The sequence below is a fragment of the Pseudomonas sp. IT-P2 genome (assembly GCF_949767575.1).
GTDB classification, from domain to species: Bacteria; Pseudomonadota; Gammaproteobacteria; order Pseudomonadales; family Pseudomonadaceae; genus Aquipseudomonas; species Aquipseudomonas pharyngis.
Map to the genome: position 1 here is coordinate 1 of NZ_CATKQA010000047.1, position 52,854 is coordinate 52,854.

Genomic DNA, 52,854 nt, shown 5'->3' on the forward strand with positions numbered 1-52,854 from the left:
AGCTAAAATCATCGAGTGATCTCTTTATTGAGTCAGCTCTGATGAGTTGAAAAAGCCCCCGCTTAGCGGGGGCTTTTTTATTGGGTTGACACCTATCTGGGGCGTCTATAGAATTGCGCCTCCTTTTAACGGGCGTATTGCGCCCGGTGGGAATAGCAGCCGGAGTCTGAAATCCAATGCAAAATCAGCAAATCCGTATCAGGTTGAAGGCTTTTGACCATCGCCTGATCGACCAATCAACCCAGGAAATCGTGGAAACCGCGAAACGTACTGGTGCTCAAGTGCGTGGTCCAATTCCACTGCCTACCCGTAAAGAGCGGTTCACCGTTCTGGTTTCCCCGCACGTCAACAAAGACGCGCGTGACCAGTACGAAATCCGCACTCATAAGCGCGTTCTGGACATCGTTCAGCCAACGGATAAAACCGTTGATGCACTTATGAAGCTTGATCTTGCGGCCGGTGTGGAAGTGCAGATCAGCCTCGGCTAAGACTCGGTCTTGGTCGTGTAACGCTCTGAAATGGGCGGCCATAGCGGGTGAAAGCCCCGTACACTCATGAGGTTTACAACATGACTATTGGTGTAGTCGGTCGTAAAGCGGGTATGACCCGTATTTTCACCGAAGAAGGTGTCTCCATTCCGGTCACGGTCATTGAGATCGAGCCGAATCGCGTCACCCAGTTCAAAACTGAAGAAACCGATGGCTATCGTGCAGTGCAAGTCACTGTCGGCGAGCGTCGTGCTTCCCGTGTTACAGCTGCTCAAGCTGGCCACTTCGCCAAGGCGAACGTTGCCGCTGGTCGTACCGTAATGGAATTCCGTCTTGAAGAAGGCGAGTACCAGGCCGGCGATCTGATCAACGCTGAAATCTTCGCTGCTGGTCAACTGGTTGATGTAACCGGTCAGTCCAAAGGTAAAGGCTTCCAGGGTACGATCAAGCGTTGGAACTTCCGCGGGCAAGATAACACCCACGGTAACTCCGTATCCCACCGCGTCCCAGGCTCTATCGGCCAGTGCCAGACTCCTGGTCGTGTATTCAAGGGCAAAAAAATGTCCGGTCATATGGGCGCTGAGCGCGTGACCGTGCAGTCCCTGGAAGTAGTGCGCGTGGACGCTGAACGCAATCTGTTGTTGGTCAAGGGCGCTGTACCTGGCGCTACTGGCGGCAACCTGGTTGTACGTCCGGCAGCCAAGGCTCGCGGTTAAGGGGAAGCTGACATGCAATTAAATGTAAATGACGCTCAAGCGATCGAAGTTTCCGAACTGACATTTGGCGGCGAGTTCAACGAGACGCTGGTTCACCAAGCAGTCGTGGCCTACATGGCTGGCGGCCGTCAGGGTAGCAAGCAGCAGAAGACCCGTTCCGACGTTCGTGGTGGCGGCAAGCGCCCATGGCGTCAGAAAGGTACTGGCCGTGCTCGTGCCGGTACTATTCGCAGCCCAATCTGGCGCGGCGGCGGCACCACCTTTGCAGCTCGTCCACAGGATCACTCCCAGAAGCTGAACAAGAAGATGTATCGCGCAGCAATGCGTTCCATCCTTGCTGAGCTGGTGCGTACTGATCGTCTGGTCGTGGTTCAGGACTTCGCAGTTGAAACTCCGAAAACCAAAGACCTGCTGGGCAAACTGAACAACATGAGCCTGACCGATGTTCTGATCGTGTCGGACGCTGTTGATCAGAACCTGTACCTGGCTGCTCGCAACCTGCCACACGTTGATGTACGTGACGTGCAAGGTTCCGATCCAGTTAGTCTGATCGCATACGACAAGGTGTTGATCACCGTGTCGGCCGTGAAGAAATTCGAGGAGCTGCTGGGATGAACCAGGAACGCGTATTTAAAGTTCTGCTTGGCCCGCACGTTTCCGAGAAGGCTACGGTTCTGGCAGACAAGAAAGGCCAGTTCGTTTTCAAGGTTGCTACTGATGCAACCAAGCTGGAAATCAAGAAGGCCGTCGAAAGCCTGTTCAGCGTGAAAGTTGAGCGTGTTACTACCCTGAATGTTCTGGGTAAGAGCAAGCGCACCGCTCGCGGTCTGGGCAAGCGTAATGACTGGAAGAAGGCAGTTATCTCCCTTCAGCCAGGCCAAGATCTCGATTTCAGCAGCAGTGCTGAGTAAGGAAGGGGTGCATCATGGCAATCGTTAAATGCAAACCGACTTCCCCTGGCCGCCGTTTTGTGGTCAAGGTGGTCAACCAGGAGCTGCATAAAGGCGCTCCTCACGCACCGCTGCTCGAGAAAAAATCGAAGTCTGGTGGTCGTAACAACAATGGCCGTATTACCACTCGTCACATCGGTGGTGGTCATAAGCAGCATTATCGTCTGGTCGACTTCCGTCGCAACGACAAGGATGGCATCGCTGCCACTGTCGAGCGTATCGAATACGATCCAAACCGTACTGCTCACATCGCTCTGCTGCTGTACGCAGATGGCGAGCGTCGCTACATCATCGCCCCTAAAGGCGTGAGCGCTGGCGACCAGCTGATCGCAGGTGCTCTGGCACCGATCAAGCCGGGCAACGCTCTGCAACTGCGCAACATTCCAGTTGGTAGCACCGTACACGGCATCGAACTGAAGCCAGGTAAAGGCGCGCAAATCGCTCGTTCCGCTGGCGCTTCGGCTCAGCTGATCGCTCGTGAAGGCGTTTACGTGACCCTGCGTCTGCGTTCGGGTGAAATGCGTAAAGTACTGGCTGAGTGCCGTGCGACCCTGGGCGAAGTCTCGAACTCCGAGCACAGCCTGCGTTCGCTGGGTAAAGCTGGTGCCAAGCGCTGGCGTGGCGTTCGCCCAACCGTTCGTGGTGTTGCCATGAACCCGGTTGACCACCCACATGGTGGTGGTGAAGGTCGTACCTCTGGTGGTCGTCATCCGGTATCGCCATGGGGCTTCCCGACTAAGGGCGCGAAGACTCGTGGTAATAAGCGTACCGACAAAATGATCGTCCGTCGTCGCAAGTAAATAGAGGGATACGACAGTGCCACGTTCTCTGAAAAAAGGTCCTTTTATTGATCTTCACCTACTGAAGAAGATCGAAGTGGCGGCGGAAAAGAACGATCGCAAACCAATTAAGACTTGGTCGCGTCGTTCGATGATCCTGCCACAAATGGTCGGTCTGACCATCGCAGTACACAACGGTCGTCAGCACGTCCCAGTTCTCGTTAACGAAGACATGGTCGGCCACAAACTGGGCGAGTTCGCCGGTACCCGCAACTATCGCGGGCACGTGGCAGACAAGAAAGCCAAGCGTTAAGGGGTAAGGAAATGGAAGTAGCCGCTAAGTTGTCGGGCGCTCGAATCTCCGCCCAGAAAGCCCGCTTGGTCGCCGACCAGATCCGCGGGAAGAAGGTGGGCGAAGCGCTCAACCTGTTGGCTTTCAGCAGTAAGAAAGCCGCCGAGATCATGAAAAAAGTGCTGGAGTCGGCCGTAGCCAACGCCGAGCATAACGAAGGCGCAGACGTTGATGACCTGAAGGTCAGCACCGTTTTCGTCAACGAAGGGCGTTCGCTGAAGCGCATCATGCCACGTGCCAAAGGCCGTGCTGATCGCATCGTCAAGCGGTCTTGCCATATCACTGTCAAGGTTGCTGACAAGTAACGGAGTCGAAGAGATGGGTCAGAAAGTACATCCCATTGGCATTCGCCTGGGAATCGTCAAGGAGCACACCTCCGTCTGGTACGCAGACGGTCGGACTTATGCGGACTACTTGTTCGCTGATCTGAAGGTGCGTGAATACCTCCAAGACAAACTAAAAAGCGCGTCCGTAAGCCGTATCGATATCCATCGTCCGGCTCAAACTGCACGCATCACCATCCACACCGCTCGTCCAGGTATTGTTATCGGGAAGAAAGGTGAAGATGTTGAGAAACTGCGTCAGGACCTGACCAAGCAAATGGGTGTGCCTGTGCACATCAATATCGAAGAGATCCGCAAGCCGGAGCTCGACGGTATGCTGGTTGCGCAGAGCGTAGCTCAGCAGCTGGAGCGTCGTGTAATGTTCCGTCGCGCCATGAAGCGCGCTGTACAGAACGCCATGCGCATTGGTGCCAAAGGCATCAAAATCCAAGTGAGCGGTCGTCTCGGCGGTGCTGAAATCGCACGTACTGAATGGTATCGCGAAGGTCGTGTGCCACTGCACACCCTGCGTGCCGACATCGACTATGCCAACTACGAAGCTCACACCACTTACGGTGTGATCGGTGTAAAGGTTTGGATCTTCAAAGGCGAAGTAATTGGTGGTCGCCAAGAAGAGCTGAAGCCACAAGCACCAGCGCCTCGTAAAAAAGCTGCTAAGTAAGGGGTACGCCAAATGTTGCAACCTAAGCGTACGAAGTTCCGCAAGCAGATGACCGGCCACAACCGTGGTCTGGCACTGCGCGGTAGCAAAGTCAGCTTCGGCGAGTTCGCGCTGAAGTCTGTAGCTCGTGGTCGTCTCACCGCTCGTCAGATCGAGTCAGCGCGTCGTGCACTGACCCGTCACGTAAAACGTGGCGGCAAGATCTGGATCCGTGTATTCCCGGACAAGCCGATCTCCAAGAAGCCTCTCGAGGTTCGTATGGGTAAAGGTAAGGGTAACGTGGAGTACTGGGTTGCCCAGATTCAGCCAGGCAAAGTCCTGTATGAAATCGAGGGTGTTTCTGAAGAGCTGGCGCGTGAGGCTTTCGCCCTGGCTGCTGCAAAGCTGCCGCTCGCCACCTCCTTTGTTAAACGGACGGTGATGTGATGAAAGCGAATGAACTTCGTGAAAAATCCGCACAGCAGCTGAACGAGCAACTGCTCGGCTTGCTGCGCGACCAGTTCAATCTGCGTATGCAGAAAGCAACTGGCCAGTTGGGGCAGTCTCATCTGCTCTCGCAAGTTAAGCGTGACATCGCTCGCGTGAAGACTGTGCTCAACCAGCAGGCAGGTAAGTGATCATGGCTGAAGCCGAAAAAACTGTCCGTACGCTGACTGGCCGTGTTGTCAGCGACAAGATGGACAAAACCATCACCGTTCTGATCGAGCGTCGCGTTAAGCACCCGATCTACGGTAAATACGTTAAGCGTTCGACTAAGCTGCACGCGCACGACGAAACCAATCAGTGCCACATCGGCGACAAAGTCACTATTCGTGAAACTCGTCCGATGGCCAAGACCAAGTCTTGGGCGCTGGTTGATGTTCTCGAACGCGCTGTGGAAGTCTAAGGGCTAGGGGTCGGAGAAATTATATGATTCAGACTCAATCCATGCTCGATGTGGCCGATAACAGCGGCGCTCGCCGTGTTATGTGCATCAAGGTGCTGGGTGGCTCCCATCGTCGTTACGCTGGTATCGGTGACATCATCAAAGTTACCGTGAAGGAAGCAATTCCTCGCGGTAAGGTGAAAAAAGGCCAGGTGATGACTGCTGTTGTAGTCCGCACTCGTCACGGCGTACGTCGTGCTGATGGCTCCATTATCCGCTTTGATGGCAACGCTGCTGTTCTTCTGAACAACAAGCAAGAGCCGATCGGCACCCGTATCTTTGGGCCAGTGACCCGTGAACTTCGTACTGAGAAGTTCATGAAGATCGTCTCGCTCGCCCCAGAAGTGCTGTAAGGAGATCCGACATGCAAAAGATTCGTCGTGACGACGAGATCATCGTGATCGCCGGCAAAGACAAAGGTAAGCGCGGTAAGGTGCTGAAGGTTCTTGCTGACAACCGTCTGGTTGTTGGCGGTCTGAACCTGGTCAAGCGTCATACCAAGCCTAACCCGATGTCGGGCGTACAGGGCGGTATCGTCGAGAAAGAAGCGCCACTGCACGCTTCCAACGTCGCCATCTTCAACGGCGAAACCAACAAGGCTGACCGCGTTGGTTTCAAAGTAGAAGACGGTAAGAAAATTCGTGTCTTCAAGTCGACCCAAAAAGCGGTTGATGCTTGAACACTGCTAGGTAGAAGACCATGGCACGACTAAAAGAGATTTACCGGAAGGAAATCGCTCCGAAACTTAAGGAAGAACTTAAGCTTTCGAACGTGATGGAAGTTCCGCGCGTTACCAAGATCACCCTGAACATGGGTCTGGGCGAAGCGATCGGCGACAAAAAAGTCATCGAGCACGCTGTTGCTGACCTGGAAAAGATCACCGGCCAGAAAGTCGTTGTGACCTACGCTCGCAAATCCATCGCTGGCTTTAAAGTCCGTGAAGGTTGGCCGATCGGCGTCAAAGTGACCCTGCGCCGTGAGCGTATGTACGAGTTCCTGGATCGTCTGCTGTCGATCTCCCTGCCTCGGGTTCGCGACTTCCGCGGCCTGAATGCCAAGTCCTTTGATGGTCGTGGCAACTACAGCATGGGCGTGAAAGAGCAGATCATTTTCCCGGAAATCGACTACGACAAGATCGATGCTCTCCGCGGTCTGGACATTACCCTGACCACCACTGCTAAGAACGATGACGAAGGCCGCGCTCTGCTGCGTGCTTTCAAATTCCCGTTCCGCAACTGATTGGAGTAGGAAAATGGCCAAGAAGAGCATGAAAAACCGTGAGCTGAAGCGTCAGCTCACCGTTGCCAAGTACGCCGTCAAGCGTGCAGCGCTGAAAGCTATCATCGTCGATCTGAACGCAAGTCCAGAAGCGCGTTGGGAAGCTACCGTAGCTCTGCAGAAGCAACCGCGTGACGCAAGCGCTTCGCGCATGCGTAACCGTTGCCGTCTGACCGGTCGTCCGCACGGCGTTTACCGCAAGTTCGGCCTCGGCCGTAACAAACTGCGTGAAGCGGCAATGCGTGGTGACGTACCAGGCCTGGTTAAAGCCAGCTGGTAATTGCTGTCAAAGCCTTGATGGTCGGGGTCGCAAGAACCTGACCATCGGTGGCCTTGAACTTGAATCAAGCCCCTTTTGGGGCTTGATTCATTTCTGGGGTGTGTCTAGAATGACCGGCTCGCCTGAGCCCGTGTTTTTTACGCCCGGAATTCCTCGGCGACAAGTAGTAGCCGCAAGGCTAATTTTTCTGTATTAGGAGCGTCTAGCCCATGAGTATGCAGGACCCGTTAGCGGACATGCTAACTCGAATCCGTAATGCCCAGATGGCTGAAAAGTCCGTCGTAAGCATGCCGTCTTCCACGTTGAAGGTGGCTGTAGCAAAAGTCCTGAAGGACGAAGGTTACATCGCGGGTTATCAGATCAGCAGCGAAACCAAGCCGCTGCTGTCCATCGAGCTGAAATACTTCGAAGGCCGTCCGGTCATCGAAGAAGTGAAGCGCGTTAGCCGTCCAGGCCTGCGTCAGTACAAGTCCGTCGAAGATCTGCCAAAGGTACGTGGTGGTCTCGGTGTGTCTATCGTCTCCACCAACAAAGGTGTGATGACTGATCGTGCTGCGCGCGCTGCCGGTGTCGGCGGCGAAGTTCTTTGCACTGTGTTCTAAGGGGGGATAAGCATGTCTCGCGTCGCTAAGAACCCCGTTAAGCTGCCAGCCGGTGTCGAAGTAAAATTCGCAGGCCAACAGCTTTCGGTGAAGGGTGCCAAGGGTACTCTTGAACTGAACGTCCATTCGTCCGTTGAAGTCGTTGAAGAAGCTGGTGAGCTGCGTTTTGCTGCTCGCAATGGCGATCAACAGACTCGCGCAATGGCCGGTACCACTCGTGCGTTGGTAAACAACATGGTCCAGGGCGTAAGCCAAGGCTTCGAGCGCAAGCTCCAGCTGGTCGGTGTTGGTTACAAAGCGCAAGCAAAAGGTCAGGTGCTGAACCTGGCTCTTGGCTTCTCGCACCCAGTGGATTACGAACTGCCGGAAGGCATCACCGCTGAGACTCCTAGCCAGACCGATATCCTGATCAAGGGCATCGACAAGCAGCTGGTAGGTCAAGTGGCCGCCGAGATCCGCGACTTCCGTCCACCAGAGCCGTACAAAGGCAAAGGTGTGCGCTACGCGGACGAAGTCGTCCGTCGTAAAGAAGCCAAGAAGAAGTAGGGCATAGCAAATGACCGACAAAAAAGTTACTCGACTGCGTCGCGCTCGCAAAGCACGCCTGAAAATGCACGAACTCGAAGTCGTGCGTCTCTGCGTGTTCCGCTCTTCGCAGCACATCTACGCCCAGGTCATTTCGGCCGACGGCAACAAAGTCCTGGCAAGCGCCTCGACTTTGGATAAAGAACTGCGTGATGGCGCCACTGGCAACATCGACGCGGCCACTAAGGTTGGCCAGCTGGTCGCTACGCGTGCTAAGGCCGCTGGCGTCTCGCAGGTGGCTTTCGACCGCTCTGGCTTCAAGTACCACGGCCGCGTTAAAGCGCTGGCTGATGCTGCTCGTGAAGCTGGGCTGGAGTTCTAAGTTATGTCAAATAACGACCAAAAGCGCGACGAAGGCTACATCGAGAAGCTGGTTCAAGTTAACCGCGTAGCCAAAACCGTAAAAGGCGGCCGTATCTTCACTTTCACCGCGTTGACCGTGGTTGGTGATGGTAAAGGGCGTGTTGGCTTCGGCCGTGGCAAGTCGCGTGAAGTGCCTGCTGCGATCCAGAAGGCAATGGAAGCTGCTCGCCGCAACATGATCCAGGTTGATCTGAACGGCACCACTCTGCAGTACGCAATGAAGTCCGCCCATGGCGCTTCGAAGGTGTACATGCAGCCTGCTTCTGAAGGTACCGGTATCATCGCTGGCGGCGCTATGCGTGCAGTCCTCGAAGTTGCTGGCGTTCAGAACGTTCTGGCCAAGTGCTACGGCTCGACTAACCCTGTAAACGTGGTTCACGCCACTTTCAAGGGTCTGAAGGCTATGCAGTCTCCTGAGTCCATTGCAGCCAAGCGTGGCCTGCGTGTTGAGGAGATCAAGTAATCATGGCTACCGTTAAAGTTACGCTGATCAAAAGCATGACCGGCCGCATCCCTAACCACAAACTGTGCGTTAAGGGTCTGGGTCTGCGTCGCATCGGTCACACTGTAGAAGTCCAGGATACTCCCGAGAATCGCGGGATGATCAACAAGGCTTACTACATGCTGCGTGTCGAGGGTTAATCGATGAAACTCAATGATCTGAGTCCAGCGCCGGGTTCCCGTCGCGAAAAGCATCGTCCGGGCCGTGGTATCGGTAGTGGTTTGGGTAAGACTGGTGGCCGTGGTCACAAAGGTCAGACTTCCCGCTCCGGTGGCACCATTGCTCCAGGCTTTGAAGGCGGTCAACAGCCGCTGCATCGTCGCCTGCCGAAGTTCGGTTTCGTTTCCCTGAAAGCCATGGATCGCGCAGAAGTGCGTCTGTCCGAGCTGGCTAAAGTGGAAGGCGACATCGTCACCGTGCAGTCCCTGAAAGATGCCAACGTGATCAACGTCAACGTACAGCGTGTGAAAATCATGCTGTCCGGTGAAGTGACTCGCGCTGTCACTATCGGCAAGGGAATCGGCGCCACCAAGGGTGCGCGTGCGGCTATCGAAGCAGCTGGCGGCAAGTTCGAGGAATAAATGGCTAAGCAAGGTGCTCTCTCTGCGCTCGGCAAAGGCGGTATGTCTGAACTTTGGGCTCGTCTGCGTTTTCTGTTCCTGGCGATTATCGTCTACCGAATAGGCGCACACATCCCGGTTCCAGGTATCAACCCGGACCGACTCGCGGACCTGTTTCGACAGAATGAGGGGACCATTCTTAGCTTGTTCAACATGTTTTCCGGCGGCGCGCTGGAGCGGATGAGCATCTTTGCACTGGGGATCATGCCGTACATTTCGGCATCGATCATCATGCAACTGATGACCGCCGTCAGCCCGCAGCTGGAGCAGTTGAAGAAGGAAGGTGAAGCTGGCCGTCGCAAGATCAGCCAGTACACCCGCTACGGCACCGTCGTCCTCGCTCTCGTTCAGGCCATTGGCATGTCCATTGGCCTGGCGGGGCAGGGCGTTGCGTTCACTGGTGACTTTGGCTTCCATTTCGTCGCGGTCTCCACGTTTGTGGCTGGCGCGATGTTCATGATGTGGCTGGGTGAGCAGATTACTGAGCGTGGTGTAGGCAACGGTATCTCGATGTTGATTTTTTCGGGTATCGTCGCCGGTCTTCCGAGAGCAATCGGGCAGTCTTTCGAGTCTGCGCGTCAGGGCGATATCAATATCTTCGCCTTGGTTGCCATCGGTTTGCTGGCAGTAGCGATTATCGGTTTCGTGGTGTTCATTGAGCGTGGTCAGCGTCGTATCGCTGTTCACTACGCCAAGCGTCAGCAGGGCCGCAAGGTTTTTGCTGCGCAGACAAGCCACTTGCCGCTGAAGGTGAACATGGCCGGTGTTATTCCGGCTATTTTCGCGAGCAGCATTTTGCTGTTCCCGGCTTCGTTGGGTGCCTGGTTTGGTCAGTCTGAAGGTATGGGCTGGTTGCAGGACATCTCGCAGTCGATCGCTCCTGGTCAGCCGTTGAATATTCTGCTGTTTAGTGCAGGGATTATTTTCTTCTGCTTCTTCTATACGGCGTTGATGTTCAATCCGAAAGACGTAGCGGAAAACCTGAAGAAGTCCGGTGCCTTTATTCCGGGCATCCGTCCAGGTGAGCAGTCCGCACGCTATATTGATGGCGTTCTGACTCGCTTGACCATGTTCGGTGCTCTTTACATGACGGCCGTGTGCTTGTTGCCCCAGTTCCTGGTGGTTGCAGCAAACGTTCCGTTCTACCTTGGCGGGACCTCGTTGCTGATCGTGGTCGTGGTTGTGATGGACTTCATGTCCCAAGTACAATCGCACCTCGTTTCGCACCAGTACGAATCCCTGATGAAGAAAGCCAACCTGAAGGGTTACGGCAGCGGCATGTTGCGCTGAGTACCCATAAGGTTCGAGGAGTTGGTGATGAAAGTTCGTGCATCGGTGAAAAAGCTGTGCCGTAACTGCAAGATTATTCGCCGCGAAGGTGTTGTTCGAGTAATTTGCAGCGCGGAACCGCGTCACAAACAGCGCCAAGGCTGAGTGTGATTGTGCTTCAAGCCCGGTAGCTAGTGCGCTACCGGGTTGATTATTTGTTATTACAGCGATATTATCTCGCGCCCTATTTCTTGGCTTCCGGGGCGTAGGTAGCTGTCAATTGGAGTCCCACTGAATGGCCCGTATTGCAGGCGTTAACATTCCAGATAACAAGCATACTGTTATCTCGCTGACCTACATCTATGGTGTTGGTCGCACTACTGCACAGAAGATCTGTGCAGAGACTGGGGTAAACCCAGCCGCAAAGATCAAGGATCTGAGCGACGAGCAGATTGAACAGCTGCGTGGCGAAGTGGCGAAGTTCACCACTGAAGGTGACCTGCGTCGCGAAATCAACATGAAAATCAAGCGCTTGATGGACCTCGGTTGCTATCGCGGTCTGCGTCATCGTCGTGGTCTGCCAGTACGCGGTCAGCGTACCAAGACCAACGCGCGTACCCGTAAAGGTCCGCGTAAGCCGATCCGCAAGTAATCGCCCCAGCGAATCGACAGGAATTTAATCATGGCAAAACCTGCTGCTCGTCCTCGTAAAAAAGTTAAAAAGACAGTGGTTGATGGCATCGCCCACATCCATGCCTCTTTTAACAACACCATCGTGACCATCACCGACCGTCAAGGTAACGCTCTTTCCTGGGCTACCTCCGGTGGTTCGGGTTTCCGCGGTTCCCGCAAGTCCACCCCGTTCGCTGCTCAAGTAGCTGCTGAGCGTGCTGGTCAAGCTGCGCTGGAATACGGCCTGAAAAACCTCGACGTGAATGTCAAGGGCCCAGGTCCAGGTCGTGAATCCGCAGTCCGCGCTTTGAACGGCTGTGGCTACAAGATCGCCAGCATCACCGACGTGACGCCAATCCCGCACAACGGGTGCCGTCCGCCGAAGAAGCGCCGCGTGTAATCCAGGAGATTGTAAAGAATGGCTCGTTACATTGGTCCAAAATGCAAACTCGCTCGTCGCGAAGGCACCGATCTCTTCCTGAAGAGCGGCGTGCGCGCGATCGAATCGAAGTGCAACATTGAAGCAGCACCTGGTATCCACGGCCAACGCCGCGGTCGCCAGTCCGATTACGGCACCCAACTGCGCGAAAAGCAGAAGGTCCGTCGTATTTACGGCGTTCTCGAGCGTCAGTTCAGCGGCTACTACAAAGCTGCTGCCAGCAAGAAAGGTGCAACTGGTGAAAACCTGCTGCAACTGCTCGAATGCCGTCTGGACAACGTTGTATACCGTATGGGCTTCGGTTCGACTCGTGCCGAATCCCGTCAGCTGGTATCGCACAAGTCGATCAGCGTTAACGGCCAGACCGTAAACGTTCCGTCCTACCAGGTTCGTGCTGGTGACGTGGTTGCTGTTCGCGAGAAGGCAAAGAACCAACTTCGCATTGTCCAAGCTCTCGAGCTGTGCGCCCAACGTGGTCGCGTAGAATGGGTAGAGGTAGATGCTGAGAAGAAGTCGGGCGTTTTCAAGAACGTTCCTGCTCGCAGTGATCTGTCCGCCGACATCAACGAAAGCCTGATTGTCGAGCTCTACTCCAAGTAAGTAAGGGCTAGAAAATAGGTGCATCCATGCAGATTTCGGTAAATGAGTTCCTGACACCCCGCCACATTGATGTGCAGGTTGTCAGTCCAACCCGCGCCAAGATCACTCTCGAGCCTCTCGAGCGTGGTTTTGGCCACACCCTGGGCAACGCGCTGCGCCGCATCCTGTTGTCCTCAATGCCCGGCTGCGCAGTAGTCGAGGCCGAGATTGACGGTGTGCTCCACGAGTACAGCGCCATCGAAGGTGTACAGGAAGACGTAATTGAAATCCTGTTGAACCTTAAAGGTCTGGCCATCAAGCTGCACGGTCGTGACGAAGTTACGCTGACCTTGTCGAAGAAGGGTTCGGGGGTGGTTACCGCTGCCGATATTCAGCTGGATCATGATGTCGAGATCGTTAATCCCGATCACGTAATCGCTAACCTGGCGTCTAACGGCGCCCTGAACATGAAGCTCACTGTAGCTCGTGGTCGTGGTTATGAACCAGCCGACTCGCGTCAGAGCGATGAAGACGAAAGCCGCAGCATCGGTCGCTTGCAGCTTGACTCTTCGTTCAGCCCGGTTCGCCGTATCGCATACGTGGTGGAAAACGCCCGTGTCGAGCAGCGTACCAACCTGGACAAGCTGGTTATTGATCTGGAAACCAACGGTACCCTGGATCCTGAAGAGGCTATCCGCCGCGCTGCAACCATCCTGCAACAGCAGTTGGCTGCGTTCGTCGACCTCAAAGGTGACAGTGAGCCAGTGGTTGTCGAGCAGGAAGACGAGATCGATCCGATCCTGCTTCGCCCGGTTGACGATCTGGAACTGACTGTACGTTCGGCTAACTGCCTTAAGGCGGAAAACATCTACTACATCGGCGACCTGATTCAGCGTACCGAAGTAGAGCTGTTGAAGACTCCGAACCTGGGCAAGAAATCCTTGACTGAAATCAAGGACGTTCTGGCCTCCCGCGGTCTGTCCCTCGGCATGCGCCTCGACAACTGGCCGCCTGCAAGTCTTAAGAAGGACGACAAGGCGACTGCCTGATCGTCGTAATCACCGAACGTAGTGTTTGGTAAGGAATGAACCATGCGTCATCGTAAAAGTGGGCGTCACCTGAGCCGCACCAGCTCGCACCGCAAGGCCATGTTCCAAAACATGGCGGTGTCGCTGTTCGAGCACGAGCTGATCAAAACTACTCTGCCAAAAGCCAAAGAACTGCGCCGCGTTGCCGAGCCGCTGATCACTCTGGCCAAGACAGACAGCGTTGCTAACCGTCGTCTGGCTTTCGACCGTACTCGTTCGAAAGCTATCGTTGGTAAGCTCTTCAACGACCTGGGCAAGCGTTACGCTACCCGTGAGGGTGGCTACCTGCGCATCCTCAAGTGCGGTTTCCGCGCTGGCGACAACGCGCCTATGGCGTACGTCGAACTGGTTGATCGTGCTGTCGGCGGTGAAGCTGTATCCGCTGAGTAAGACGTCAGTCTTAAACAAGGAACCGGGCCTAGTGCCCGGTTTTTTGTGCCTGTAAGAAATGCGCTGTTCGTACAAGCTTCTACCCTGTTTGTGTCTGCACTATGTGCGGGGATTCAGTGTTAGTTTTTCTCTATTGATGGTCATAAGTTAATGAATTTGTGACTGTCATAGTGATGATCGATACTCCCCAACAAGCCGATTAGCCGGCAGTTCAAGACCGATAGAGGATGAAGATCGCATGAGCCAGAACAAGACGCTTACGACCGCCAGTGGCGCACCTGTCGCCGATAACCAGAACTCTCGCTCCGCTGGCCCTCGTGGTCCGTTGCTGCTCGATGACTTCCACTTGATCGAGAAGCTTGCCCACTTCAACCGGGAAAACATTCCTGAGCGTCGTGTACACGCCAAGGGGTCGGGTGCCTACGGCACTTTCACCGTTACCCGTGACATTACTCAGTACACCAGCGCCAAACTGTTTTCTGCCGTCGGCAAGCAAACCCCGACATTCCTGCGCTTCTCCACCGTCGGTGGTGAGCGTGGCTCGGCTGACACCGAGCGCGATCCGCGTGGTTTCGCCCTCAAGTTCTATACCGAAGAAGGCAACTGGGACATCGTTGGTAACAACACCCCGGTGTTCTTCATCCGTGATCCACTGAAATTCCCTGACTTTATCCACACCCAGAAGCGACTGCCGCAAAGCAACCTGAAAAGCGCGCAGATGATGTGGGACTTCTGGTCGCATTCGCCTGAAGCGCTGCACCAGGTCACGATTCTGTTCTCTGATCGCGGTATTCCGGACGGATATCGCCATATGCACGGTTTCGGCAGCCACACCTACAGCCTGATCAGTGCTCAGGGCGAGCGTCACTGGGTGAAGTGGCACTACAAGACCAAGCAAGGGATCAAGAACCTTGCGCCGGCAGACGCTGCACGCCTGGCGGGCACTGATCCGGATTACGCACAGCGTGACCTGTTCGAAGCCATCGAGCGTGGTGACTTCCCGAAATGGAGCGTATGCATCCAGATCATGACCGAAGCCCAGGCCGCTGCGCACTATGAGAATCCGTTCGACGTGACCAAGACCTGGTCGCAAAAGGAGTTTCCACTGATCGAAGTGGGTGAACTGGAACTGAACCGTAACCCGCTCAACTACTTTGCCGAAGTCGAGCAAGCCGCGTTCGGCCCGAGCAACATGGTGCCTGGCGTAGGTCTGTCGCCAGATCGCATGCTGCAAGGTCGGGTATTCGCGTACGCCGATGCCCACCGCTACCGCGTAGGTACCAATCACCAGCAACTGCCAGTGAACGCCCCACGCAGCCCGGTGAATACTTACCAGCGCGACGGTTCGATGGCATTTGGCAGTAACGGTGGCGCAGCGCCTAACTACGAGCCGAACAGCTACGTAGAGTCGCCGAAACAAGCGCCGCACTATGCCGAGCCTGCACTGGCCCTGAACGGCGCGGCTGATCGCTACGATCACCGCGAAGACACCGACTACTACAGCCACGCTGGCGCGCTGTTCCGCTTGATGAGCGACGAACAGAAAGCGTTGCTGGTCAGCAACATCGCCGGGGCGATGGCGGGGGTGTCGAGTGACGTCGTCGATCGTCAGCTGCAGCATTTCTACAAGGCCGATCCGGCGTACGGAGAAGCAATCGCAAAGCTGCTCAACGTACAGCTTAACGAAGTCTAAACGAGAAGCAGAACCGCCCTCATTTGGGCGGTTTTTGCGTTATTTAGGCTGCTTTTCTCAGAATATCTTCGCTTTTATTGCGCGAAGTGAGTGACCTTCCAGTCAGGTTGGTTCAAACTACAGACTTTCAAGCAGGGAGATGTAGGGCGATGCAAGGCCACCCAGACGTTATCGATTACCTCAACACGTTGCTGACCGGCGAACTGGCCGCGCGTGACCAATATTTCGTTCACTCGCGGATGTATGAGGACTGGGGATTCACCAAGCTCTACGAACGAATCAACCACGAGATGGAAGAAGAGGCCGGTCACGCCGATGCGCTGATGCGCCGGATTCTGATGCTCGAAGGCACTCCGCGCATGCGCCCGGATGACCTGGATGTCGGTACCACGGTAGAGACCATGCTCGAAGCGGATCTGCGCCTTGAGTACAAGGTTCGTGCTGCACTGTGCAAAGGCATCGAGCTGTGTGAAAAGAATGGCGACTATGTAAGCCGCGATATCCTCAAGCTTCAGTTGCATGACACCGAAGAAGATCACACCTACTGGCTTGAGAAGCAGTTGGGCCTGATCAAACTGATCGGTATCCAGAACTACCTGCAGTCCCACGCGTCCTGATTGCAGCCGGTACAAAAAAGCCCCTGTCACTGATGAAGTGACAGGGGCTTTTTCATGCCCGGCGATCAGGCCCGATCGCGGATCAACAGCGGCTTGAGGTAATGCCCGGTGTGAGACTGCTTCATCTCGGCCACTTCCTCCGGCGTACCGGTGGCGATGATCTGGCCACCTTTCGAACCGCCCTCGGGGCCGAGATCCACCAGCCAGTCGGCGGTCTTGATCACGTCGAGGTTGTGCTCGATCACCACCACGGTGTTGCCGTGGTCGCGCAGGCGATGCAGTACGTCGAGCAGTTGCTGGATATCCGCGAAATGCAGACCGGTAGTCGGCTCATCGAGGATGTACAGGGTCTTGCCGGTATCGCGCTTGGACAGCTCGCGGGACAACTTGACCCGCTGTGCTTCACCACCAGACAGCGTCGTCGCCGATTGCCCGAGCTTGATGTACGACAGGCCTACATCCATCAGTGTTTGCAGCTTGCGCGCCAGCGCCGGCACCGCGTCGAAGAACTCCCGCGCTTCCTCGATGGTCATCTCGAGGGTTTCGTGGATGTTCTTGCCCTTGTATTTGATCTCCAGGGTTTCGCGGTTGTAGCGCTTGCTCTTGCACACGTCGCACGGGACGTAGATGTCAGGCAGGAAGTGCATTTCCACCTTGATCAGACCGTCACCCTGGCAGGCTTCGCAGCGACCGCCCTTGACGTTAAACGAGAAACGTCCAGGGCCATAACCACGGGAGCGGGACTCGGGTACGCCGGCGAACAGCTCACGAATTGGCGTGAACAGCCCGGTGTAGGTCGCCGGGTTGGAACGTGGCGTACGGCCGATCGGGCTCTGGTCGATGTCGACGACCTTGTCCAGATGCTCCAGGCCTTTGATGCTGTCGTGGGCTGCCGCTTCCAGGGTGGTCGCGCCATTGAGTGCCGTGGCGCTCAGCGGAAACAGCGTGTTGTTGATCAGCGTCGATTTGCCCGAGCCCGAGACACCGGTCACACAAGTCAGCAAGCCGATCGGGATTTCCAGGTCGACGTTGCGCAGGTTGTTGCCCCGCGCGCCCTTGAGCGCCAGCACCTGTTTCTTGTTGCGCGGCGTGCGCTTGGCCGGCACTTCAATCTTCACCCGGCCCGACAGGTATTTACCGGTCAGCGAGTCCGGGTGCGCCATGACTTCGGCCGGCGTGCCTTCGGCGACGATCTGTCCGCCATGAACACCGGCGCCCGGGCCGATATCCACTACGTAGTCGGCCAGTCGAATCGCATCTTCGTCGTGCTCGACCACAATCACCGTGTTGCCGATGTCGCGCAGGTGCTTGAGGGTGCCGAGCAGCCGATCGTTGTCGCGCTGGTGCAGACCAATCGACGGCTCATCGAGGATGTACAGAACACCCATCAGGCCCGCGCCGATCTGACTGGCCAGACGAATCCGCTGCGCCTCGCCGCCAGACAACGTATCGGCACTGCGATCCAGCGACAGATAGTCCAGGCCGACGTTGACCAGAAACTGCAGGCGCTCGCGGATTTCCTTGAGAATCTTGTCGGCGATTTCGCCACGGCGGCCGGTCATCTTCAGCGCGCCGAAGTAATCGCAGGCGTCGCCGATCGGCAGGTTGGTCACCGCCGGCAGGGTTTTCTCGCCGACCCACACGTGTCGCGCTTCGCGACGCAGGCGGGTACCACGGCAATCCGGGCACGACTGGGTGCTGAGGAACTTCGCCAGCTCTTCACGCACACTGGCCGATTCGGTTTCGCGGTAGCGGCGCTCAAGGTTCGGCACGATGCCTTCGAACGGGTGCGAGCGTTTGACGATGTCGCCCCGGTCGTTGAGGTATTTGAAATCGACGTTCTGCGAACCGCTGCCGTGCAGGATGAACTTCTGCTGATCGGCCGGCAGCTCGTTGAACGGCTGCTCCAGGCTGAAGCCGTAATGCGCGGCCAGTGATCCGAGCATCTGGAAGTAATAGACGTTACGCCTGTCCCAGCCACGGATCGCGCCTTCGGCCAGGGTCAAATCACCGTTGACCAGTCGCTTGATGTCGAAAAACTGCTTCACCCCCAGACCGTCGCAGGTCGGGCAGGCGCCGGCCGGGTTGTTGAAGGAAAACAGCTTGGGTTCCAGCTCGCTGATTGCGTGGCCGCAGATCGGGCAGGCGAAGCGCGCGGAGAAGATCATCTCTTCGCCCGGCTCGTCGTCCATCGGCGCCACCAGGGCGATGCCGTCGGCCAGCTTCAGTGCGGTTTCGAAGGATTCCGCCAGACGCTGCTGCAGGTCGGCGCGTACCTTGAAACGGTCGACAACGACTTCAATCGTATGCTTCTTCTGTTTATCCAGTTTCGGCAGTTCGTCCAGCTCACAGAGCCGGCCGTTGACCCGGGCCCGGACGAAGCCCTGGGCACGCAGTTCTTCGAACACCGACAGGTGCTCGCCCTTGCGCTCGCGGATCACCGGCGCCAGCAGCATCAGCTTGCTGCCTTCCGGCTGGGCGAGTACCAGATCGACCATCTGGCTTACAGTCTGCGCTTCCAGCGGAATGTCGTGATCCGGGCAGCGTGGCGTACCGACGCGGGCATAGAGCAGACGCAGGTAGTCGTAGATTTCGGTGATGGTGCCGACCGTGGAACGCGGGTTGTGCGAGGTCGACTTCTGTTCGATGGAGATCGCCGGCGACAGGCCTTCGATGGTGTCGACGTCGGGTTTTTCCATCATCGACAGGAACTGCCGGGCATAGGCCGACAGGGATTCGACATAGCGGCGCTGACCTTCGGCGTACAGCGTGTCGAAAGCCAGGGAAGACTTGCCGGATCCGGACAGGCCGGTGATGACGATCAGTTTGTCCCGTGGCAGGGTCAGGTCGATGTTCTTCAGGTTGTGGGTGCGGGCCCCACGAATCAGGATCTTGTCCAAAATGGCCTCGCTCGGCGGGCGTCGAAAACACAGGAGTATACGGCCAAATACTGGATGGATGCACACTATCAAGTGAAGGGTTTTTTGCCTTACATGAAGAGAGTTTCATCTGTACGCGTCAAAGCGTCGCGATATACCCCGTCTCTCGATGGGACTGGTAGAATCGCCGCCGGTTCACACGAGGTTTTTCCATGCACGATCCCCACAGCGAACGCATGAGTGGCAGCGAGACCCGCGCGGCGAGCGGTCTGGCCCTGGTGTTCGCCTTCCGTATGCTTGGCATGTTCATGGTGTTGCCGGTACTGGCGACCTACGGCATGGATCTGGCGGGAGCGACCCCGGCCCTGATCGGGCTGGCGATCGGCGCTTACGGCCTGACCCAGGCGATTTTCCAGATTCCGTTCGGGATCATTTCCGACCGCATCGGCCGGCGTCCGGTGATTTACCTGGGGCTGATCGTCTTCGCCCTCGGCAGTGTGCTGGCGGCTCAGGCCGATTCGATCTGGGGTGTGATCGCCGGGCGGATTCTGCAGGGCGCCGGGGCGATTTCTGCGGCGGTCATGGCCCTGCTCTCCGACCTGACCCGCGAACAGCACCGCACCAAAGCCATGGCCATGATCGGCATGACCATCGGCCTGTCGTTCGCCGTGGCCATGGTGGTCGGCCCGCTGCTGACCCGTGCGTTCGGCCTGTCCGGCCTGTTTCTCGCCACCGGCGGCATGGCCCTGGTCGGGATCGTGATCGTGATGTTCATGGTGCCGAAGTCCACCGGGCCGCTGAGTCATCGCGAGTCCGGCGTTGCACGCCAGGCGTTGATGCCGACGCTCAAGCACCCGGACCTGCTGCGGCTGGACCTGGGCATTTTTGTGTTACATGCGATGTTGATGTCGAGCTTCGTCGCACTGCCCCTGGCGCTGGTCGAAAAGGCCGGTCTGCCCAAGGAGCAGCACTGGTGGGTGTACCTCACCGCACTGCTGATTTCCTTCTTCGCCATGATTCCGTTCATCATCTACGGCGAGAAGAGACGCAAAATGAAACGAGTTCTGCTCGGCGCCGTGATGACGCTGATGCTGACTGAGCTATTCTTCTGGCAGTTCGGCGACAGCCTGCGGGCTCTGGTGATCGGGACGGTGGTGTTCTTCACCGCGTTCAATCTGCTGGAGGCATCGCTGCCGTCGCTGATCAGCAAGGTTTCACCGGCAGGTGGCAAGGGCACGGCCATGGGCGTGTACTCCACCAGTCAGTTCCTCGGTTCGGCACTCGGCGGTATTCTCGGCGGCTGGATGTTCCAGCATGGCGGTCTGTCGGTTGTGTTCCTCGGATGTGCCGGGCTGGCTGCACTTTGGCTGGCCTTTGCTGTTACCATGCGCGAACCTCCCTACGTGACGAGCCTGCGCCTGCCGTTGTCGCCCGAAGCGATCCGCGAAGCGGGTCTGGTCGAGCGTCTCAAGGCCCTCGTAGGGGTAACTGATGCAGTGATAGTCGCTGATGAAGCGGCGATCTACATCAAACTGGACACCGAATTAATGGATCGCACCACTCTCGAACGCCTGGTGAACAACCCGGCGCAGACTGCGTGCGAAGCCTAGGAGAACGTTATGGCCCGTGGGGTTAACAAAGTCATTCTGGTCGGTACTTGCGGCCAGGATCCCGAAGTACGCTACCTGCCCAACGGTAACGCCGTGACCAACCTGAGTCTGGCGACCAGCGAGCAGTGGACCGACAAGCAGACCGGTCAGAAGGTCGAGAAGACCGAGTGGCACCGCGTATCGATGTTCGGCAAGGTTGCCGAAATCGCCGGCGAATACCTGCGCAAAGGTTCGCAGGTCTACATCGAAGGCAAGCTGCAGACCCGTGAGTGGGAAAAAGACGGTATCAAGCGTTACACCACCGAGATCGTGGTCGACATGCAAGGCACCATGCAACTGCTCGGCGGCCGTCCGCAACAGGGCGACCAACAAGGCGGTGGCAACAACTATCAGCAGCAGGCGCCACGCCAGCAGGCTCCGCGTCCGCAGCAGTCGGCACCTCAGCAGCGTCCGGCCCCGGCTCCACAGCAGGCCGCACCGCAACCGGCTCCGGATTTCGACAGCTTCGATGACGATATTCCGTTCTGATTCGCTGCTGTATCCGCGTTAAATAAAAAAGGCCCGTCGCTGAATGCGACGGGCCTTTTTCATGTGTGCAGGTTTTTCAGTCAAGAATCAGATGCGGCAGAAATCGGCTCGAATCCTTGGTGATCAGGCTGTTGTCTTCGCGCACGCCAATCCCCGCCGCCTGATCACCGATCACCCAGGAACCGATCAGCGTGTAGCTGTCGTCGAACTTCGGCAAAGGGGCAAATTCCTGCAGGATGAAGGGCGCATCGGTGTAGGGCCCACCCTCCTTGACGATCAAGCCCTCGGCGGTCTGCAGTTCGATGTTGGCACCTTCCCGCGAGAAGTACGGTTTACGCACCCAGCCCTTGGGCACCGCGCTGCCCGGCTTCGGATCTAGATGTGCGGCGAGCAGGTTCGGATGGCCTTTGTGCAGTTCCCAAAGCAACGGCAGGGCGCCCTTGTTGGAAAGGATCGACTTCCACGCCGGTTCGAAAAACTGGGTGTCGCATTCGGCGATCGCCGCGCCGAACGGTTCGTGGAAGATGAACTCCCAGGCGTGCAGCTTGAACAGGTGCGGAATCCAACGATCTTCGAGATCCACGAAACGACCGTCAGCGCTCAGGCCGATGTCTTCGATGTCGATGTGCCGTGATTCGATGCCGACCTTTTCTGCGATCAGCCGCAGGTAATCCGTGGTGCCCTTGTCTTCGACCGAGTCTTTCATCGAGGCGAAGTAAAACGGCCGCGTGAGTTTCAGTTGGGCGAAGGCTTCGTGCAGCCGGGTGTCGATGCTGTTGAACTGGTCGGCATGGCGCGGCAGCAGCCCGCGCTCGATGCACTGCTCCAGCCAGCCCCACTGGAACGCCGCCGCTTCGTAAAGACTGGTGGGCGTGTCGTAGTTGAGCTCGAGCAGTTTCGCCGGACCATTGCCGCTGTAGGAGAAGTCCATGCGCCCGTACAGATGCGGATGACCTTCCAGCCAGGACGTTCGGATCATGTCGTAGTACGGCGCCGGAATGCTCAGGCGATCCAGCAGTTCTTCGCTGTGTACGACGCGGTCGACCAGGTCCATGCACATCTCGTGCAGTTCAGTGGTCGGATCCTCCAGATCGTTTTCGATCTGCGCGAGCGTGAACTGATAGTAGGCGCGCTCGTCCCAGTACGGCTCGTCGTCGATGGTGTGAAACAGAAAGCCGAGGCTCTCGGCGGTCTGCTTCCAGTCGTGGCGCTCGGCGCAGTGGATCTTCTTCATGGTCAGCTGCTCGAACGGCCCCAGCCGCCCCAACCGCTGCGGGCGCTGGACTGGCTGCCGAAGCCGCCACGGGAGGTGGACGCAGCGACGTTGACCGGTTTGCGGTAATCGCTGTCGTAGTCCCGCTGGCTGCGGCTCGGCGCCGATTCGATGCGACGGTTCAGCGTCGAGGTGTCGTAGGTCTGGCGGGTATTGCGCTCACGATAAACCGGCCGCGAGTCGATCGCGCGGTTGTTGCTCATGGCATTGCCGATCAGCCATCCGGTGAGCCAGCCGTTGCCTGCACCGCTGGACGAGTGCGAAGTGCTGGTCTGATTGCTCTGCACGGCGGCCGCGTCGCCGGCGGGCATCTGGGCATTGGCGATCGCATCGAGGTTCTGCGCCGGCTCACCGTCCTGCGGCACCTTGAAGCCACCGAGTTTCGGTACGAAACGGCCGGCGGAATTTTTCTGACACCAGTCGGCGGCGAAGTCCGCGTCGCAGGCAGCCTTGTCGTCGTAGGCCGGGGAGATCCGCCGGTGTTCGGCCAGGGCTGCGACGTAGGCGTTCGAGCAGACATCCGGTGCCACTTCGGCGTCGACGCATTGTTCGACGCTCTGGAAGTTGCGTTGCTGCTCCTGGGCGGCCACTTCAGCGGAAATCGCCAGGGCTACCGAAGCGGCCAGCGACAGTTGAACGTACTTGCTTCGTTTCATCTCAGGCTTCCTGCCGATCAGTAGGACGGGGTCATGCACGCGGCGTTGAGCATGCCGACGCTGATCGCCACCGCCGCCACATAGATGCCCGCGGCGATTTCACCGTTGGCGATGCGCTGGGACGTGCCCTTGAGCACCAGCCCCGTCGCCAGGAAAGCCAGCAATTGCACCGCGGCCGCGATCACCGCCCAGAGGACGAAGTCGAGGACGTTGATCGAATGAGCGATCACGTTGCTGGCCGGAATCGCGAAGCCGATGATTGCGCCGGACAGGGCAATGGCGGCGGCGACGTTGCCGGAACGGATCAGCTCGAATTCCTTGTGCGGCGTGATGCGGGTGTAGACGAACTGAAACAGCATGAACAGCAGCACGGCGCCGATCAGGTAGGCGACGAAACCGACCAGTGCGGCTTTGTTCAGGGAGATGGACAACGCTTCCAGCATGGAAAACTTCCTTTTAGATGGTGCTCAAATCAGTGGTGTACAGCGAGATGCCCAGCGAAGTGCTCAGGCTGACGGTGCCTTCTTCGTCCTGCTCGACGGAGAACAGCAAGAGCTCGCGGCGATCGGTCAGGCCGGTGTCCCGGGCGTAGAGCATCGAGTGATGGTTGATGGTGTACGACTCGTCGGGGTTGATCACCTGTTCGGTGAGCGGCACCAGTTCGGTCTGGCCGCGTTCGGTGCCCCATTCACGGGTGTATTCGACACCTTCGTGGCGATAGGTCGGCAGGCCGATCAGGCTGTTCGGCCCGGCCAGGCGCTGCAGTTCGGCGTCACTGTTGACCGTCACATAGCTGACGTAATTGAACAGCGTCACCGATTCGATCTGATCGTCGCCCGTGACATGGATCTGTACCCAGAATTCTTCATCGTTCAGATAGTAGCGATGCAGTTTGTTCGACTGGCCGAGGTCGATCCAGCCGGCGCTCCAGATGGCCTGGGCGTCGGGAACCCGCACTGAAGTGCTGCCGTCGAGCAACAGGCCGAGGGTCGTGTCGAAGCGAATCGCCTTGCCCTGCGCCAGTCCGAGGGGGCCGCCGGCAGACTCGGACGCTGGCGCGGCCGACTGCCAGTTGCTGGTGCCGAGCAAATCTTTGAACCATCCCATGGGTACATTCCTTGAAGCGGGTGGAGGTATTCGTTGGCAAAACGCCGCTAGTGTACCGGCCTCGTGACAAACGAGCAGGCAAAAAAGAAGGGCACCCGGTGCCCTTCTGTTTTCTCGCCGCCGTTACTGGGCGGACTTCTGCTTCAGACGCTCGAGGATGGCGTTGGCGCTGCCTTCGTTCGGCGTGATGCCGGCTTCGCGCAGCTTGCGATCCAGGTCGTTGCCGGTCGACGCATCGGCCAGTTCGTCGGCAGCGCTCAGCTCGGCAGCGCGTTGCTGCTGTTTGGCTTGCAGGCGGTTCAGGGTACCGACGGCGGTTTCCAGCTTGCCGTTGGCGCCGCCGCTGGCGATCGAGGCGCTGACCTGCGCTTTCTGCACGCTCTCACGGGCCTTGGCCATGTCGACTTGCTGGCGCAGGCTCTTGATCCGCGCTTCGGCCTTGTTGATGTCCTTGCGCATGTTGTCGGCGTAGGTGCCGAACTCGTCGGTCTGCTTTTTCTCGACGCCCAGGTCGTTGGTCAGGGTCGAGATCGCTTCGGCCACTTCCAGCGCCAGGTCTTCACGGCCGGCGTTCAGGGCGGAAACGGCCTTGGCTTCCAGGTCCCTGATCTTGGCTTCGTACTCGCTCACGCGGTCGGCGGAGAGTTTGTGCTTGGCCATGATGGTGACCAGTTCGCGACGGGCATTGGACAGCGCGCTGTCGGCGTCACGGATTTCCTGATCGAGGATGCGCAGGGCCTGTTGGTCGGCGATCGCTTCGCCGACTTCGTTGGCGCCGCCGCGCAGCGCGGTGAACAACTTGCTCCAGATGGACTGAGTCATTGGATATTCCCTGTTGATTACTTGAAGAAGTGTTCGAAGGCTTCGCTGGCGCGCTGCACGTTGTCGACCAGGGTTTTCACCTCGGTGACCACGTTGGTCAGGCTCGAGTCGGCACTCAGTGCACCGAACATGTTGTAGACGGTCTGGCCGTTGGGCATGGTCTCGATGCCGATCGACGACAGCGGGAACATTTCCCGGCTGCGCAGTACCGCGTCGTTGAAGGCGCGCACATCGGTGATCGAATCGATGTCCACCAGCACGGTGTCGACGATGATCTGCTGACCGGCGAGGGCGATGTGAATCGGCAGACCGCCGAATTCGTTCATTTCCAGCTTGAGGCTGGGTTCGGAGCTCTGGATCAGAGACAGCGTGATCTCTTGCGAAGCCACCTCGTCCAGCGCCTTGAAAGCGTTGTAGAGGCTATCGATGTTCCAGTTGTTGCCTGCGCTCATGTAATTCTCCGACATGAAAGAGCCAGCCAGAATCGGTTGGCGTAGCTGTTGCTCCATTTGCTTGAGCAAGCTTCGGTTTTCCGGAAGCACCCAAGTTTCGTGTTTCACATAACCGGCGGCAGCCAGGCCCGCGCGCATCTGCTTCATGTAGAAGCTCGACGGTTTTTTCGCGGACGGTGTCGAGCGCACTCCCTTTGGGCTCTCTGACTGGGTGGCAGGGGAGCGGCTTTTCATGGCGATGACTCCGTTATGAACATCTCACGCGTGAGCCACACTACAACCAAATCAAAATGCCATCAATGGCTCACGCGTGAGATTTTCTTGAGCCACAAAAAAACGCCCGCAGCGAGGCGGGCGCAGGTATTTCCAGTTGTATCAGAGCAGAGCTCAGCGGCTGGCGGCGAGGAACTCGTCGGTGGACACCACGCTGGCGTAGGCAAACCCCAGCGCCGACATGAACGCCGCATGCACGTGGGCGGCGGGCACGGTCAGACCGTTGAATTCCAGGTCACGGCTGGCGCAAGCATCGTGGATCACCGTAACGGTGTAACCCAGATCGGCCGCCGCACGGGTGATGCCGTCGACGCACATGTGGCTCATGCTGCCGACCATCACCAACTCGTTGATGCCTTGTTCGTCGAGGATCGATTGCAGCTCGGTTTCGCGGAACGAGTTGACGAAGTGCTTGAGCACCACCGGCTCGTCGGTGCGGTTGAGCACTTTCGGATGCAGTTTCGCGCCTTCGGAGCCCGGGGTGAAAAACGGTGCCTCGGGCGAGGTGAATTCGTGGCGGATGTGCACCACCGAATCACCGGCTTCACGGAAGGCCGCGATCAGCCGGGCGGCGTTGTCGGCGGCGGCGTCGGCACCGACCAGCGGCCACTTGCCTTGGGGGAAGTAGTCGTTCTGGATATCGACTACGATGAGCGCTTGCTTGGCCATGGGTGTGTCCTCGAAGTGTGGGTTGGCGTGGGTTCAGTATTGGCGCTGGCCACGGTTTCGAGGATTGGCCGCACCGACAATACACAGGGGAAAACTGACAATGGGTGCAGAAAGGACCGTCGCGGAACTGGGCGTGCTGATGTATCCCGGGGCGCAGATGGCGGCGGTGCATGGCCTGACCGACCTGTTCGGGGTCGCCAACCGGATCGCCGCCGAACACCAGGCCACGCAATTGCCGCTGCTGCGGATCAGCCACTGGCAGGTCGATGACGACCGCCCGCCCGTGCGGGTTTACGACAGTCATCCCGGAGCCGACTACGGTTTGCTGGCGGTGTTGATCCCGCCGTCGATTGCCGGTTTTTCCGCGGCACAGATGCCGGCCGGGCTGCTGCCCTGGCTGCGTGAACAACATGCTCGTGGCGCGACGCTTGGCGGGGTTTGTGTCGGCTCGTGGCTGCTGGCGGAGAGCGGGTTGCTCGATGGTCGCAGCGCTACCACGCACTGGACTTCGGCCAAGGCCTTCGCCGAGTGTTACCCGAAGATCAGGCTCAAGGCCGACACGCCGATTGTCGACGACGGTGACCTGATAACGACGGCGGGGCTGATGGCCTGGTCAGAGCTTGGTTTGCGTCTGGTGGACCGATTGCTCGGGCCGAGCATCGCCAGCAGCACCGCGCGGTTTCTGGTGGTGGAGCACAGCGACAGCGCCAGTGCGTGCGGCAGCAATTTTGCGCCGATCCTCAATCATGGCGACGGGCCGATTCTTCAGGTTCAGCATTGGCTGCAGGGCACCGGCGCAACCGATGTCTCGCTGACGGCAATGGCCGAACGTGCGGGTCTGGAGGAGCGAACATTTCTGCGCCGGTTCCGTGCGGCGACCGGCCTGAAACCCACCGAATACTGCCAGCACCTGCGGGTCGGCAAGGCCCGGGAAATGCTCGAATTCACCAATGGCACCATCGATCACATTGCGTGGACGGTGGGCTATCAGGATCCGGGCGCCTTTCGCGCGACGTTCAAGAAAATCACCGGGCTGGCGCCGAGTGAATATCGCGCGCGATTCGGCGTCAGTCCGCCGCCTGCCGTGGCGAAGTAAAACGTACCCGTCGTGCAAAATGCCGGACCCTGCAGCGCGGTCGTGCAGATTGAAACGGGCGCGGTGCCAGTACGGGTTTTTCAAGTGGCTGATTTTCAGAGTGTTTCAGGCGAGCCCCGGTTGGCCTGATCTCTGCACCCTCTGACCTACATTCAACCCGCCGTTGGAGGGGGACGCATGACCCCGACATCCCGCAGGAAAGTGGTCGTCGCCCATTCGGTCCGGCCCGGCGCACCACAACATGAAGTGCAGACCAACAAGGCCCTCGCGCGATGGCTGGCGCAGATCCTCGGCCTCAAGTTCGGCGGCAGTTACGACGCTGAAAAACATCGCGGCCGGGATATTTATCTGCTGCCGACCCAGACCCTCGTTGGCGCTGCGGCCCGCGAACTGGGCGTGAGCGGCCCGGACGATTTGTGGGGCGGTTTTGTCGAGCACGATTTCATCTGCACCAAAGCCATCAGCCACGGTTTGCTCAGCCATCAGGCCCATGCGCCGCAAGGCTGGTCGCCATTGTTTTCCGAGCGGGTGCGCACCGTGGTGCTGGACGGGCTCAGTGTTTTTGCGCTGGAGGATGCACGGCCCGCCGCCGAACATCTGTTGTACAGCGGCCCGATCCGGATCAAGCCCATCCACGCCTGTGCCGGGCGGGGTCAGGAAGTGATCAAGAGTCTCGATGCGTTCGACGAAATCCTCGCCCGACCCGAGGCTGAAGCATTGTTCAGTGATGGCGTGGTGCTGGAGCAGGATTTGAGTCAGGTGGTTACCCACAGCGTTGGTCAGTCGTTCATCGGCGACCGGGTGCTGAGTTACTGCGGTGATCAATACTTGACCAAGGACGCCCACGGTGAAGAGGTGTACGGCGGCTCGAACCTGCTGGTGGTGCAGGGCGGTTACGAGGATCTGCTGACGCTGGATCTGCCCGACGACGTGCGTCTGGCCATTCAGCAGGCGCAGGTGTTCGACCGGGCGGCGGACGAAGCTTATCCGCGTTTCTATGCCTCGCGGCGCAATTACGACATCGCCCAGGGCCTGGACAGCGAAGGCCGGCCGCGCAGTGGCGTGCTCGAGCAGTCCTGGCGCATGGGCGGCGCCAGCAGCGCGGAAGTGGCGGCGCTGCAAAGTTTCGTCAACGATCCCTCGATGCGCGCGATCCGCGTGTCGTCGGTGGAAACCTATACCGATCAGGACCTGCCGGCGGATGCCATCGAGGTGTATCGCGGGCCGGCAGAGAACAGCGACTTTCTCCTCAAATACGTAACGGTCAAATCCTATGACGGCTAGAAGCGAAAGCATTCAAATCGACATTGATGATGAACAGATGAGCGGGACGTTTCTCAGTCCCAAATCGAAAGTCCCCGGTGTGTTGTTCGTGCACGGCTGGGGCGGCAGTCAGGAGCGGGATCTGGAACGGGCCAAAGGCATCGCCGGCCTGGGTTGCGTGTGCCTGACGTTCGACCTGCGCGGGCACACCGGCGGCACCGGCATTCCGCTGAGCCGGGTCACCCGTGAAGACAACCTGCGTGACTTGCTGGCGGCCTACGATCGGCTGCTCGCCCATCCGGCGCTGGACACCTCGGCCATCGCGGTGGTCGGCACCAGCTATGGCGGTTATCTCGCCTCGATCCTCACCTCGCTGCGCCCGGTGCGCTGGCTGGCGCTGCGGGTGCCGGCGCTGTATCGCGACGAGCAATGGCACACGCCCAAACGCGATCTGGACAAGGCCGACCTGCGCGACTATCGCGGCACCCTGGTGCGCGCCGACAGCAACCGCGCCTTGCACGCCTGCTCGCAATTCACCGGGGACGTGCTGCTGGTGCAGTCGGAAACCGATGACTACGTGCCCCACGCGACCATCATGAGTTACCGCGCCGCGTGCCAGCAGACCCACTCGCTGACCCACCGCATCATCGACGGCGCCGACCATGCCCTGAGCGATCCGACCTCTCAGCAGGCCTACACCTCAATCCTGGTCGACTGGATCACCGAGATGGTGGTGGGTGAGCGGTTGAGCATCATTCAGTCCCGCTGATCAGATTTGGGTTTCTTCTCGATCCGCAACGCCTTGGCCTTGGCTTCCACCACCAGGTACATCAGCACGGTGATCAGCAGCGGCAGCAGGAAATAAATCGCCCGATACGCCAGCAGCCCCGCCACCAGACTGCCGCGTGAGGCCTCGTGTTGCAGCAGCGCCACGAACACTGCCTCCAGCACGCCCAGCCCGGCGGGAATGTGGGTGATGACCCCGGCAATCGCACTGATCAGCAGCACCCCGAGCACCAGCGGATAGTCGAGCTTGCTCGGCAGCAAGGTGAAAATCACCGCCGCCATCAACGACCAGTTGAGCGCCCCGAGCAGCAATTGCAGAACCGCCATGCGCAGCGATGGCAGGTTGATTTCCACCCCGCGAATCGACCACTCGCGACGCCGGGAAAACTGGCAGGCAACCAGATAACCGACACTGACCAACAGCAGCAACACGCCAATGCCCTGCAACGCGCCGCTGCTGACTTTCCAGCCCGGTGGCATGCGCACCAGCCCGCTGGCGAACACCACGCCGGCGATGGTCATGTAGCCGAACCAGTTGGTCGCCAGGCTCAGGCCGAGGATCTTGGCGATGTTGCTTTTGCTCACCCCGAGCCGCGAGTACAACCGATAACGCATGGCGATCCCGCCGACCCACGCGCTGAGGTTGAGGTTGAACGCATAGCTGATGACGCCCACCGGCAGGATCTGTTTCCACGTCAGGTCCTGACGAATGTAGGTGCGGCCGATCAGGTCGAAACTGGCGTACACCAGAAAGCTCAGCAAGGTCAGGCTGGAGGCGATGATCAGCGTGCGCACCTTGAAGTCGGCGAGGGTTTGCAGCACTTCGGCCCATTCGATGCGACTGGCGAACATCGTCAGCAAAACGATCAGCGCCAGAAAGAACAACAGGGTCAGCGGACGTTTCCAGCGACTCCAGCGGGACTTGCTCGCCGGTGCCGGATGCACGGCTGCGTGGGCTTCGGAATGGCTCATGAAGGATCGCTCCCGGCGGCATGGGAAAAGGGTTTGAGTCGTGGCTTGTGCGCCGGCAGCCAACCGGCCATGGCCGGAAAATGCCGCAGGAAGTGAAACACCAGAAAGCCCACGGTCATGTGCCAGATCCGTCCGCGTGGCGATTTCGTGGCGTCCATCGCCTTGCAGTGGTTGTGGCTGAGGTCTTCGAGGCGTTCGAACAGGTGGCGATTGAAGGCGCGGTCGCGGATCAGCACGTTGGCTTCCAGGTTCAGCGACAGGCTCAGCGGGTCGAGATTGCTCGAGCCGACGGTGCTCCATTCCTCGTCCACCAGTGCGACTTTGCCGTGCAGCGGCCGCTCGCAATATTCGTGAATCTGCACCCCGGCCTTGAGCAGGTAGTCGTAGGTCATGCGCGCGGCGAGCTTGGCCACCAGCATGTCCGGCTGCCCCTGCAGAATCAGCCGCACCTCGACCCCGCGCCGGGCAGCGTTACGGATTTCGCGCAGCAGGCGATAGCCGGGAAAGAAGTAGGCGTTGGCAATCACCACCCGCCGTTGGGCGCGGCGCAGTACCTGCAAATAGACATCTTCGATATCGGTGGGGTGGCGATCGTTGTCGCGGAACACCAGACGCACCTGACCGTCGTGATCATCGAATGCCATCTCGGCGCGCCGCTGTCGACGGCGTTGCCACCAGAACCTCGCCCGTCCCGGACGGCCGCTTTGCAGCAGGGCGAAATGATGGATGTCGGCCACCGCGGGGCCCTGAATTTCCACCGAGTAATCCTGCTTCGCTTCGGGACCGAAATCGGCCAGATGATCGCCGGAAAAATTGATCCCGCCGATGAACGCAACCAGCCCGTCGACCACCACAATCTTGCGGTGCAAACGGCGGAACCAGTTGGTGCGAATACCCAGATGCTTGGGGGCCGGATCGAAGATCTGCAGGTGGACGCCGGCTTCGCTCAGCGCGGCCAGATAACCGGTGCTCAATTCGCCGCAACCGAAGCCGTCGAGGCTGACGGTGGTGCGCACGCCACGGCGGGCGGCATCGATCAGAATTTCCTGCAACTCTTTCCCGACCTTGTCTTCGAAGACGATGAAGGTCTCCAGCAGGATTTCGCTTTTTGCTGCGCGCATCGCTTCGAAGACCCGGGGGAAATACTCTTCGCCGTTTTCCAGCAACTCGACGCGGTTGTTACCCTGCCAGCGATACTCGACATCGACGGTGCCGGGCTGGCGCACGGGTGGGTTGATGCTGACCGGCTCTACGGCGGATTTCTCCAACGGTGCACTGCTCATAGTTCAATCTCCACCGATAGCGGTGCGTGGTCGGAAAGGTGTGACCAGGGACGGTTCGCCAGCACTTTGGGCTGGCTGGCTTTGAGGTTGCGCACGTAGATCCGGTCCAGGCGCAGCAACGGCATGCGGGCCGGAAAACTGCGCGCCGGTTTGCCGTGATGCGCCGCAAACACTTCACGCAGGCCACAGGGTTCAAGCAAGGCATCGGCGCGCTGGCGCCAGTCGTTGAAATCGCCGGCGACGATCACCGGCGCATCCTCAGGCAGTTCGGCCAGGCGCTTTTTCAGCAGAGCCAACTGATCGTTGCGATGGCTTTCGCGCAGGCCCAGATGGACGCAGATCGCGTGCACCTCACGGTCGTCTCCCGGCAGGCGCAGCACGCAATGCAGCAGCCCGCGGTTTTCGTGGCCGCTGATCGACACGTCGAGGTTGTCATGGCGCACGATCTGGAATTTCGACAGCACCGCATTGCCATGATCGCCCTCCGGGTACACGGCGTTGCGGCCGTAGGCGAACTGCGGCCAGAGACTGTCGGCGAGAAATTCGTACTGCGGCATCGTCGGCCAATTGTTGTAGCGCTTGGGATGATGTTCGTGGGTGCCGTGGACTTCCTGAAGAAACACCACGTCGGCGGACACGCTGCGCACCGCTTCGCGCAATTCCGGCAGGATGAAGCGCCGGTTCAGGGCGGTGAAACCCTTGTGGGTGTTTACCGTCAGCACAGTGAAACGGCGCTCGGTGGTGATGACCGTGGACTGCTCGTCGGTGAAGCCGAGCGGCTCGGGAATGCTCATGCGAGTACCCCTTCGGCGGCTGGCTCACCGGGCACGGTTTCAAGGTTTTTATCCAGATCGAAACGCTGCAACAGGCTGCGGGCATCGAAAGGCGCGCGAACCTTGATGTCGTTGTCGAAGTAGCAGAAAACCTCGCGGGATTTACGGGCCCGAGGCTTCAGGCGCGGCGCGATCAAATGGGCGTCGCGCGGTTGCCTGCCGTGGTGCCAGGCGTCGATCCGTTCGGCCCAGCGTTGCAGCGCGGCGCGGGTGTAACCGCTGGCATAGAGCTCTTCGGCACCGTGCAGGCGCAGGTAGACGAAATCGCTGGTCAGGTCTTCGCGGTACGGCCATTTCCCGGCGGTGTCGGCGATCACCAGCGCAGTGTTGTAGCGCTTGAGCAGGCGCACGAAGTCGGGATCGATGAAACTGTCGTTGCGGATTTCCACGGCATGGCGCAGCGTTTTTTTGCCGTAGGCCTTCAGGCTCGCGTGGCCGTGCAGGTGTGAGTCGTGCTGACGGGCGAGGGCGGCAGCGGCCTGGGTGTCGTGGGGCAACTGGTCGAGAAAGGCTTCGAAACGCTCGGGGTCGAAAGTGAAGTTGGGCGGGAATTGCCAAAGGACCGGCCCGAGTTTTTCCTTCAGTTCCAGCACCCCGGAGGCGAAGAAATTGGCCAGGGGTTTTTCGATATCGCGCAGACGGCGGATGTGGGTGATGAAACGGGGTGCCTTGATGCTGAACACGAAATCGTCCGGCGTTTCGGCGTACCACTGGGCGTAGCGTTCCGGCCGTTGCAGGGCATAGAACGATCCGTTGATTTCGATGCTGTTGACCGCCCGTGAGGCGAACTGCAATTCGCGTTTCTGCGCCAGCCCCTTCGGGTAAAAGTCCCCGCGCCACGGGGCGTAACGCCAGCCTGAAATACCGATGTGAATCGTAGCCATGCCGCCTCCCGTCGAAAGTCCCCATACGGCCTCTGTCTGTGGATGACTGCGGGCGGTCGCGGAAAGTTTCGACGGGATTACGGACGGTCGGGCTGGCTTGATCAGTGCCCGGTGACGATCCGGGCCGAGCCTTCGGCGGGTTCGGCGTATACCGGGCCCAGGCGATCGAGGCGACCGCTCCAGGCCGTCAGGGCCAGTGCCACCAGCACCACCAGGCCGCCGATCCACGCGGTGTGAATCAGGCCGATGTGCTCGACGATCAAACCACCACCCCACGCACCGCCGGCAATCCCGAGGTTGAACGCGGCAATGTTCAGCCCCGATGCTACATCCACGGCGTGCGGTGTGTGATGTTCAGCCTGACGCACCACGTACACCTGCAAGCCCGGCACGTTGCCGAAGGCGACCGCGCCCCAGACCAGCACGGTGGCCAGTGCCAGCCACGGGTTGGCGGCGGTGAAGGTGAGCACGAACAGCACGGCGGCGAGCAGGGCGAAGATGATTTTCAGTGCGCTGATCGGCCCGCGTTTGTCCGCCAGTTTGCCGCCCCAGAGGTTGCCGACCGCCACCGACACGCCGTACACCAGCAACACCAGGCTGACGGTGCCGGCGCTGAAACCGGAGATGTCCTGGAGGATCGGCGCCAGGAACGTGAAGGCGATGAACGAGCCGCCGTAGCCAATGGCGGTCATGGCGTACACCAGCAACAGGCGTGGTTGCTTGAGCACCTGCAATTGCTGCAACAGCGTCGCCGGTTTGCTGTGGGCAATGTTGTTCGGCACGTACAGCAGGCTGCCGATGAATGCGATTACGCCGAGTGCCGACACGGCGAGGAAGGTTTCACGCCAGCCGAAATGCTGACCGATGAACGTGCCCAGCGGCACGCCGGTGACCAGCGCCACGGTCAGGCCGGTGAACATGATCGCAATCGCACTGGCGGCTTTCTCCTTGGGCACCAGGCTGGTGGCGATGGTCGAGCCGATCGAAAAGAACACGCCATGGGCCAGACCCGTGACGATCCGCGCCAGCACCAGCGATTCATAACTCGGCGCCAGCCAGGCCAGCAGGTTGCCGAGGGTGAACAGCACCATCAGCGACAGCAGCAACAGTTTGCGCGGGACCTTGCCGGTGAGGGCGGTCAGCACCGGCGCACCGATGGCTACGCCGAGGGCATACAGACTGACCAGCAGACCGGCGGACGGCAGGCTGACGCCGAGATCGGCGCCGATGGTGGGAAGCAGGCCAACGATGACGAACTCGGTCGTCCCGATGGCGAAAGCGCTGAGGGTCAGCGCGAGCAGGGCAATGGGCATGACGGCACTCCGGTTGAGGATTGAATGGAGCGCAGTGTCGGGGTTTGGTGGGGGTGGAAAAATACAGGGATGGGCATTTGATATTTGCGTGCGACGCAAATATCAGCCCCTTGAGGTGATCGCAAGGTGATCGTTCCCACGCTCTGCGTGGGAATGCCTCCGTGGACGCTCTGCGTCCGCTCTTCGAGACGCGGAGCGTCTCTGGCTGCATTCCCACGCAGAGCGTGGGAACGATCAGTGAGGGGGCGTGGGCGTGGGAACGATCAAAACCGAACTTGCCGGGCCAAAACCGATCAGTTCCTTACAGGTTCAACCAAGGGAGCTCTGCGTTTTGACCAGGTTCAGGATCGCGATTCTATTGGGGGCATTGCTGTTGTTCGGCGGCCATGCAGTGCAAGCCGCCAGCCTGCCGGGCGTTGCGGCGGCCAGTGAAGAGCCGGCCAAACCGGAGCCCATCGTGCAGGGCGGACTGCTCGGCGCCATCAGTTCCAGCATCGACGACGTGCAGGACAAGCTCGACCTCAACGAGCATCTGGTCGACGCCTGGCGCCTGCGCGCCGATCGGGCGGCGGATGAAGTCGACAGGCTGGTCAATCAACCTTCGAACCGCTCGGGCTGGAGCGTGGCGGGGGATTTCCTGATGCTGTCCGGCGTGTGGCTGGGCACGTTTGCCGTGTTGACGGTGCTCGGCAGCGTGCTGGGCAAGCGTCTGCGGGAAGGGCGCTGGCTGCGCACCCGCCAGCGCAGTCAGGACCTGCTCGGTTACCTGTTGCCCTACACGCTGCCCGCGCTGATCTGCCTGCCGCTGACCCTGTACGTCAGCCATTTTCTGTCGGCCTCGGTGGGGCGAGCGCTGGCGCTGTGTTTTGCCTACGCCACCAGCAGCGGGATATTTTCCACGTCGATGCTGTTGTGCGTGGTGGTGATGTTCAATGTCGGCCACAAGCGCCGCGCCGTGCAGATCATCCGCGACTACTGCCCGAAACCGCTGTTCCTGATCGGCTTTCTCGCCGCGTTGAGTGACGCCCTGACCAGCCCGCAGATCGCCCGGCAACTGGGCGGCAACATCACCAGCAGCATTGCGGTGTTCACCGGTCTGCTGGCGTCGATCATCTTCGGCCTGCTGGTGATTCGCCTGCGTCGGCCGGTGGCGCACCTGATCCGCAATCGCCCGCTGGCCCAGCGCCTGAAGCAACCGTCGATGCAGGAGTCGCTGCGGATTTTTTCCGGGCTCTGGTACTGGCCGATCGTGCTGATGGTGCTGGTCTCGGCGGTCAATCTGATCGGCATCGGCGAAGATAATCAGAAAGCCTTGCGCTGCGCGTTGTTCACCACGGTGCTGCTGATCGGCACGGTGTTTCTCAGCACGATTCTTCAACATCTTTTCAAGTCGCGCAGGGCCGAGGCGATCCAGCGCAGCAGTGCCTACAAGGAACGCTTTCTCAGCCTGTTGCACGCCTTGCTGCGGATCGTCATTGCGATTGCGTTCATCGATATTCTCGGGCGGATCTGGGGGGTGTCGCTGCTCGACTTCGCGCAAAGCAGCACGGTCGGTCGGGCGATCAGCAATGCGCTGAGCAGCATCGGCCTGATCTTCCTCGTGACGTGGCTGTTGTGGGTGGTGCTCGACACGGCGATTCAGGAAGCACTCAAACCACCGGTCAGCAAACGCTCGGCGCGCCAGCCCAGCACCCGGGTGAAAACCATCCTGCCGCTGCTGCGCAATGCGATCAAAATCATCCTGGTGGTGATCTGCGCGATCACCACCATGGCCAATCTCGGGATCAACGTCGCACCGCTGCTGGCCGGTGCCGGGGTGGTCGGCCTGGCCATCGGTTTCGGCTCGCAGCAACTGGTGCAGGACGTGATCACCGGGCTGTTCATCATCATTGAAGACACCCTGTCGATCGGCGACTGGGTGGTGCTCGATTCCGGGCATGCCGGCACGGTCGAAGGCCTGACCATTCGCACCCTGCGCCTGCGCGATGGCAAGGGCTTCGTGCATTCGGTGCCGTTTGGCCAGATCAAGGCCGTGACCAACCAATCGCGGCAGTTTGCGTTCGCCTTTTTCTCGGTGCAGTTCACCTATGACACTGATGTCGACAAGGCCATTGAGCTGATCCGCGAGGCGGGGGATTCGATTCGCGAAGACCCGTTCCTCAAGTACAACCTGCAAGGGCCGCTGGATGTGTTCGGGGTGGACAGGATGGACCTGAACGGCGTGGTGCTGACCGCGCAATTCCGCACGGTGTCGGGCGGGCAGTATGCGGTGAGCCGCGCGTTCAATCAGCGTCTGAAAAAGCTTGTGGATAACAGCCCGTGGGTGCATTTCGCCCAGACTTATCCACAGCAGGTTTTGCTGCCCAAGCGCCAGGAAGAAGAGGTGGCGCCGGCGCATTCGTCGGTGGTGTTGCCGGAGCAGGCGCGCACTCAGTGACGGGTGAGCCTGTTGCGGATTTCGCTCATGGCGGCGGAGTCCAGTTCCACCCAGAATTGCGGCTTGCCCGCGACCTCGGCAGCGACCGGCAATCCGTCGCGATACACCAACCGATTGCTCGCCAGTGCCGGCACTTTCGCCCCCGGCAACAAGGTGCCGGCGAGGTTCAGCGGATCGACGCCGCACACCGCGATCAGGCTGCCGTCATGGGGGCGACGGCGGACTTCGCGCAGCAACGGAATCGCCTCGGGCAGGGCGAATTGCTCGCCGGCCAGACCGCTGACAAAACGCCCGCCACGAATCTCGCCCCGGGCTTCCAGGCGATGGAATGTGCGCAGCAGTTCGCGCCAGCTCGGCAACCAATCGGCTTCGCGTTCCAGCAGGCGCCAGAACACCACGCCGTAGCGACGCAACAAGGTCACGGCGACATGTTCAAGTGTTTCGGGCGACGCTGTTTGTCGGTTTTCCACAACCGGCCCGCGACGCAATAACGCCCAGCGCCCGGCATCGTCCATGCCACCGACAAGCGCCCCGCGCCCGCGCCGACTGCTGCGCTGCTGGCGCTTGCTCGCCGGGGTGATCAGCGCCCGCAATCCGGCAAAGCTGTCGGCATTCACCAGCCCGGCGCCGACCAGTTCCTGCAAGGCGATTTCCAGCTCGGTGCGTAGCAGGTGCGCTTCATGAATCAGTTCATCGAAAAACAGCGCGCCGTGCTGACTTAGTGCGTCGAAAACTTTGCGGGTCTTGGGCGAGAGTTCACTGACCGGCGTCTGTTCGGCCAGTGCACTCCACAAGCCGACCTGAGTGCGCGGCAGCAACACGATCGGCGTGCTGCGCAATGCCGTGCCACTGCTGTTTTGCCGGGCGCTGAGGCGCGTCCATACCAGTTTGCCGCTGCGGCACAGATCATCCAGCCAGCTCGGTGAGTAATCCTTGAGCCGCGCCGGAAGAATGTCGCTGTCCCAGGCCGAAGCGGCGGCCGGGTAGCCTTCGAATTGGCCGACAATCACCGGCAATACGGCGTTGCCCTGACCACGGGTGGACGGGGACACATGCTGCCAGTCGAACAGAAACCGCATGAAATCCTGCAACGCCACCGGCTCGATTTCCCGGCGCAGACGCTTGACGGTGTAGCGGTGAATGCGCGCCAGCAGATGCCGTTCGCACCATTCTTCAACGGTCGATCCCGGCGTGAAGCGGCCGCGCAGTACATAACCTTCACGCTCCAGATGAGCGAGGGCTTGATGAACAGCGGCCGGCATCAGGGCCAGCGGCTCGGCAATCGCCACCAGCGGTTGCGGACCGAATGCGCCGAGCCGCGCGCGGATCACTTCGATCAGTGCCTCATCGGCGGTCCATGCTTCGTCGAAACCGGGCAACGCGGCCAGTTCAGAATGCGCCTGTGGATAAAGCGCCTGCAGACAGGTCAGGCGTTCTCTCGCCAGCCACAGTGAGTGCTCGGGATCGATCTGCAATCGGCAGGCTCGCCCGGTTTCGGCCAAAGCATTCAGCCACTCGCGCCATTGCGGATTGGCCTCGACTTCGCCGTCGCTGATGCAGGCCAGGCTCATCAGCGCTTCATGCATTTCATCGGCGCTGTTCGGCGTTGGCCACGCTTCTTCGCGCACGGCGTTGATTGCGTCAGCGTCCAGCGCGCCGAGGTCATCGGTGGATTGCGGGTCGCTCCAGCGGCGGTTGAGCACGGCCTGGGTGCGCCGCTCTTCCAGCGGCGCATCGTCGAGAAAGGTGTAGGGGCGGGCGCTGAGGATTTCCGCCGCCAACGGCGAGGGCGCCGGCAGGTCGCGGGCGATCAGGCGCACTTCGCCGCGCTCCATGCGCCGCAGCAGTTCGAGCCAGCCTTCGCTGTCCATCGCTTCGTGCAGGCAATCGTCGAGGGTCTGTTCCACCAGCGGATGCTCGGGAATTTCCCGTTCACCGGCGAGGTTTTCCAGGCAGGCGATCTGATCGGGAAACACGCTGGCGATCAGGTCTTCGCTTTTCATCCGCTGCAATTGCGGCGCGACCTTGCGCCCGCCGGTGTAGCGCGGCAAGGCCAGCGCCACGCCGGCATTCCAGCGCCAGCGCACACCGAACAGAGGCGCATCCAGCACCGCTTGAATCAGGATGTGCTCGGCGCTGTTGCTGTGCAGATAACGCCAGACTTCATCGAGTTCGAAACTGTGGCTGGTGGACAGCGACAGCACGATCGCGTCTTCGCTGGCGGCGGCCTGCAATTCGAAGTTGAAGGTGCGGCAGAAACGCTTGCGCAGGGCCAGGCCCCAGGCGCGGTTGATACGACTGCCGAACGGCGAGTGAATGATCAGCTGGGTGCCGCCGGACTCGTCGAAAAACCGCTCCATCAGCAGCGTGTCCCGCGACGGCAAGGCGCCGAGGGCGAGGCGGGCGCGGGCCAGGTAATCCACCAGTTGTTCGGCGCTGGCCAGGTTCAGGCCGAGGGTGTCGGTCAGCCAATCGAGCGCCGGTTGCAGGTTGCCGGGGCTGGCGCTGAGCAGTTGATCCAGCTGCGCGTGCAGGCGCGCCACGGCCGCCGACAGTTCATCGCTGCGTCCCGGCGCCTCACCGAGCCAGAACGGAATGGTCGGCGGCAGGCCCTGGGCGTCTTCGACCCGCACCTTGCCGGAGTCCACCCGCAGGATCCGATAAGAGGCGTTGCCGAGCTGGAACACGTCGCCGGCAATGCTTTCCACGGCGAAGTCTTCGTTGACGCTGCCGATGTTCAGCCCTTGGGGTTCGAGCAAGACGCTGTAGTCGGCATTGTCGGGGATGGTGCCGCCGCTGGTGACTGCGGTCAGCCGTGCGCCGCGTCGTCCGCGCAGGGTTCGGCTCACGGCGTCGCGGTGCAGGTAGGCGCTGCGGATGCCCTGACGGCCGTTGTAGCCTTCGGCGAGCATGCCCAGCAGCGCCTGATAATGTTTTTCGTCGAGGCGGGCGTAGGGCTCGGCCCGGCGGAACAGCGCGAGCAAATCGTCTTCGGCCCATTCCTGGCAACTGACCTCGGCGATGATCTGCTGCGCCAGCACATCCAGCGGCGCTTCGGGTATGTGCAGCGTATCGAGTTCACCCCGGCGCACGCAGTCGAGCAGGGCAGCGCATTCGATCAGGTCGTCGCGGGTGGTGGCGAACAGGCGCCCCTTGGGCGTGCCGCCGACCTGGTGCCCGGAGCGGCCGACCCGTTGCAGAAAACCGGCAATCGAGCGCGGTGAAGCGATCTGGCAGACGAGGTCGACTTCGCCGATATCGATGCCCAGCTCCAGCGATGCGGTGGCGATCAGCACTTGCAGCTCGCCACGCTTGAGCCGTTGTTCGGCGTCGAGGCGAAACTCCTTGGCCAGACTGCCGTGGTGCGCCGCCACCGCGTCTTTTCCGAGGCGTTCGCTGAGGTGTCGACTCAGGCGCTCGGCCAGACGTCGGGTGTTGACGAAAATCAGCGTGGTGCGGTGTTCACGGGCCAGTGCCGCGAGGCGGTCGTAGACCAGTTCCCAGACGTCGTTGGCCATCACCGCCGTCAGCGGCACCGGCGGCACTTCGATGCCCAGATCCCGTGGGCGCGCGTGGCCGATGTCGATGATTTCGCACGGGCGCCCATGGCCTACCAGAAACCGCGCCACCGCATCGATCGGTTTTTGCGTGGCCGACAGGCCGATGCGGGTCAGCGGTTCAGGACACAGCGCCTGCAAGCGTTCGAGACTCAAGGCCAGGTGACTGCCGCGTTTGCCGGCGGCGATGGCGTGGATTTCATCGACGATCACCGTGCGCGTGGTGCCGAGCATTTTGCGCCCGGACTCGGAGCCGAGCAGCACGTAGAGCGATTCCGGGGTGGTCACCAGAATGTGCGGCGCGCTCTTGCGCATGGCGGCGCGGTCTTTCTGCGGGGTGTCGCCGGTGCGCACGGCGGTGGTGATTTCCAGCGCCGGCAGGTCCATCTGGCGTAACTGCTCGGTAATCCCGGCCAGCGGGTTCTGCAGATTGATGCGTATGTCGTTGGACAGTGCCTTGAGCGGCGAAACGTAGACCACCAGGGTTTCGTCCGGCAGGCCGTCAGGCGTTTCCAGGCCGCGGTGGACCAGTTCGTCGAGCACGGCAAGGAACGCGGTGAGGGTCTTGCCGGAACCGGTGGGCGCGGCGATCAGCGTCGAACGGCGCTGGCGGATCAACGGCCATGCGCGGGCCTGGGCGGCGGTTACCGTCGGGAAGGTGCTGCTGAACCAGGCGCTGACGGCGGGGTGAAAGCCTGCCAGCGCCGCGTCCGTGGGAAGGGGCAGATTCATGGCTCCAGTTATGCGGGTGGGTGGGCGAAGTTGCAAGTACCGCTCGGGATCTACACTTTACGGGTGACGGTTGCGCACTAAACCCGCAAAATGCAACGATTCCGGCAATTATCGACGACGGTGTCACAAAGCATCGTCGCCAAAGCCATCGTTCCAATCAGACTGGGCCTGCTGACTCTATGCGAATGCGCCTTATGTTACTGGGCGGCGGAAATGCCCTTGGGCAGGCGCTGATTCGCCTCGGTGCGGAGGAAGACATCGGTTTCCTCGCCCCCCGCCCGCCCGAAGACGGCTGGGATGCCGCGAGCCTGACCCAATTGCTCGACGACACCCGTCCCGATGCATTGATCAACCTTGCCTACTATTTCGACTGGTTCCAGGCCGAGGTCGTCAGTGAAAGCCGTCTGGCCGGGCAGGAACGCGCCATCGAACGCCTGGCCGAACTGTGCCAGCACCACAACATCGTGCTGGTGCAGCCGTCCAGTTATCGAGTGTTCGACGGCTCCCGCGCCACCGCCTACAGCGAAAAGGACGAACCGGTGCCATTGGGCCTGCGCGGTCAGGCGTTGTGGCGGATCGAACAGAGCGTCCGCGCCACTTGCCCGCAACATGTGCTGCTGCGCTTTGGCTGGCTGCTCGACGACAGCCCGGAAGGGATCCTCGGACGCTTCCTGGCCCGTGCCGAGCAACCGGATGAATTACTCCTGGCAGACGACCGGCGCGGCAACCCGACGCCGGTCGATGATGCGGCACGGGTGATCATTTCGGTGCTCAAACAACTCGATTGCGCCGCGCCGCTGTGGGGCACATACCACTACGCCGGCCACGAGGCGACCACGCCGCTGGCGCTGGGCCAGGCGATTCTCTCCGAAGCGCGCAGCCTGCACCCGCTGGCCATCGAAGCGCCGACCGCCCAGGCCCACGCCGCGCGGCCGGATGCCGCCGAAGAACCGCAACACGCGGTGCTCGCCTGCAAGAAAATTCTGCACACCTTCGGGATCAAGCCGCGCGCCTGGCGTGCCGCACTCCCGGGCTTACTGGATAGGTTTTATCGTCATGGCTGAAGGCCCTGTTCTCATCACCGGCGGTGCCGGTTTCATCGGCTCGCACCTGACTGACGCGCTGCTTGCCAAGGGCCATTCGGTGCGGATCCTCGATGACCTGTCGACCGGCAAGCGCAGCAATCTGCCGCTGGATAATCCCAGGGTCGAACTGATCGTCGGCGATGTGGCCGATGCCGCATTGGTCGCACAGGCAATGCAGGGTTGCAGCGCGGTCGCACACCTCGCCGCCGTCGCTTCGGTGCAGGCATCGGTGGACGATCCGGTGAAAACCCACCAGAGCAATTTCATCGGCACGCTGAACGTCTGCGAAGCCATGCGCGAGGCCGGCGTCAAACGCGTGCTGTATGCTTCCAGCGCGGCCGTCTACGGCAACAATGGCGAAGGCGAGTCGATTGACGAAGACACGCCCAAGGCACCGTTGACGCCTTACGCGTCGGACAAACTGGCCGGCGAGCAGTACTTCGATTTCTACCGCCGCCAGCACGGTCTGGAACCGGCGATCTTCCGTTTCTTCAACATCTTCGGCCCGCGCCAGGATCCGTCCTCGCCGTACTCCGGGGTGATCAGCATCTTCAGCGAACGCGCGCAGAAAGGCCTGCCGATCACCGTGTTCGGCGATGGCGAGCAGACCCGGGATTTCATGTACGTCGAAGACCTGGTCGATGTGCTGGTGCAGGCGATCGAGACGCCGCAAGTGGACGTCGGTGCGGTGAACGTCGGCTGGAATCAGGCGACCAACCTCAAGCAGATGCTGGCCGCGCTCGAAGCGGTGGTCGGCGAGTTGCCGCCCGTCAGCTACGGTCCGGCGCGCTCCGGTGACATCCGTCATTCGCGGGCGAACAACCGCCGGCTGCTGGAGCGATTCAAGTGCCCGACGCCAACGCCGATGAGCGTCGGCCTGGCCCGTCTGCTCGGCCGCTGAGTTTCTCCCGGACATGAAAAAGGCGCCTTTTGACAGGCGCCTTTTTCACGGCCGGAATTCGGGTTTCAAACCGGTTTCCTGTAGCGAGGGAGCTTGCTCCCCGGTCGATTGCGAAACATCGCCGTCAGTTCTGAGCTGCCCGCCACCAAGCCTCATTCACCACCACGTGAACGTTCTTTAGAACTTGTAGCCTAGACCAACCATGTAGATGAAGGGATCAACGTCCACATTCACCCGTGCACGGGTGCCCGGGGCCACGGCGTTGTTCTCGACGGTGGCGCGGGTATCGATGTCGATGTAGCGCACCTGGGCGTTGAGCATGATGTTGTCGGTCAGCATGTAGTCGGCGCCGACCTGCCAGGCCAGGCCCCAGGAGTTTTTCGCCTTGAAGTTGCTGAAACCGTTGGACTGGGCTTCGCTGCCGACGTGCTCGTCGTAGATCCAGGTGTAGTTGATGCCGCCGCCGATGTACGGCTGGAAGGCCGACTTCGCGTCCAGCGGGTAGTAGACGACGCTCAGGGTCGGCGGCAGGTGTTTGAGGGTGCCGAGTTTGCCGTTGGCGGCTGGCAGGGCAGTGCCCTTGAGCTTCACGTCATGTTCGAACGGCGAGGCGGCCAACAGCTCGATACCGATGTTGTTGGTCAGCATGTAGGCGAAGTTCAGGCCCAGTTGGGTGTCGCTGCTCATGGTCGCCTTGCCGCCCAGGTTGGTGCCGCTCAGCGGACCCTGATCGACCTTGACGCTGGAGCTGTCGGCCTTCGGGTTGACGGTGATCGCACCGGCACGAACGATGATGTCGCCGGCTTCGTGGGCGTGGGCGAGCGGGGCTGCGAGCGCGAGGGCAAACAGCGAGGCGCTGAGCAAGGACTTGTTCATGGAAGCTCCCAAAGGACGTTAAAAATGTTTGATGTCCTATGGTACGAATCCGTCTGATACGGTCTTTTGACTCAGCTCAATGAAACAGTGATGCCCCGGATTTTTGTGGAACTTTCATGGCCTCATCGCTGACAAGCAATAAAGAACCAGCAGATTTACTCCGGCAGTTCGTACACATAAATCTTGTCAGCTTCCATCTGATACCCGGCATCGGCCAGTTCGCTGGTGGACTGCTTGACCTGCAACGGCCCTTCCACCCAGTACGGCTGATACAGTTCGTCGAGCTTCACGCCGAGTTCGCTTTTCACGTGCACGATCTGGTTCGATGGCGGTGGCGGCACGTGGATGCAGGCGCCGAAATACGGCACCAGCAGGAAGTCCGTGGTGCGGCCCTCTTCGCTCACTTCCAGCGGCACGATGTAGCCCGGCAGGCGGATGTTCTGGCCGTCGAGGCTTTGCACCACGGGGGCGTTGGGCATGTCCTGTTTGGCGGCCGGCGCGGACTCGGCGGGCAGCGCATCGCCCATCTTCGACAGGTCATGCAGCGGCGTCATGTTCGGCACTTCGGGCGCTGCGTCCGGCGGGATCATCTCCGACCAGGTCAGGTCTTTCGGCGCCGCCGCCCACACGGGCAGGGCGACCAGCAACAGCAGCGCAAGCACGGCGCGGGGCATGGTGAACATCCTCATAAACGGATCGACAGGCCGTCGGCCAGAGATTGGCGATACGCGCGCCAGGCCGGCACGCTGCCCATCAGCAGCGCGGCCGCCAGAATGCCACCGAGCAGCGTCCATTCATACTCGCTTGGCCAGGCCAGCGGCAGATACAGACCGTAATTGGCCTGCACATAACCCTGTGCCGCAGCGATGCCGACGTACAGCAACGCCAGTCCGGCGATCACCCCGGTCAGCGCCAGAGCGAACGCTTCCAGCACCAGCAGGCTTGCGATGTGCCACGGTCGCGCGCCCACCGAACGCAGGATCGCCATTTCGCGGCGACGCTCGTTGAGGCTGGTGAGAATCGCCGTGAGCATGCCGATCAGCCCGGTCAGCACCACGAACAGCGAGACCACGAACAACGCTTTTTCAGCGGTGCTCATCAGGCTCCACAACTCCTGCAAGGCCACGCCCGGCAGAATCGCCAGCATCGGCTCGCCACGGAACTCGTTGATCTCCCGTTGCAGGGCGAAGGTCGAGATCTTGCTGTTGAGGCCGAGCATGAACGCGGTGATGGCTTGCGGCGTCAGGTCCATGTTGCGTGCCTGATCGGCGCTGATTCGCCCGTTGCCACGGGCCGGCACGCCGTTGTGCCAGTCAATGTGGATCGCCTCCATGCCGCCGAGGCTGATGTGCAGCGTGCGGTCCACCGGGGTGCCGGTGCGCTTGAGAATGCCGACCACGGTGAACGGTTTGTCGTCGTGCTTGACCAGACTGATCGCCGCCACGCCGTGGGCCAGTACCAGTTTGTCGCCGAGCTTGTAATGCAGCGCTTCGGCCACTTCGGCACCGAGCACCACTTCGAACGGATCGGTGGCGAAGGCGCGGCCATCCGTCAGTTGCAGATGTTGCTGACGCCCGTACTGGTAATGCTCGAAATACGCTTCGGTGGTGCCCATCACCCGGTAGCCGCGATGGGAATCGCCGAGGGACATCGGGATCGCCCACTTCACCTTCGGGTTGCTGGCGAAGTGTTCGAAGCTGTCCCAGCGGATGTTGTTGGTGGCGTTGCCGATGCGGAATACCGAGTACAGCAACAGGTTCACCGAACCGGAACGGGCGCCGACGATCAGGTCAGTGCCGCTGATGGTGCTGGCGAAACTGGCCTTGGCTTCAGTGCGCACCCGTTCCACGGCCAGCAGCAGGCAGACGGAAAGGGCAATGGCGAAAGCAGTGAGCAGGGCGGTGAAACGCCGGTTGGCGAGGCTGGCCATGGCCAGACGGAACAGATACATCTCAGACCTCGGCAGACGTGGCGGCGCGATTGAGTTCGGCCAGGGACAGGTGACGGTCGAACAGCGGCGCCAGGCTCTGGTCGTGGCTGACGAACAACAGGCTCGACCCGGCTTCGCGGCATTCGGCGAACAGCAGACGAATGAAGTTTTCCCGGGCGTCGTAATCCAGTGCCGAGGTCGGTTCGTCGGCGATCACCAGTTCCGGTTGCCCGATCAAGGCGCGGGCAGCGGCGACCCGTTGCTGCTGACCGATCGACAGCGAATCGGCGCGGCGACTCAGGAGGCTTTCGTCCTTCAAACCCAGGTGGGCGAGCAGGGTGGCGGCGGCCTGATCAACGCTGCCGTGACGCTGTTTCGCTCGCTCGGCCCGCAGCTTCGAAAAGTGGCACGGCAGCTCGACGTTCTCGCGCACCGAGAGAAAGGGCAACAGGTTGAACTGCTGGAAAATGTAGCCGGTGTGGTCGACCCGAAAGCGATCACGGGCGCCGGCACCCAGTTCGGTCAGCTCCTGGCCGAGCAGGCGAATGCTGCCGCGACCGGGTTTCTGCACCCCGCCGAGCAGGCCGAGCAGGGTGGTCTTGCCGCTGCCGCTGGGTCCCTTGAGGAACAGGGTTTCGCCGGCCTCCAGACGAAACGCCGGGATGTCCAGCAGCGGCGGGTGACCGGGCCAGTTGAAGCTCAGGTCGGACAGTTCGATGAGTGCTTGGGTCATGGCGCCGTTTCGTGTCAGAACTTCAGGGCGGCGGCCTTGGCCGTCACTTCCGTGCCTTGCTGGCCGCTCGGGCCGATCAGTTGTACCTGAATTTTCTGGGTGGCCGGGAAGGTAGTGAACAGGTTCGCCAGATCCAGGGTTTTCAACGCACCTGGTGCCGCGCAGCTGAACTGGTAGTGGGCGTGGATTTCGCTGTGGTCGTGATGATGCTCGTGACCGTCCTTGCCGGCCTCCTCTTCGTCGTGGTCGTCGGCATCCGGCTTGTCGCCGAACAGCGGGCTTTCCAGCTCCTGACTGGTGACTTTGCAACCGGCGGCGGCCGGCAGACTGAACAGCGCCTGCGGTTTTTCCAGTTGCGCGCGGGCGGCTGCGACCTTGGCCTTGTCGGCATCGCTGGTGGCGACGTGCTCAAAACCGACTAGGTTCATTGCCGGGCTTTCCAGCTCCAGTTCCAGGGTCTGGCCGTCCAGCGCGGCGTTCAGGCGACCGACGCCATGTTCGTGGGCACCGAGGCTGCCGTGCTCATGGTCGTGATCATGTTCATCGGCAGCCTGGGCGATGGCCAGCGGCAACAGGGCAAACGGCAAAGCGAGCAGCAGACGACGCATGATGGTCTCCGGGAAGTAAAGTGAAGAGTTTGTTATGTAATCTTATAACGAAAGTGCGCAGAGTTTGCCCGCCCGCTTGGCGTTACACAAGTGCCATGGGAGCATGCAGGTCAGAAATGTGCGGGAGAAAGCTTATGTTGCGGATACGCGGAACCGTCGGCGACTTGCCGGTGGATTTGACCCTGGAACTGGATGAAAGCGACTGGGCGCGGCTCGGTGCGCAGTTTGGTGTACAGGTGCAAACGGCCCAGCCGCAGACAGCAGCGGCGGCGCCGGTGGCGAAACCGGTGAATCAGGATGACGCGTTGTGGCAGGTCGCCAGGGATCTGTTGCGCAAGGCCGGGCAACTCAGCGGGCCGGAGCTGCTGGAACAGCTCGAAGGGCTGACCGGCAGCGCAGCGGCGGGCAAGCGCTTGCTGGTGCGTCTGCGTCATTCGGCAGATGTGAAGGTGGCGAGCGGCGGGGATACGCCGCTCTACAGCTGGATCGAGTAAGGAGGTTAGTACAGCGCCGCAAACACCTTGCGCCGGTAAGCGGTCACCAGCGGGTGATCGTTGCCCAGCAGTTCGAACACTTGCAGCAAGGTCTTGTGCGGCAGGCCTTCGCCGTAGCTGCGGTTGCGGATGAACAGCTTGAGCAATGCGTCCAGCGCCGCTTCGTATTGCTGACGGGCCAGTTGCTGGATCGCCAGTTGATACACCGCTTCATCGTCCTGCGGGTTTTGCGCCAGACGGCTCTTCAGGTCGGCGGGGTCCGGCAGGTCACGGGCCAGGCCGAGGAACTTGATCTGCGCCTTGGCACCGGCGAGTGCAGCCTTGTGTTCGTCGCTCTTGACCGCGTCGAGCACGGTTTGCGCTTCGCCCAGCTCACCGCGTTCGGTCAGGCAACGAGCGTAAAGAATCAGCGCCTTGGCGTTGGTATTGTCCTCGCCCAACAGCACGACCAGCTTTGCTTCCGCGTCGGCGTAACGGCCCTCGTCAAACAGTGCCTGAGCCTGTTCGAACGGATCGGCGGCGGACGGCGCCGGCATCTGCACATGGGGTTCGAGCAGGGCGCGCACGGCGGATTCCGGTTGCGCGCCGGCAAAGCCGTCCACCGGTTGACCGTCCTTGAACAGCACCACAGTCGGCAGGCTGCGGATGCCGAAACGGGCGACGATGTCCTGCTCGATATCGCAATTGACTTTGGCCAGCAGTAACTCGCCCTGATAGCTCTCGGCGATCCCTTGCAGCATCGGCATCAGCGCCTTGCACGGCGCGCACCATTCGGCCCAGAAATCCACCAGCACCGGTTTTTGAAAGGAAGCCTCGATCACCGACTGGTCGAAGTCGGCCGTCGTGGCGTCGAAGATGTACGGCGTTTGCTGACTCATGGGGTATCTCGTAAAAGCGTGAATGGGGCAACTATACGGTCAGGCGCGGGCCGCGTGGTAGAGGCTGACATGGCGAAACTCTTCCGGTTCGGCCAGATCCGGCAGGGTCATGGCTTCCAGCATTTCGATGCGCCGGTACAACGGATGACGGAAATCCCGAACCCGCGAATCCGCCACCAGCGCTTCGCGGCCACGGCTCAGGAAGGCGTCGAGCAGCGGCAGGTTTTCCCGGTCGTAGAGAACGTCGGCCACCAGGATCAGATCGTAGCGATCGGCCTCGGCGAAGAAATCCGTGGAATAACTCATTTGCACATCATTGAGTTCGGCATTCGCCCGACAGGCGGCAATCGCCAGCGGGTCGAGGTCGCAGGCCACCACTTCCAGGGCTCCGGCTTTCACCGCTGCGATGCCGGCGATTCCGGAACCGGCGCCGAAATCCAGCACCCGTTTGTCCCGGACCCACTCGGGGAATTGCGCGAGATAGCGCGCCACCGCCAGACCGCTGGCCCAACAGAAACTCCAGTAGGGCGGTTCATGCAGGATGCGTTGGGTTTCTTCCTGGCTGAATTCGCGGGCCATGTTGTCGCCATCGATCAGCCACAGCTGCAAATCGGTGTCCGGCAACGTACAGGCTTTCAGTCGAGCGTCGCCGAGCAACTCGCCCAGCGACTGTTGCAGGTCTGACGGGGCATTCATGGGGCTTTGACAAATTGCAGCTGGCCCAACGCCTGGGTGGTTGGCTGAGTGATGGTCTGCGACGGCAGGTGCAGGATCAACTGGCCGGACTGGCTGGCGCGGCCGCGCAATTCAACCCGCGCGCCAACCGGGAAGGATTCGGGGTTGAAGCGCAGGTGAAACGGCAGAATCTGGTTGTTGCCGATCAGGCTGGAACTGGCGAGCAATTGTTGCGGGCGATCCTTTTCGTCGATCACCAGCAGCGCCAGTTCGACTTCGGCGCCGGCCGGCACGCCTTGCAGGGTGCCGCTCAGTTCGCGCTGATAGGCCGGCAGCGGGCCGAGGTCGGCGGCTTCCCGGGCTTTTTTCTGCGCCTGTTGCGGCGCCGGGCCCGGCGTAGGCGGCTGAGGCTTGGGCGCGTCGCTGCCACAGGCCACCAGCAGGCTGAAAACACTGAGCAAAACGAGCGGTCGTAGGGACATTGGTAGCTCCAGCAAAATGAAATCCATGGATCAATCGATCATGGCAGTCTGTATACCGCAAAGCCTATGGCTTGTCTTGCCACCGGGATGCGCTACCATGGCCCTCCCTTTTTTTGTTGCCAGCCACCATGCACTGTCCCTTCTGCGGTGCCAACGACACCAAGGTCATCGACTCGCGTCTGGTCGCCGAGGGCGAACAGGTGCGCCGCCGGCGTGAATGCCTGGCCTGCGGCGAACGTTTCACGACGTTCGAGACGGCCGAACTGGTGTTGCCGCGCCTGATCAAAACCGACGGCAGCCGCCAACCGTTCGACGAAGAAAAACTCCGCGCCGGCATGCAACGCGCCCTGGAGAAACGTCCGGTGAGCGTCGAGCGCCTCGAATCCTCGCTGGTCCATATCAAGCACAAGCTGCGCGCCACCGGCGAGCGCGAGGTCAAATCCCTCGTGGTCGGCGAACTGGTGATGGCCGAGCTGCAAAAGCTCGATGAAGTCGCCTACATCCGTTTCGCTTCCGTGTACCGCCGCTTCCAGGACCTCAACGAATTCCGCGAAGAGATCGACCGCCTCGCCCGTGAACCGGTGAAAGAATGACCACCGCCGCCGAGCAGGCCATCCTCGACGCTCACTTCATGGCCCGGGCCCTGGAGCTGGCGCGCAAGGGGCATTACACGACTCACCCCAATCCACGGGTCGGCTGCGTGATCGTGCGCGACGGGCAGATTGTCGGCGAAGGCTGGCATGAGCGCGCCGGCGAACCCCACGCCGAAGTCCACGCCCTGCGCGCCGCCGGTGAACTGGCCCGGGGCGCCACGGCTTACGTCACCCTCGAACCTTGCAGCCACCACGGCCGTACGCCGCCGTGCGCCGATGCGCTGGTGAATGCCGGTATTGGCCGGGTGGTTGCGGCGATGCGTGATCCGAATCCTCAAGTCGCCGGACGCGGCCTGCAGCGCTTGACCGATGCCGGCATCGCCACCGAAAGCGGCGTGCTGGAAGCTGAGGCGCGCAAGCTCAATCAAGGTTTTCTGAAGCGCATGGAACACGGCTTGCCGTTCGTGCGGGTCAAGTTGGCCATGAGCCTCGATGGCCGAACAGCGATGGAAAGCGGCGAGAGCCAATGGATCACCGGCCCTGCCGCGCGTTCGGCGGTGCAGCGTCTGCGCGCCCAAGCCAGCGTGGTGCTGACCGGCGCCGACACGGTGCTGGCCGATGGTGCACGCCTGACCGTTCGCGGCGATGAGCTGGGGCTGGATGCCGAACAAACCGCGCTGGCCCTGAGCCGTCCGCCGCTGCGGGTGTTGATCGATGGTCGTCTGCGGGTGCCGCTGGATGCGCCGTTCTTCAAGGCCGGCCCGGCGCTGGTCGCCACCTGCGTGGCCATCGAAGAACAGTACGCCCACGGTCCGGAATGCCTGATCGTGCCGGGCGATGACGGTCAGGTCGATCTGCATCAACTGCTGATCGAACTGGCCAACCGTGGCGTCAACGAAGTGCTGGTCGAGGCCGGTCCGCGACTGGCAGGTGCGTTTGCCCAGCTCGGTCTGGTCGACGAGTTCGTGATCTTCATCGCCGGCAAGTTCCTCGGCTCCACGGCGCGTCCGCTTCTGGACTGGCCGCTGGCCTGTATGAAGGATGCGCCGGAGCTGAAAATCACTGAAATTCGCGCGGTTGGCGATGACTGGCGAGTCACTGCCATCCCTGTCCCATCGGCGAGCGTATAATTCCCGGCCATCGCGTTAGCGCTGGCTTCGTTCTCAAGGAGAACCCCATGTTTACCGGCATCATCGAATCCATCGGCAGTATCCGCGCACTGACCCCAAAGGGCGGTGATGTGCGGGTGCATGTCGAAACCGGCAAGCTCGACCTGAGCGACGTCAAACTCGGCGACAGCATCGCGGTCAACGGCGTGTGCCTGACCGCGGTTGAACTGCCGGGCAACGGCTTCGCCGCCGACGTCAGTCGCGAAACCCTCGACTGCACCGCCATGAATGACCTGAAAAGCGGCAGCCCGGTCAACCTGGAAAAAGCCCTGACCCCGACCACCCGTCTCGGCGGTCATCTGGTCAGCGGTCACGTCGACGGTGTCGGCGAAGTGGTTTCGCGCAGCGACAATGCCCGCGCCGTGGAATTTCGCATCCGCGCGCCGAAAGAGCTGGCCAAGTACATCGCCCATAAAGGCTCTATCACCGTCGACGGCACCAGCCTGACCGTGAACGCGGTCGATGGCGCCGAATTCCTGCTGACGATCATCCCGCACACCCTGAGCGAAACCATCATGGCGTCCTACAAGCCAGGTCGCCGGGTGAACCTGGAAGTCGACCTGCTGGCGCGTTATCTGGAGCGTCTGCTGTTGGGCGACAAGGCTTCAGAGCCAACGTCCGGCGGCATCACTGAAAGCTTTCTGGCCGCCAACGGCTACCTCAAATCCTGACTGAAGGGGGTGCCTTGTGGCGCTCAATAGCATCGAAGAACTGGTTGAAGACATCCGCCAAGGCAAGATGGTCATTCTCATGGATGACGAAGACCGCGAGAACGAAGGCGACCTGATCATGGCCGCCGAATGCTGCAAGGCC

At 60.5% G+C, this 52,854-nt stretch carries 65 protein-coding genes (1 of these 65 only partly in view); 43 read left to right on the plus strand and 22 right to left on the minus strand.

Features of this window, described 5'->3' with window-relative positions; genetic code table 11:
* The first annotated feature begins 176 nt into the window (after positions 1-176).
* The 30 genes from rpsJ (at position 177) to bfr (ending at position 16,192) form a co-directional block, all read left to right on the plus strand.
* On the plus strand, positions 177-488 hold the full coding sequence (gene rpsJ / locus ACM6JM_RS25750) for a 30S ribosomal protein S10 (protein WP_003186070.1): 312 nt from the start codon (positions 177-179) through the stop codon (positions 486-488).
* 80 nt (positions 489-568) lie between these two features.
* Positions 569-1,204, plus strand: a complete 636-nt coding sequence (gene rplC / locus ACM6JM_RS25755; protein WP_007955641.1) for a 50S ribosomal protein L3 — start codon at positions 569-571, stop codon at positions 1,202-1,204.
* A gap of 12 nt (positions 1,205-1,216) precedes the next feature.
* Positions 1,217-1,819 (plus strand): 50S ribosomal protein L4, encoded by a 603-nt coding sequence (gene rplD / locus ACM6JM_RS25760; RefSeq protein ID WP_003228735.1) that lies wholly within the window; start codon positions 1,217-1,219, stop codon positions 1,817-1,819.
* Positions 1,816-2,115 carry a 50S ribosomal protein L23 gene (gene rplW / locus ACM6JM_RS25765; RefSeq protein ID WP_002555488.1) on the plus strand — a complete coding sequence of 100 codons (300 nt, stop codon included), beginning with the start codon at positions 1,816-1,818 and terminating at the stop codon, positions 2,113-2,115. The genes rplD and rplW overlap by 4 nt, the downstream gene beginning before the upstream one ends.
* A gap of 14 nt (positions 2,116-2,129) precedes the next feature.
* Positions 2,130-2,954, plus strand: a complete 825-nt coding sequence (gene rplB, locus ACM6JM_RS25770) for a 50S ribosomal protein L2 (RefSeq protein WP_003186055.1) — start codon at positions 2,130-2,132, stop codon at positions 2,952-2,954.
* A gap of 16 nt (positions 2,955-2,970) precedes the next feature.
* Complete coding sequence (gene rpsS / locus ACM6JM_RS25775; protein ID WP_011336172.1) at positions 2,971-3,246, plus strand: 30S ribosomal protein S19; 276 nt, start codon at positions 2,971-2,973, stop codon at positions 3,244-3,246.
* A gap of 11 nt (positions 3,247-3,257) precedes the next feature.
* Entirely contained in the window at positions 3,258-3,590 is a 333-nt protein-coding gene (rplV, locus tag ACM6JM_RS25780) for a 50S ribosomal protein L22 (RefSeq protein ID WP_003103908.1), read from the plus strand.
* A 13-nt stretch (positions 3,591-3,603) separates the two neighbouring features.
* Entirely contained in the window at positions 3,604-4,290 is a 687-nt protein-coding gene (gene rpsC / locus ACM6JM_RS25785) for a 30S ribosomal protein S3 (protein WP_003176422.1), read from the plus strand.
* 12 nt (positions 4,291-4,302) lie between these two features.
* Positions 4,303-4,716: a 50S ribosomal protein L16 gene (rplP, locus tag ACM6JM_RS25790; protein WP_003228729.1), complete on the plus strand. Its 414-nt coding sequence runs from the start codon at positions 4,303-4,305 to the stop codon at positions 4,714-4,716.
* Positions 4,716-4,907: a 50S ribosomal protein L29 gene (gene rpmC / locus ACM6JM_RS25795; protein WP_002555481.1), complete on the plus strand. Its 192-nt coding sequence runs from the start codon at positions 4,716-4,718 to the stop codon at positions 4,905-4,907. The genes rplP and rpmC overlap by 1 nt, the downstream gene beginning before the upstream one ends.
* Before the next feature lie 2 nt (positions 4,908-4,909).
* Positions 4,910-5,176 carry a 30S ribosomal protein S17 gene (gene rpsQ, locus ACM6JM_RS25800; RefSeq protein WP_003194644.1) on the plus strand — a complete coding sequence of 89 codons (267 nt, stop codon included), beginning with the start codon at positions 4,910-4,912 and terminating at the stop codon, positions 5,174-5,176.
* Positions 5,177-5,199: 23 nt separating this feature from the next.
* Positions 5,200-5,568 carry a 50S ribosomal protein L14 gene (gene rplN / locus ACM6JM_RS25805; RefSeq protein ID WP_002555479.1) on the plus strand — a complete coding sequence of 123 codons (369 nt, stop codon included), beginning with the start codon at positions 5,200-5,202 and terminating at the stop codon, positions 5,566-5,568.
* Between the two features lie 11 nt (positions 5,569-5,579).
* Positions 5,580-5,894, plus strand: coding sequence for a 50S ribosomal protein L24 (rplX, locus tag ACM6JM_RS25810; protein ID WP_003186046.1), 315 nt, complete (start codon positions 5,580-5,582; stop codon positions 5,892-5,894).
* Between the two features lie 20 nt (positions 5,895-5,914).
* Positions 5,915-6,454, plus strand: a complete 540-nt coding sequence (rplE, locus tag ACM6JM_RS25815) for a 50S ribosomal protein L5 (protein ID WP_003210069.1) — start codon at positions 5,915-5,917, stop codon at positions 6,452-6,454.
* A gap of 13 nt (positions 6,455-6,467) precedes the next feature.
* Entirely contained in the window at positions 6,468-6,773 is a 306-nt protein-coding gene (gene rpsN, locus ACM6JM_RS25820; protein ID WP_007955639.1) for a 30S ribosomal protein S14, read from the plus strand.
* 209 nt (positions 6,774-6,982) lie between these two features.
* Positions 6,983-7,375 (plus strand): 30S ribosomal protein S8, encoded by a 393-nt coding sequence (rpsH, locus tag ACM6JM_RS25825; protein ID WP_003228724.1) that lies wholly within the window; start codon positions 6,983-6,985, stop codon positions 7,373-7,375.
* Between the two features lie 12 nt (positions 7,376-7,387).
* Complete coding sequence (rplF, locus tag ACM6JM_RS25830) at positions 7,388-7,921, plus strand: 50S ribosomal protein L6 (RefSeq protein ID WP_011336170.1); 534 nt, start codon at positions 7,388-7,390, stop codon at positions 7,919-7,921.
* Positions 7,922-7,931: 10 nt separating this feature from the next.
* Complete coding sequence (gene rplR, locus ACM6JM_RS25835; protein WP_003186037.1) at positions 7,932-8,282, plus strand: 50S ribosomal protein L18; 351 nt, start codon at positions 7,932-7,934, stop codon at positions 8,280-8,282.
* A gap of 3 nt (positions 8,283-8,285) precedes the next feature.
* Positions 8,286-8,786 (plus strand): 30S ribosomal protein S5, encoded by a 501-nt coding sequence (gene rpsE / locus ACM6JM_RS25840; RefSeq protein ID WP_007955637.1) that lies wholly within the window; start codon positions 8,286-8,288, stop codon positions 8,784-8,786.
* Between the two features lie 2 nt (positions 8,787-8,788).
* Positions 8,789-8,965 (plus strand): 50S ribosomal protein L30, encoded by a 177-nt coding sequence (rpmD, locus tag ACM6JM_RS25845; RefSeq protein ID WP_003176408.1) that lies wholly within the window; start codon positions 8,789-8,791, stop codon positions 8,963-8,965.
* Positions 8,966-8,968: 3 nt separating this feature from the next.
* A complete protein-coding gene (gene rplO / locus ACM6JM_RS25850) occupies positions 8,969-9,406 on the plus strand; it encodes a 50S ribosomal protein L15 (RefSeq protein ID WP_003228720.1) in 438 nt (145 codons plus the stop codon).
* Positions 9,407-10,735, plus strand: a complete 1,329-nt coding sequence (gene secY / locus ACM6JM_RS25855) for a preprotein translocase subunit SecY (protein WP_003228718.1) — start codon at positions 9,407-9,409, stop codon at positions 10,733-10,735.
* Between the two features lie 27 nt (positions 10,736-10,762).
* The gene (rpmJ, locus tag ACM6JM_RS25860; RefSeq protein WP_002555468.1) at positions 10,763-10,879 is read left to right on the plus strand and encodes a 50S ribosomal protein L36; all 117 of its coding nucleotides are present in this window, start codon (positions 10,763-10,765) and stop codon (positions 10,877-10,879) included.
* A 130-nt stretch (positions 10,880-11,009) separates the two neighbouring features.
* On the plus strand, positions 11,010-11,366 hold the full coding sequence (gene rpsM / locus ACM6JM_RS25865; RefSeq protein ID WP_009045849.1) for a 30S ribosomal protein S13: 357 nt from the start codon (positions 11,010-11,012) through the stop codon (positions 11,364-11,366).
* 30 nt (positions 11,367-11,396) lie between these two features.
* Positions 11,397-11,786: a 30S ribosomal protein S11 gene (gene rpsK, locus ACM6JM_RS25870; protein WP_002555466.1), complete on the plus strand. Its 390-nt coding sequence runs from the start codon at positions 11,397-11,399 to the stop codon at positions 11,784-11,786.
* An 18-nt stretch (positions 11,787-11,804) separates the two neighbouring features.
* On the plus strand, positions 11,805-12,425 hold the full coding sequence (gene rpsD / locus ACM6JM_RS25875; RefSeq protein ID WP_011336168.1) for a 30S ribosomal protein S4: 621 nt from the start codon (positions 11,805-11,807) through the stop codon (positions 12,423-12,425).
* 26 nt (positions 12,426-12,451) lie between these two features.
* On the plus strand, positions 12,452-13,453 hold the full coding sequence (locus tag ACM6JM_RS25880) for a DNA-directed RNA polymerase subunit alpha (RefSeq protein WP_003186012.1): 1,002 nt from the start codon (positions 12,452-12,454) through the stop codon (positions 13,451-13,453).
* 42 nt (positions 13,454-13,495) lie between these two features.
* Complete coding sequence (rplQ, locus tag ACM6JM_RS25885; protein ID WP_007955635.1) at positions 13,496-13,882, plus strand: 50S ribosomal protein L17; 387 nt, start codon at positions 13,496-13,498, stop codon at positions 13,880-13,882.
* A gap of 238 nt (positions 13,883-14,120) precedes the next feature.
* A complete protein-coding gene (locus ACM6JM_RS25890; protein WP_074691683.1) occupies positions 14,121-15,575 on the plus strand; it encodes a catalase in 1,455 nt (484 codons plus the stop codon).
* A 149-nt stretch (positions 15,576-15,724) separates the two neighbouring features.
* A complete protein-coding gene (gene bfr / locus ACM6JM_RS25895; RefSeq protein WP_007955633.1) occupies positions 15,725-16,192 on the plus strand; it encodes a bacterioferritin in 468 nt (155 codons plus the stop codon).
* Between the two features lie 65 nt (positions 16,193-16,257).
* On the opposite strand, the gene uvrA is transcribed toward bfr, so the two are convergent.
* A complete protein-coding gene (gene uvrA / locus ACM6JM_RS25900; protein WP_414882740.1) occupies positions 16,258-19,092 on the minus strand; it encodes an excinuclease ABC subunit UvrA in 2,835 nt (944 codons plus the stop codon).
* A 191-nt stretch (positions 19,093-19,283) separates the two neighbouring features.
* On the opposite strand from uvrA, the gene ACM6JM_RS25905 reads away from it, so the two are divergent.
* Together ACM6JM_RS25905 and ACM6JM_RS25910 are read left to right on the plus strand one after the other, a co-directional pair.
* A complete protein-coding gene (locus tag ACM6JM_RS25905) occupies positions 19,284-20,681 on the plus strand; it encodes an MFS transporter (RefSeq protein WP_039771979.1) in 1,398 nt (465 codons plus the stop codon).
* Between the two features lie 9 nt (positions 20,682-20,690).
* On the plus strand, positions 20,691-21,209 hold the full coding sequence (locus ACM6JM_RS25910; RefSeq protein ID WP_007966163.1) for a single-stranded DNA-binding protein: 519 nt from the start codon (positions 20,691-20,693) through the stop codon (positions 21,207-21,209).
* 76 nt (positions 21,210-21,285) lie between these two features.
* Here ACM6JM_RS25910 and ACM6JM_RS25915 read toward each other — a convergent pair whose 3' ends face one another.
* The 7 genes from ACM6JM_RS25915 to ACM6JM_RS25945 form a co-directional block, all read right to left on the minus strand.
* Complete coding sequence (locus ACM6JM_RS25915) at positions 21,286-22,443, minus strand: glutathionylspermidine synthase family protein (RefSeq protein WP_414882741.1); 1,158 nt, start codon at positions 22,441-22,443, stop codon at positions 21,286-21,288.
* 2 nt (positions 22,444-22,445) lie between these two features.
* On the minus strand, positions 22,446-23,138 hold the full coding sequence (locus ACM6JM_RS25920; RefSeq protein ID WP_011336163.1) for a DUF1190 domain-containing protein: 693 nt from the start codon (positions 23,136-23,138) through the stop codon (positions 22,446-22,448).
* Between the two features lie 17 nt (positions 23,139-23,155).
* Positions 23,156-23,581 (minus strand): DUF350 domain-containing protein, encoded by a 426-nt coding sequence (locus ACM6JM_RS25925; RefSeq protein ID WP_064382241.1) that lies wholly within the window; start codon positions 23,579-23,581, stop codon positions 23,156-23,158.
* Between the two features lie 13 nt (positions 23,582-23,594).
* Positions 23,595-24,245 carry a DUF2491 family protein gene (locus ACM6JM_RS25930; RefSeq protein WP_039771970.1) on the minus strand — a complete coding sequence of 217 codons (651 nt, stop codon included), beginning with the start codon at positions 24,243-24,245 and terminating at the stop codon, positions 23,595-23,597.
* A gap of 123 nt (positions 24,246-24,368) precedes the next feature.
* Positions 24,369-25,067: a PspA/IM30 family protein gene (locus ACM6JM_RS25935; RefSeq protein WP_064382239.1), complete on the minus strand. Its 699-nt coding sequence runs from the start codon at positions 25,065-25,067 to the stop codon at positions 24,369-24,371.
* Positions 25,068-25,084: 17 nt separating this feature from the next.
* On the minus strand, positions 25,085-25,753 hold the full coding sequence (locus ACM6JM_RS25940) for a YjfI family protein (protein WP_039771966.1): 669 nt from the start codon (positions 25,751-25,753) through the stop codon (positions 25,085-25,087).
* Positions 25,754-25,906: 153 nt separating this feature from the next.
* Entirely contained in the window at positions 25,907-26,461 is a 555-nt protein-coding gene (locus ACM6JM_RS25945; protein WP_414882742.1) for a cysteine hydrolase family protein, read from the minus strand.
* 100 nt (positions 26,462-26,561) lie between these two features.
* Between ACM6JM_RS25945 and ACM6JM_RS25950 the strand changes: the two genes are divergently transcribed.
* From ACM6JM_RS25950 to ACM6JM_RS25960, 3 genes are all read left to right on the plus strand, one after another.
* Positions 26,562-27,557, plus strand: a complete 996-nt coding sequence (locus tag ACM6JM_RS25950; protein WP_414882743.1) for a GlxA family transcriptional regulator — start codon at positions 26,562-26,564, stop codon at positions 27,555-27,557.
* Positions 27,558-27,734: 177 nt separating this feature from the next.
* Positions 27,735-28,841 (plus strand): DUF3182 family protein, encoded by a 1,107-nt coding sequence (locus ACM6JM_RS25955; RefSeq protein WP_103385516.1) that lies wholly within the window; start codon positions 27,735-27,737, stop codon positions 28,839-28,841.
* The gene (locus ACM6JM_RS25960; protein ID WP_007955615.1) at positions 28,831-29,589 is read left to right on the plus strand and encodes an alpha/beta hydrolase family protein; all 759 of its coding nucleotides are present in this window, start codon (positions 28,831-28,833) and stop codon (positions 29,587-29,589) included. Before ACM6JM_RS25955 ends, ACM6JM_RS25960 begins: the two co-directional genes overlap by 11 nt.
* Here ACM6JM_RS25960 and ACM6JM_RS25965 read toward each other — a convergent pair.
* The 5 genes from ACM6JM_RS25965 to ACM6JM_RS25985 all read right to left on the minus strand — a co-directional run bounded on the left by ACM6JM_RS25965 (position 29,577) and on the right by ACM6JM_RS25985 (position 34,891).
* Positions 29,577-30,578: a lysylphosphatidylglycerol synthase domain-containing protein gene (locus tag ACM6JM_RS25965; RefSeq protein ID WP_103385515.1), complete on the minus strand. Its 1,002-nt coding sequence runs from the start codon at positions 30,576-30,578 to the stop codon at positions 29,577-29,579. The genes ACM6JM_RS25960 and ACM6JM_RS25965 overlap by 13 nt on opposite strands.
* Complete coding sequence (clsB, locus tag ACM6JM_RS25970; protein WP_103385514.1) at positions 30,575-31,861, minus strand: cardiolipin synthase ClsB; 1,287 nt, start codon at positions 31,859-31,861, stop codon at positions 30,575-30,577. Before clsB ends, ACM6JM_RS25965 begins: the two co-directional genes overlap by 4 nt.
* On the minus strand, positions 31,858-32,655 hold the full coding sequence (locus ACM6JM_RS25975; RefSeq protein ID WP_039771952.1) for an endonuclease/exonuclease/phosphatase family protein: 798 nt from the start codon (positions 32,653-32,655) through the stop codon (positions 31,858-31,860). Before ACM6JM_RS25975 ends, clsB begins: the two co-directional genes overlap by 4 nt.
* Positions 32,652-33,578: a DUF72 domain-containing protein gene (locus ACM6JM_RS25980; RefSeq protein ID WP_039771950.1), complete on the minus strand. Its 927-nt coding sequence runs from the start codon at positions 33,576-33,578 to the stop codon at positions 32,652-32,654. Before ACM6JM_RS25980 ends, ACM6JM_RS25975 begins: the two co-directional genes overlap by 4 nt.
* 101 nt (positions 33,579-33,679) lie before the next feature.
* On the minus strand, positions 33,680-34,891 hold the full coding sequence (locus ACM6JM_RS25985; RefSeq protein WP_103385513.1) for an MFS transporter: 1,212 nt from the start codon (positions 34,889-34,891) through the stop codon (positions 33,680-33,682).
* 331 nt (positions 34,892-35,222) lie between these two features.
* Here ACM6JM_RS25985 and ACM6JM_RS25990 point away from each other — a divergent pair, with 331 nt between their 5' ends.
* Positions 35,223-37,328: a mechanosensitive ion channel family protein gene (locus ACM6JM_RS25990; protein ID WP_103385512.1), complete on the plus strand. Its 2,106-nt coding sequence runs from the start codon at positions 35,223-35,225 to the stop codon at positions 37,326-37,328.
* On the opposite strand, the gene ACM6JM_RS25995 is transcribed toward ACM6JM_RS25990, so the two are convergent.
* A complete protein-coding gene (locus tag ACM6JM_RS25995) occupies positions 37,322-41,617 on the minus strand; it encodes a DEAD/DEAH box helicase (RefSeq protein ID WP_103385511.1) in 4,296 nt (1,431 codons plus the stop codon). The genes ACM6JM_RS25990 and ACM6JM_RS25995 overlap by 7 nt on opposite strands.
* Positions 41,618-41,796: 179 nt before the next feature.
* Here ACM6JM_RS25995 and ACM6JM_RS26000 point away from each other — a divergent pair, with 179 nt between their 5' ends.
* Together ACM6JM_RS26000 and ACM6JM_RS26005 are read left to right on the plus strand one after the other, a co-directional pair.
* Positions 41,797-42,681, plus strand: coding sequence for a sugar nucleotide-binding protein (locus tag ACM6JM_RS26000; protein ID WP_039771944.1), 885 nt, complete (start codon positions 41,797-41,799; stop codon positions 42,679-42,681).
* Positions 42,674-43,603, plus strand: a complete 930-nt coding sequence (locus ACM6JM_RS26005; RefSeq protein WP_103385510.1) for an NAD-dependent epimerase/dehydratase family protein — start codon at positions 42,674-42,676, stop codon at positions 43,601-43,603. Before ACM6JM_RS26000 ends, ACM6JM_RS26005 begins: the two co-directional genes overlap by 8 nt.
* A gap of 177 nt (positions 43,604-43,780) precedes the next feature.
* Here ACM6JM_RS26005 and ACM6JM_RS26010 read toward each other — a convergent pair whose 3' ends face one another.
* From ACM6JM_RS26010 to ACM6JM_RS26030, 5 genes are all read right to left on the minus strand, one after another.
* The gene (locus ACM6JM_RS26010) at positions 43,781-44,479 is read right to left on the minus strand and encodes an OmpW/AlkL family protein (RefSeq protein WP_039771940.1); all 699 of its coding nucleotides are present in this window, start codon (positions 44,477-44,479) and stop codon (positions 43,781-43,783) included.
* Positions 44,480-44,634: 155 nt separating this feature from the next.
* Entirely contained in the window at positions 44,635-45,153 is a 519-nt protein-coding gene (locus ACM6JM_RS26015; protein ID WP_103385524.1) for a DUF3299 domain-containing protein, read from the minus strand.
* An 11-nt stretch (positions 45,154-45,164) separates the two neighbouring features.
* Positions 45,165-46,430: an ABC transporter permease gene (locus tag ACM6JM_RS26020; RefSeq protein ID WP_414882744.1), complete on the minus strand. Its 1,266-nt coding sequence runs from the start codon at positions 46,428-46,430 to the stop codon at positions 45,165-45,167.
* A gap of 1 nt (position 46,431) precedes the next feature.
* Positions 46,432-47,142 carry an ABC transporter ATP-binding protein gene (locus tag ACM6JM_RS26025; protein ID WP_085668100.1) on the minus strand — a complete coding sequence of 237 codons (711 nt, stop codon included), beginning with the start codon at positions 47,140-47,142 and terminating at the stop codon, positions 46,432-46,434.
* A gap of 14 nt (positions 47,143-47,156) precedes the next feature.
* Positions 47,157-47,750: a DUF2796 domain-containing protein gene (locus tag ACM6JM_RS26030; protein WP_414882745.1), complete on the minus strand. Its 594-nt coding sequence runs from the start codon at positions 47,748-47,750 to the stop codon at positions 47,157-47,159.
* Positions 47,751-47,884: 134 nt separating this feature from the next.
* On the opposite strand from ACM6JM_RS26030, the gene ACM6JM_RS26035 reads away from it, so the two are divergent.
* Positions 47,885-48,244, plus strand: coding sequence for a hypothetical protein (locus ACM6JM_RS26035; protein ID WP_039771932.1), 360 nt, complete (start codon positions 47,885-47,887; stop codon positions 48,242-48,244).
* Between the two features lie 5 nt (positions 48,245-48,249).
* Here the strand turns inward: ACM6JM_RS26035 and trxA are convergent, their stop codons facing one another.
* From trxA to ACM6JM_RS26050, 3 genes are read right to left on the minus strand one after another with little or no spacing between them, the layout of a single operon-like run.
* A complete protein-coding gene (gene trxA / locus ACM6JM_RS26040) occupies positions 48,250-49,122 on the minus strand; it encodes a thioredoxin (RefSeq protein WP_039771930.1) in 873 nt (290 codons plus the stop codon).
* A 39-nt stretch (positions 49,123-49,161) separates the two neighbouring features.
* Complete coding sequence (locus ACM6JM_RS26045; protein ID WP_103385507.1) at positions 49,162-49,818, minus strand: class I SAM-dependent methyltransferase; 657 nt, start codon at positions 49,816-49,818, stop codon at positions 49,162-49,164.
* Entirely contained in the window at positions 49,815-50,279 is a 465-nt protein-coding gene (locus ACM6JM_RS26050; protein WP_011336139.1) for a YbaY family lipoprotein, read from the minus strand. Before ACM6JM_RS26050 ends, ACM6JM_RS26045 begins: the two co-directional genes overlap by 4 nt.
* Before the next feature lie 128 nt (positions 50,280-50,407).
* Between ACM6JM_RS26050 and nrdR the strand changes: the two genes are divergently transcribed.
* The 4 genes in view from nrdR to ribBA are tightly spaced (at most 47 nt apart) and all read left to right on the plus strand, a layout consistent with a single transcriptional unit that may run on beyond the window.
* Positions 50,408-50,872, plus strand: a complete 465-nt coding sequence (gene nrdR, locus ACM6JM_RS26055; protein WP_003228656.1) for a transcriptional regulator NrdR — start codon at positions 50,408-50,410, stop codon at positions 50,870-50,872.
* Complete coding sequence (ribD, locus tag ACM6JM_RS26060; RefSeq protein WP_414882746.1) at positions 50,869-52,002, plus strand: bifunctional diaminohydroxyphosphoribosylaminopyrimidine deaminase/5-amino-6-(5-phosphoribosylamino)uracil reductase RibD; 1,134 nt, start codon at positions 50,869-50,871, stop codon at positions 52,000-52,002. The genes nrdR and ribD overlap by 4 nt, the downstream gene beginning before the upstream one ends.
* Positions 52,003-52,049: 47 nt before the next feature.
* Positions 52,050-52,712 (plus strand): riboflavin synthase, encoded by a 663-nt coding sequence (locus ACM6JM_RS26065; protein ID WP_039771924.1) that lies wholly within the window; start codon positions 52,050-52,052, stop codon positions 52,710-52,712.
* Between the two features lie 16 nt (positions 52,713-52,728).
* Positions 52,729-52,854 carry the 5' end (the start) of a bifunctional 3,4-dihydroxy-2-butanone-4-phosphate synthase/GTP cyclohydrolase II gene (gene ribBA / locus ACM6JM_RS26070; RefSeq protein WP_039771922.1) on the plus strand. The gene runs 966 nt beyond the window's last position, so the window shows 126 of its 1,092 coding nt (coding positions 1-126); the start codon lies at positions 52,729-52,731; its stop codon lies off the right edge, out of view.

What these genes read in the sequence shown, in the direction of transcription:
- ACM6JM_RS25940 (WP_039771966.1), bottom strand. Translation starts at nt 25,753, where the DNA reads ATGAAAAGCCGCTCCCCTGCCACCCAGTCAGAGAGCCCAAAGGGAGTG.
- ACM6JM_RS25880 (WP_003186012.1), top strand. Translation starts at nt 12,452, where the DNA reads ATGCAGATTTCGGTAAATGAGTTCCTGACACCCCGCCACATTGATGTG.
- rplB (WP_003186055.1), top strand. Translation starts at nt 2,130, where the DNA reads ATGGCAATCGTTAAATGCAAACCGACTTCCCCTGGCCGCCGTTTTGTG.
- rplD (WP_003228735.1), top strand. Translation starts at nt 1,217, where the DNA reads ATGCAATTAAATGTAAATGACGCTCAAGCGATCGAAGTTTCCGAACTG.
- ACM6JM_RS25950 (WP_414882743.1), top strand. Translation starts at nt 26,562, where the DNA reads ATGGGTGCAGAAAGGACCGTCGCGGAACTGGGCGTGCTGATGTATCCC.
- rplE (WP_003210069.1), top strand. Translation starts at nt 5,915, where the DNA reads ATGGCACGACTAAAAGAGATTTACCGGAAGGAAATCGCTCCGAAACTT.
- ACM6JM_RS25985 (WP_103385513.1), bottom strand. Translation starts at nt 34,891, where the DNA reads ATGCCCATTGCCCTGCTCGCGCTGACCCTCAGCGCTTTCGCCATCGGG.
- secY (WP_003228718.1), top strand. Translation starts at nt 9,407, where the DNA reads ATGGCTAAGCAAGGTGCTCTCTCTGCGCTCGGCAAAGGCGGTATGTCT.
- ACM6JM_RS25995 (WP_103385511.1), bottom strand. Translation starts at nt 41,617, where the DNA reads ATGAATCTGCCCCTTCCCACGGACGCGGCGCTGGCAGGCTTTCACCCC.
- ACM6JM_RS25915 (WP_414882741.1), bottom strand. Translation starts at nt 22,443, where the DNA reads ATGAAGAAGATCCACTGCGCCGAGCGCCACGACTGGAAGCAGACCGCC.
- ACM6JM_RS25920 (WP_011336163.1), bottom strand. Translation starts at nt 23,138, where the DNA reads ATGAAACGAAGCAAGTACGTTCAACTGTCGCTGGCCGCTTCGGTAGCC.
- rplF (WP_011336170.1), top strand. Translation starts at nt 7,388, where the DNA reads ATGTCTCGCGTCGCTAAGAACCCCGTTAAGCTGCCAGCCGGTGTCGAA.
- rplP (WP_003228729.1), top strand. Translation starts at nt 4,303, where the DNA reads ATGTTGCAACCTAAGCGTACGAAGTTCCGCAAGCAGATGACCGGCCAC.
- rplX (WP_003186046.1), top strand. Translation starts at nt 5,580, where the DNA reads ATGCAAAAGATTCGTCGTGACGACGAGATCATCGTGATCGCCGGCAAA.
- ACM6JM_RS25965 (WP_103385515.1), bottom strand. Translation starts at nt 30,578, where the DNA reads ATGAGCCATTCCGAAGCCCACGCAGCCGTGCATCCGGCACCGGCGAGC.
- rpsK (WP_002555466.1), top strand. Translation starts at nt 11,397, where the DNA reads ATGGCAAAACCTGCTGCTCGTCCTCGTAAAAAAGTTAAAAAGACAGTG.
- rplO (WP_003228720.1), top strand. Translation starts at nt 8,969, where the DNA reads ATGAAACTCAATGATCTGAGTCCAGCGCCGGGTTCCCGTCGCGAAAAG.
- ACM6JM_RS26010 (WP_039771940.1), bottom strand. Translation starts at nt 44,479, where the DNA reads ATGAACAAGTCCTTGCTCAGCGCCTCGCTGTTTGCCCTCGCGCTCGCA.
- ACM6JM_RS25975 (WP_039771952.1), bottom strand. Translation starts at nt 32,655, where the DNA reads ATGAGCATTCCCGAGCCGCTCGGCTTCACCGACGAGCAGTCCACGGTC.
- ACM6JM_RS25980 (WP_039771950.1), bottom strand. Translation starts at nt 33,578, where the DNA reads ATGGCTACGATTCACATCGGTATTTCAGGCTGGCGTTACGCCCCGTGG.
- ACM6JM_RS25925 (WP_064382241.1), bottom strand. Translation starts at nt 23,581, where the DNA reads ATGCTGGAAGCGTTGTCCATCTCCCTGAACAAAGCCGCACTGGTCGGT.
- ACM6JM_RS25910 (WP_007966163.1), top strand. Translation starts at nt 20,691, where the DNA reads ATGGCCCGTGGGGTTAACAAAGTCATTCTGGTCGGTACTTGCGGCCAG.
- rpsN (WP_007955639.1), top strand. Translation starts at nt 6,468, where the DNA reads ATGGCCAAGAAGAGCATGAAAAACCGTGAGCTGAAGCGTCAGCTCACC.
- rpsD (WP_011336168.1), top strand. Translation starts at nt 11,805, where the DNA reads ATGGCTCGTTACATTGGTCCAAAATGCAAACTCGCTCGTCGCGAAGGC.
- ACM6JM_RS26005 (WP_103385510.1), top strand. Translation starts at nt 42,674, where the DNA reads ATGGCTGAAGGCCCTGTTCTCATCACCGGCGGTGCCGGTTTCATCGGC.
- ACM6JM_RS26065 (WP_039771924.1), top strand. Translation starts at nt 52,050, where the DNA reads ATGTTTACCGGCATCATCGAATCCATCGGCAGTATCCGCGCACTGACC.
- ACM6JM_RS25935 (WP_064382239.1), bottom strand. Translation starts at nt 25,067, where the DNA reads ATGACTCAGTCCATCTGGAGCAAGTTGTTCACCGCGCTGCGCGGCGGC.
- rpsE (WP_007955637.1), top strand. Translation starts at nt 8,286, where the DNA reads ATGTCAAATAACGACCAAAAGCGCGACGAAGGCTACATCGAGAAGCTG.
- rplQ (WP_007955635.1), top strand. Translation starts at nt 13,496, where the DNA reads ATGCGTCATCGTAAAAGTGGGCGTCACCTGAGCCGCACCAGCTCGCAC.
- ACM6JM_RS26015 (WP_103385524.1), bottom strand. Translation starts at nt 45,153, where the DNA reads ATGCCCCGCGCCGTGCTTGCGCTGCTGTTGCTGGTCGCCCTGCCCGTG.
- ACM6JM_RS25960 (WP_007955615.1), top strand. Translation starts at nt 28,831, where the DNA reads ATGACGGCTAGAAGCGAAAGCATTCAAATCGACATTGATGATGAACAG.
- rplN (WP_002555479.1), top strand. Translation starts at nt 5,200, where the DNA reads ATGATTCAGACTCAATCCATGCTCGATGTGGCCGATAACAGCGGCGCT.
- ACM6JM_RS26045 (WP_103385507.1), bottom strand. Translation starts at nt 49,818, where the DNA reads ATGAATGCCCCGTCAGACCTGCAACAGTCGCTGGGCGAGTTGCTCGGC.
- rplR (WP_003186037.1), top strand. Translation starts at nt 7,932, where the DNA reads ATGACCGACAAAAAAGTTACTCGACTGCGTCGCGCTCGCAAAGCACGC.
- rpsM (WP_009045849.1), top strand. Translation starts at nt 11,010, where the DNA reads ATGGCCCGTATTGCAGGCGTTAACATTCCAGATAACAAGCATACTGTT.
- rpmJ (WP_002555468.1), top strand. Translation starts at nt 10,763, where the DNA reads ATGAAAGTTCGTGCATCGGTGAAAAAGCTGTGCCGTAACTGCAAGATT.
- ACM6JM_RS25905 (WP_039771979.1), top strand. Translation starts at nt 19,284, where the DNA reads ATGCACGATCCCCACAGCGAACGCATGAGTGGCAGCGAGACCCGCGCG.
- ACM6JM_RS26000 (WP_039771944.1), top strand. Translation starts at nt 41,797, where the DNA reads ATGCGAATGCGCCTTATGTTACTGGGCGGCGGAAATGCCCTTGGGCAG.
- ACM6JM_RS25945 (WP_414882742.1), bottom strand. Translation starts at nt 26,461, where the DNA reads ATGGCCAAGCAAGCGCTCATCGTAGTCGATATCCAGAACGACTACTTC.
- nrdR (WP_003228656.1), top strand. Translation starts at nt 50,408, where the DNA reads ATGCACTGTCCCTTCTGCGGTGCCAACGACACCAAGGTCATCGACTCG.
- clsB (WP_103385514.1), bottom strand. Translation starts at nt 31,861, where the DNA reads ATGAGCAGTGCACCGTTGGAGAAATCCGCCGTAGAGCCGGTCAGCATC.
- rplW (WP_002555488.1), top strand. Translation starts at nt 1,816, where the DNA reads ATGAACCAGGAACGCGTATTTAAAGTTCTGCTTGGCCCGCACGTTTCC.
- rplC (WP_007955641.1), top strand. Translation starts at nt 569, where the DNA reads ATGACTATTGGTGTAGTCGGTCGTAAAGCGGGTATGACCCGTATTTTC.
- rpsQ (WP_003194644.1), top strand. Translation starts at nt 4,910, where the DNA reads ATGGCTGAAGCCGAAAAAACTGTCCGTACGCTGACTGGCCGTGTTGTC.
- rpmC (WP_002555481.1), top strand. Translation starts at nt 4,716, where the DNA reads ATGAAAGCGAATGAACTTCGTGAAAAATCCGCACAGCAGCTGAACGAG.
- ACM6JM_RS25930 (WP_039771970.1), bottom strand. Translation starts at nt 24,245, where the DNA reads ATGGGATGGTTCAAAGATTTGCTCGGCACCAGCAACTGGCAGTCGGCC.
- ACM6JM_RS26020 (WP_414882744.1), bottom strand. Translation starts at nt 46,430, where the DNA reads ATGTATCTGTTCCGTCTGGCCATGGCCAGCCTCGCCAACCGGCGTTTC.
- ACM6JM_RS26050 (WP_011336139.1), bottom strand. Translation starts at nt 50,279, where the DNA reads ATGTCCCTACGACCGCTCGTTTTGCTCAGTGTTTTCAGCCTGCTGGTG.
- rplV (WP_003103908.1), top strand. Translation starts at nt 3,258, where the DNA reads ATGGAAGTAGCCGCTAAGTTGTCGGGCGCTCGAATCTCCGCCCAGAAA.
- ACM6JM_RS25890 (WP_074691683.1), top strand. Translation starts at nt 14,121, where the DNA reads ATGAGCCAGAACAAGACGCTTACGACCGCCAGTGGCGCACCTGTCGCC.
- rpmD (WP_003176408.1), top strand. Translation starts at nt 8,789, where the DNA reads ATGGCTACCGTTAAAGTTACGCTGATCAAAAGCATGACCGGCCGCATC.
- ACM6JM_RS25955 (WP_103385516.1), top strand. Translation starts at nt 27,735, where the DNA reads ATGACCCCGACATCCCGCAGGAAAGTGGTCGTCGCCCATTCGGTCCGG.
- rpsH (WP_003228724.1), top strand. Translation starts at nt 6,983, where the DNA reads ATGAGTATGCAGGACCCGTTAGCGGACATGCTAACTCGAATCCGTAAT.
- ACM6JM_RS26035 (WP_039771932.1), top strand. Translation starts at nt 47,885, where the DNA reads ATGTTGCGGATACGCGGAACCGTCGGCGACTTGCCGGTGGATTTGACC.
- rpsC (WP_003176422.1), top strand. Translation starts at nt 3,604, where the DNA reads ATGGGTCAGAAAGTACATCCCATTGGCATTCGCCTGGGAATCGTCAAG.
- bfr (WP_007955633.1), top strand. Translation starts at nt 15,725, where the DNA reads ATGCAAGGCCACCCAGACGTTATCGATTACCTCAACACGTTGCTGACC.
- ribD (WP_414882746.1), top strand. Translation starts at nt 50,869, where the DNA reads ATGACCACCGCCGCCGAGCAGGCCATCCTCGACGCTCACTTCATGGCC.
- ACM6JM_RS26030 (WP_414882745.1), bottom strand. Translation starts at nt 47,750, where the DNA reads ATGCGTCGTCTGCTGCTCGCTTTGCCGTTTGCCCTGTTGCCGCTGGCC.
- ACM6JM_RS26025 (WP_085668100.1), bottom strand. Translation starts at nt 47,142, where the DNA reads ATGACCCAAGCACTCATCGAACTGTCCGACCTGAGCTTCAACTGGCCC.
- rpsJ (WP_003186070.1), top strand. Translation starts at nt 177, where the DNA reads ATGCAAAATCAGCAAATCCGTATCAGGTTGAAGGCTTTTGACCATCGC.
- trxA (WP_039771930.1), bottom strand. Translation starts at nt 49,122, where the DNA reads ATGAGTCAGCAAACGCCGTACATCTTCGACGCCACGACGGCCGACTTC.